Here is a 56,812-nt window from a genome sequence, read left to right on the forward strand (position 1 = left end):
TGGAAGGCGCGCGCATCGTGCGCGTCCTTCCTTCGTTGCGTCCGCCATACACGTCACAAAAAACCGGGCAATGAGTCAAACAGGCAAAACTGGCTTATTTCTCGCTGCGAGCCTGGGACGGCGGGACAACGACCTCGACCCTTCCGGTGGCGACGTCATAGACCATACCCGTGACGGTAGCGCTCGCGGGGAAATCGTCACGGGCCCGCAGGGCAGCCACATCGACTTCGACCGAACGGTATGGATCCGTGATCGAAAGACGCTCGAGGTCCTGCTCTTGCACACCCATGTAATGGGCGACGAGATCCGGTGCTTCGTGGACGCAGCCATTGATGCCGCAATCCGTATGATGCAGGACCACCACGTTCCAGCCCGGGCCGAGTTCGTTGCCCCGCGACCGCGAAAGGGCGCGAAGCATTCCGACGGTCTCGAAGAAAGCAGGGCCCACGCGTCCGCCGACGTTGCGGACGATGGCTGCCTCACCAGGCTTGAGCTGGAGAATGTCCATCGGATCGACCCTCGGATCGAGGCAGCCGACGATGAGGGTTTTCAGCGAGGGCATCATCTTCATGCCGGCGGTAAAGCCGGTTTCGGAGAAATCACTGTTGCGCTGACGGAGGGTTTCAAGAAGGTCCATGGTCTGTCCTGGATGGGGGCGTTAAAGCAGACGGGGAGGGCGTGACAGGAAGTTCGGCGACGAAAAAGGGGGCCATGCCCGGCATGCGCGGCGGCGATAAGGGCGCTGCAGTCGTTGCTGACCACGGCATGGCTCCGTCGGGCAGCGACTTACTTTCCGTTGAGACGGTCGGCGTGCAGGCGGGCGAATTCACCTACCGTCATCGAGCGCTTGCCGGTAATGAGTTCGACGTTGTTGTCCGCGCCGGACATGTGTCCGTGCTGGTAATCCGCCATGGCGCCCGTGAAATGCTGGAGCACGTACTGCGGCACACCCATCTGGCCGAGGGAGTCGATGTACTCGGCAATCGGCAGATCCTGGTAAACGATGGGGCGGCCCAGTGCCTCGGAGAGTTCCCGGGCCATCTGCTCATGATCCATCTCGACCGGGCCCGACAGCGGCACGATCTGGCCGAGGTAGTCGCGCGGGTCCTTGAGCAGGGAGGCAATGGCGCGGCCCTGGTCGTCAGCGGCGATCGGCGAATGGCGCCCCTTGCCTGCGGGGATGCGAAGCACACCGGCCTGCAGGTACGGCAGCGACCAAGGATACAAGAGCCATTCGAGGAAGTACGTCGGACGCAGATGGATGACCGGGACGCCCGACCAGTTGAATACCTGCTCGCTGATGTAGGTGTCGCGGCATGAGTTGGAGGTCGACTCGCGGTCGGCGGACCGTTGCGAGAGATTGACGATGTACTTGAGACCAGCTTCGTTCGCCGCCTGGGCAAAGTTGACGGTTGCCGTGATCAGGCCATCGGCCACCGGCCAGACGAAGTAACCGGCGTCCATCCCTTGCATGGCGCTCCGGATGGAATTGATGTCATTGAGATCCCCAATGACGATCTCCGCACCCTGCGCCTTGAGCGCATCGGATCGAGCATCCTGCTTGCGGACCATGGCGCGGACGTTCAGGCCGAGGGCGAGCGATTCACGGACAGCAGCGCGACCGGTGTCACCGGTGGCGCCAGCGATGAGGACATTCTTGGACATGACGGGGTTTCCTTGGAGTGGTTGCTGCACCGTGCGGTGTAGCGGTTGCGTTTCGGTGATGAAACTATCGACCCGTCGCACTCTTGCCGGTAGCCCATGAAAGCCTCTAAGACTTATCCTTCTCCAGCATCGATGGTCACGAAGGTCGGCCTGCCACCGTGAAAGACATCCTCACGCTTCGCCTCTACACCCGCGTCGCCCGCCTCGGGAGCTTCTCGGCTGCCGCGCGCGAAGCAGGGCTTGCCCAGTCACAGGTCTCGCGCATGATTGCCGACCTCGAAGCGGGCCTCGGCGCCCGTTTGCTGTCCCGTACCACCCGTGCGGTCCAGCCGACAGAGGCCGGGCTGGAATTTCTCGCCCGTATGGAGCCCATCCTCGCTGCCATCGAGGATGCGGAAAACTCGGTGCGGGAAACCGGAGAGTTGCGAGGCGTTCTGAGGATTGGCATGCCCTCGACCATGGCGCTCAGGGTCGTCATCCCGCGACTTCGCGCGTTCGCTGAACGACATCCTCAGCTGCACATCGAGCTGCTCCTCGACGACAAGTGGCAGGACATGGTCCGCGAGGCGGTCGATGTCGGCATCCGCGTGGGCACGCTGCCGGATGCCGCAGGCACCGCTCGGCTCATTGGCCGCATGCAGCGAGTCGTTGTCGCGTCGCCCGACTACATCGCCTCTCACGGCAAACCGGAGCGGCCCGAGGACATCCCGCGCCACCGTATTGTCGGGGGGCCCGCTGCAATGCAGGCAACCTCATGGCGATTCGAGCGCGAGGGCGGCGTCGCCGAGGTTGAAATCCACGCCGACATCTCATCCAACGACACGGCCGGAGCGCTCGCGGCCGCAACCGGTGGGCTCGGCCTTACCTCGACAACGTCATGGGCGTGCCGGGATGAAATCCGGGCCGGACAACTCGTCGCATTGCTTCCCGACTGGACGATGGCCCAGATCCCGGTTCACGCCTACTTTCCGTTGGGCCGTGCAACGCGCCTCGCAGCGCGAGCGTTCGTCGATTTTATCTGCGCGCAACTTGAAGGCCATGAGGACTGGCGGTCGGGCGGCTAGGGCTTTTTGGGCAAAAGATGCCTGATGCGACAAGCCCGCCTGCGGGCACGGCCGGATGATGGGACGTATTTCGTCGCCACCGGAGGCCCCCCATGGAATTTTTCCATACCCTGCTCGAACGCAATGCCGACTTTGCCGAACAGGGCTTTGTCGACGGTCTCAGGATGCTTCCCTCGAGGCAGACGGTCATCATCGGGTGCGTCGACCCGCGCGTTGACCCAGCCGACATCTTCGACCTCCAGCCCGGCGAGGCGGTTGTCATCAGGAACGTCGGCGGCCGCATCAATGCACCTCTCCTCGAGACGATGGCCATTTTGCGCACGGTGGCGCAGTCCAAGGGCAAGGACATTGGGGATGGATGGAATCTTGTCGTCCTCCACCACACCGACTGCGGGATCATCGGCTGCTACGAGCACGCTCCTGCGCTTCTCGCAAAGCATCTTGGAAAGACCGTCGATGACCTGGCCGACATGTCCATCGACGACCCGTTTGCAGCCGTCAAGAAGGATGTCGCAGAGCTGCAGTCGATTGCCGCTCTTCCTGGTGGATTTCTCGTCTCCGGACTGGTCTACGACGTCGGTACGGGCAAGGTCGACACCATTGTCGAGCCGCGAGCGCTGCGCGTAAACGCGGCCTGACGACAATGGCCGGGCCCCCGTCGCGCCAGCGGTTTCGCCTCGTGAATCGAGCTCGTCCTTGCGGCTGCAGCATGCATCGCCGCGCTCGGTGCGGTTGCAAGCTGGCTGCTGGTGGTGCGCATGGTGCCGGAGGGCGTGGACACGGCGCTTCTCACACCGGAGATGGACCAGGCGGGGAGCGTGCTCCCCGCCGAATGGCTCAACCTTCCGGACCGACGAAGGCGGCCTCGATGTTGTTGCCGTCCGGGTCGAGCACAAAGGCGGCGTAATAGTCCGGGTGGTACTTCGGACGCGGGCCCGGCGCGCCGTTGTCCTTCCCCCCGGCGTTGATTGCGGCATCGAAGAATGCCCGGACTTCCTCACGCGATGCGGCGGAGAACGCAACGTGGCAGTACCCGGGAGCGTTGGCCGACTTACCGACCCAGAAATACGGGCCGGTCTCGTCCCCAAAACCGACGGCGGCAAGCTTGCCGGTGTCGCCATCGGGCACCTCCATGAGGGGGGCAGCCTTGAGCGCTGCGAGCACCGGCTTGTAGAAGGCGAAAGAGGCTTCGACATTCGCAACGGAAAAGAACACATGCTTTATCACGGAAAGTCTCCTCAGGGATGGGCGGGAAAAACTGCGGCGGCGCTGCGTTCGGCAAGAACCAAGAAAAGCCTGCTTGCAGTACACATATGATGACCATACTACAACCGTGCCAGTTCTTCCGTGCACATCACCCACGTTCCCATCGAAGGTCCATCCCATGTCCATGACATCTTCTGCTTTCACCGAGCATCGCGTCCCTTCCGGCGATGGTGAGGTTTTCGTCCGGGACCACGCAGGCAAGGGCGATGCCTTCGTCCTCATGCACGGCTTTCCCGACAACCACCACATCTACGATGCACTCGTGCCGCACCTTGTCGCTGCCGGACGGCGCGTCGTGGTGTTCGACTTCCGGGGCTTTGGCCAGTCGTCGCGGACACCGGGAGCCACGTACACGTTCGACCAGCAGCGAGACGACCTGGCTTCTGTCGTCATGGCCCTGGGGCTCGCGAAGATCGTGCCGGTTGCCCATGACGCATCGGGTCCGGCCGCGCTCAACTTCGCCCTTGAACATCCGGACAAGGTGAGCGCCGTCTGCATGCTCAACAGCCTCTACGCGGCAGGATCCAACATCCGCGTGCCGGAGCTGGTCATGCTCTTCGCCAGCGCCAATCTCGATCCACTCAGCTATGCCATTCTCAACGACCCCGCGCAGTTTGGCTGGTTGCTCCGCTTCCAGCAGGACATGTTCCGCACTGCGCTACCCGAAGCCCGGCGCGCGGCGTTCGACACGACGGCGTCCATCATTATCGAGAACTTCACCGGTGAGCATCACGCTCGTGAAGCGTTCCGCCAGCTGGCCGCCGGGCTACTTCCGGAGGTAGGCAAGAACACGGCGCAAATCGCGCGCCTCTCGACGCTCACCGTTCCGGTGAAGCTCATCTGGGGCGAATTCGACCCGTACCTCAATCCTGGGGTGGCCAACGACTTGTTGCCCTACCTCCCCAACGCCACACTCCACACCCTTCCTGCGGGCCACTGGCTGCAACTCGACCTCCCTGCCGACGTTGCACGCCTCATGCTCGCCTGACCCTTGCCGGTAATCGCTCATGACTGAGAAACCCATCCTCGTCACCGGCGCCGCCGGTCGCATCGGCGGCGTCGGCCGGCTTGTTACCGGACTTCTCCTTGACCGGGGACTCAAAGTCCGCGCCCAGGTGCGGGTCGACGACGAGCGCGCGCAGCACCTCCGGGACATCGGTGCGGAGGTCGTCGTCGGCGACCTTCGTGATCTCCACGCCACTCACCGCGCGATCGACGGGTGCGGCACCGTGTGTTTTGGCATGTCCGTCGCCGAGACCTACCTGGAGGCTGCCACGAACTTCGCTGTCGTCGCCCGTCACCACAAGGTCGATGCGTTCATCAACCTCTCGCAGATGACCGTCAAGGAGATGGACATCCATCATTCCACGGCCAGCCCCCAGCAGCGCCAGCACTGGCTCTTTGAGCAGGTTCTCGAATGGTCCGGGATGCCGGTCGTCGAGATGCGACCGACCGCCTTCATGGAGAGCCTTTTTCTCATGGCCGCGGGGAGTACGGCAGCCACGGGCAAGCTGATGGCGCCATTCGGCGCAGGAAAGAATTCCGCCATTGCCGCACAGGACGTCGCGCGCGCCATCGCCGCAGTCGCGGCCGATCCCGGTCCGCATATCGGCCGCACCTATCACCTGACGGGACCGGTCTCCCAGGACATGCATGCGATCGCGGCAGGGTTTTCGGCTGCACTTGGCCGCACGATCGAGTATGCCAATGTGCCACTCGAGGCCTGGAAGGGCCAGCTTGTTGCCATGGGACTGGCACCGCATGCGCTGAGCCACGTGGAGACCATGGCACGCCTTCATCAGGACGACCGGTACGATCGCTACAGCGCCGATGTCGAACTCTTGACCGGAACAAAGCCGATGACGGTCGAGACGTTCATCCGAAAGCATGCGGCGATGTTTGTCCCGCGAGTGACCCCCGGCGCGTAGGGAGTCAGTCGGGTACGCCGGCAACCGGGGCAGGGTGGACGCGAAGCACGTACCAGTGCTCGCGTCCCTTGGAGTCCTTGCACCGGAACAGCTCCGGCGCAAGCCCGTTGTCCGCGCACCAGGTTTCGAACGGTCGCCACACGCCGTTGTACGGATGCATCGGACTGCGGATGTCGTACTCGGCGTGCCAGCGGAAGGTCTGGAGGATGAGAGACACCGTCATGTTCTGCCCATTGCCGATGACGACGGGCTTGATATCCGCGCGCGCGAGAATGCGGCTGGTGAAGTACGTTTTGGCCTGGTCGAAGAAATCCCGCACCAGGCCCAGATCGTGTTCGGCGGTCGGACCGCGCCCAAGGGCGGTTCGCTCCAGTTCGCGCAGGCAGTCTTCGGTCTTGCACGCCTGCGTGGCGCGGAGGATGTCGCCAAGCGACGTGTCGGTCATGGTGTATCTCCTGCGTGATCTGAAACCGGGCTGCTGGAGGCGACGGCCGTCGCGACCGGAAAACCGTCCCACCCGCCGCCAAGGGCTCGGATGAGGTTTACGGATGCCGCCGCGTTGCTGCCCTGGAGGCGAACGGCAATGAGCCGTGCCTGCAGTTCCGTCCGCTCGGCGTCAAGGAACGTGAGATAGGCGACCGACCCATCGTCGTACTGCATTTTCGACAGGTTCGTCGCGCGGGCCGACGCGTCGACCTCCCGCCCCTGGACCTTCGTCTGCTGAGCGAGGATCCGCAGCGTCGAGAGGTTGTCCTCCACCTCCTGGAACGCCACGAGGACCTGTTGGTGATACCTGGCCGCGCTTTCCTCGAACCGTGCATGGGCATTGGCCACGTTCCCTCGTCTGACGCCGCCGTCAATGATGGGGAGCGTCAGCGACGTGCCGACCAGTGGCCCGAGCAGGAAGGTGCGACTCGACCACTTGAAGAGATCCGTGAAATTGCCCGACTCATATCCCCCTGCGCCGGTCAGGACGAGGGACGGAAACCAGGCGGCGCGGGCAATGCCGATGCGTGCATTCTCGGCAGCCATCGCACGCTCGGCCGCTGCCACGTCCGGCCGGCGCTCGAGGAGTGTCGAAGGAAGGCCAGGCGGCACGAAGACCGTCACCGGCTCGAGAGGGGCCGCGGCAAAGGTGTAGGTCGACGGCGAGTCGCCGAGCAATACGGCGAGCGCATGCTCGGCGTTGGCGCGCTGTCGGTCGACTGTCATGGCATCCGACTGCGCCGATGCAAGCTCGGCTTCGGCCTGCGCAAGCTCAAGCCCGCTGATGTCACCCGCCTCCATGCGATGCTGCGCGAAGGTCAGCGCGTCGGTGCGCAGTTCAACCGCGCGACGGAAAACAGCCGTTTCGGCATCGAGTTCACGGATGGCGAAGTACCGTTGCGCCACGTCGGCCTGCAAGGCGAGTTGCACCGAACGGAACAGCGCTTCGCTCTCTTGCGTGTCCGCCCGTGCGGCGTGGACGGTGGACGCCACGCGTCCGAAAAGGTCGACTTCGTAAGATACCGTGCCCTGCGCGCGCCAGACCGTCTGCGCACCGGGTCTCGGTGCGGTCTGGGGCACCCCGAGCGAGCCGGGTGCATTTTGCTGCCGGGTTGGGCCGAAGCCTGCATCGACTCCCGGCCAGCGCGCGGCGTCGGCCACCTGTTCGAGTGCGCGCGCCTGGCGGAGCCGCGCGGCGGCGGCCGCGAGGTCCTGGTTCGCGCGCTGTGCCGACTCCTCGAGTGCATCGAGTCGTGCGTCACCGAAGACCGTCCACCACTGCCCGCGTGTCATGGCCTCCGCCGGGACGGCCTCCTGCCACTTCGTTCCGTCCTGACCGGGAAGCGTTTCCCGGAAGGCCGTTGCCGTGGGCACATCGGGCACTCTGTACGTCGGGGCAAGCGAGCATCCGGCAACGGTAAGGATGAGGGGCGCGACAAGCGCCACGACCGATCTTTTCATCACGCACCCCCCGGGGCAGCATCGTCGATGCCGATGACCCGCGCATTGTGGCCGTGCTTGTCGAGCAGTGGCTTGCGGCCGGCCAGGATGCGCAAGAGCACGTAGAACACGGGTGTCAGCAGCAAACCAAAGAAGGTGACGCCCAGCATGCCGAAGAACACTGCGATGCCCATGGCGTGTCGCATCTCCGATCCCGCGCCGGAGGAGAGGACGAGCGGCAGGACACCCATGATGAAGGCAATGGAAGTCATCAGGATCGGGCGCAGTCGCAGGCGGCTTGCCTCGATGGCGGCGTCGACGATGCCCCGGCCCTGCATCTCGAGTTCACGGGCAAACTCGACGATGAGAATGGCGTTCTTCGACGCCAGGCCCACCAGCACCATGAAGCCCACCTGGGTAAAGATGTTGTTGTCACCATGGTTGAGCCACACGCCGGCCAGCGCACAGAGGATGCTCATCGGTACGATGAGGATGACGGCAAGGGGCAGCGTAAGGCTTTCGTACAGTGCCGCGAGCGTCAGATAGACAAGGAGCAGACTGATGGGAAAGACGAGCAGCGACGCATTGCCAGCGATGATTTGCTGGTAGGTCAGGTCCGTCCATTCGAGCTTGAAGCCACGCGGCAGTGTTTCGGCTGCTATCCGCTCCACCGCCGCCTGCGCCTGGCCGGATGAGTATCCGGGAGCAGGACCCCCGTTGATGTCGGCGGCCAGATACCCGTTGTAGCGCACCACCGTTTCGGGCCCGAAGGTGGTCGAGACCTTGACGAGCGAGGAGAGCGGAATCATCTCGCCGGCGTCGTTTCGCGTCTTGAGGAGGCCGATGTCCTCTGCATGGGCGCGAAACGGGGAGTCGGCCTGCACGCGGACCTGGAAGACGCGTCCGAAGCGGTTGAAGTCATTGACGTACTGAGATCCGAGGTAGACCTGCATGGTGTTGAAGACATCGGTGACCTGCACGCCGAGCTGCTTGGCGTTTTCACGATCGAGGTCGACTTTGAGCTGGGGGACATCGATCTGATAGCTGGTAAAACCGGGCCCGAGCTCGGGCGTCTTGGCTGCCTTGGCGAGGAATGCCTTCGTGGCCTCGTTGAGCGCGCCGTACCCCTGTGCCCCTCGGTCTTCAATCTGCAGCTTGAATCCGCCCAGAAATCCGAGACCCAGGATGGGCGGCGGGGGAAACACCGCGATATACGCGCCCTTGATCGCGCCGTATTTCTGGTTGAGGGCCATGGCGATCTCCCCGGCCGATTCCCCGGGTCCATCGCGTTCATCGAACGGCTTGAGTGAGAGGAACATGACAACGGCGTTGGATGAATTGACGAATCCGTTGATGGACAGGCCCGGGTGTTGCACGGCATGGGCCACGCCGGGCTGCTTCATCGCGATGGCACCCATCTCCCGTACCACCGCTTCTGTCCGGTCGAGCGACGCGCCATTGGGCAGTTGCGCTACCGAAATCAGGTACTCCTTGTCCTGCGCAGGGATGAACCCACCCGGGACGATGTGTCCGAGGAAGAGGGTTAGCCCGACAAGGACAGCGTAGACCACCAGCATGCCGCCCTTGCGGTTGATGACCCGGGCGACCCCGTGGCCATAGCGGTCCGACCCCCGGTTGAACAACCGGTTGAAACCTGCAAAGAAGCGCCCGAACACCCGGTCGATGCCCCGCGCGAGCCAGTCTTTCGGTTCGTCGCGTCCCTTGAGCAGCAGAGCAGACAGCGCGGGTGAGAGCGTCAGGGAATTGAAGGCGGAGATGACCGTCGAGATGGCGATCGTGATGGCAAACTGCTTGTAGAACTGACCGGTCAGGCCGCTCATGAATGCAAGGGGGACGAATACCGCAACGAGGGTCAGCGCAATGGCGACGATGGGCCCACTGACCTCGCTCATCGCCTGGTAGGTCGCATCCCGCGCCGACAGCCCGGACTCGATGTTGCGCTCGACGTTTTCGACCACGACGATGGCATCGTCGACCACGATGCCGATGGCCAGCACCATACCGAAGAGCGACAGGGCGTTGATGGAATAGCCAAGCAGCAAGAGCAGCGAGAACGTGCCGACAATGGACACCGGTACGGCAAGAAGCGGAATGAGCGACGCCCGCCAGGTCTGGAGGAACACGATGACCACGAGCACGACGAGCGCGATGGCTTCAATGAGCGTGTGGATGACCGCGTCGATGCTCGAGCGCACAAACAGCGTCGGGTCATACACGATGCTGTAATCGACGCCGGGCGGCATGTCTTTCCGCAGATCCGCCATCGCTTCCCGGACATCATGGGAGACCTGCAGCGAATTGGCCCCGGGCAGCTGGAATATCCACATGGACGCCGCCTGTTTGTTGTCGAGCAACGCGCGCGAACCGAATTCTGCAGCACCGAGCTCAATGCGGGCGACGTCCCTGAGATGCGTGACGGCGCCGCGCTCGCTTTTGAGGATGATGTTCCCGAACTCTTCTTCGCTCTGCAGCCGCCCCTGGGTGTTGATGGACAGCTGCAGTGGGACCTCGGTGGTTTGCGGAGAGCCGCCGATGACACCCGCGGCGACGGCAAGGTTCTGTTCGCGGATCGCATTGGTCACGTCCGACGTTGTCAGTTTGCGCTCGGCAAGCCTGGCCGGGTCGAGCCACACGCGCATGGCATAGTCGCCGGACCCCTTGGGCACCACCTGGCCGACGCCATTGATACGCTCGAGCCGCTCCTTGACGTTGATGAGAGCGTAGTTGCGCAGATACGTCTGGTCGTACCGTGCATCCGGCGAGATGAGGTGGACGACCATCGTCAGCGTCGGAGACGCCTTTAGCGTCGTCGTGCCGAGAAGCTGGACGTCGGGCGGGAGGCGGGGCAGGGCCTGGTTGACCCGGTTCTGCACCAGTTGCTGCGCCTTGTCCGGGTCGACACCGAGGCGGAAGGTTACCGTCAGCGTCATGTTGCCATCGGTGCTCGCCTGGGACTGCATGTAGAGCATTCCTTCGACACCGTTGATCTGCTCTTCGAGCGGTGCGGCAACGGTGTCGGCGATGACCTTCGGATTCGCGCCAGGATACGACGCGTTGACGACCACCGTGGGTGGCACCACCTCAGGGTATTCCGCGATCGGCAACTGGAACATCGCGATGACGCCAGCGAGCAGGATGAGCGTCGACAGCACCCCGGCGAAGATGGGCCGGTCGATGAAGAAGCGCGAGATGTTCATTTCGCGTCCGCCACGGTCGATTCACCGGCCATGGCCACGGCGTTGGGCTTCACCGGGTCGCCAGGATGCACGCGCTGGAGTCCGCTGACGACAATCCGCTCGCCTGGCTTCAGGCCGTTCTGCACCACGCGTAACCCGTCGATGACGGGGCCGAGTGTGACCTCGCGATACTGCGCATGCTGCTTGTCGTCGACGACAAGGACAAATTTCTTGGCCTGATCCGTCGACACCGCGCGGTCGTCGATGAGAACAGCCGCATGTGGCGCGCTTCCTCCGACCATCACGCGCGTATAAAGCCCCGGAAGAAGCGCACCGTCGGCATTGTCGAAGCGGGCACGCACACGGATGGTGCCGGCCGTGTGGCTGACCTCGTTGTCGATGGAGTCGATGGTGCCCGTCCGCGGGAAGCCGTCGTCACTGGCAAGGCCCATGCGGACTGGCACGCTCTGAGTTTCTTTGCTCAGGTATCGCAGATAGGTCGACTCGTCGACATCGAATCCTGCATAGATCGGATTCATGGACACCAGCGTCGAGAGCACCGGCGATGAATAGCCCGCCGATACGATGTTCCCCACCGTCTGCTCGGCGCGCGACATCCGCCCGTCGACAGGTGCGACGATCTTTGTGTAGCCAAGATCGACCTTGGCAGACTCGACGGCCGCCTCCGCGGCCTTTACGTTGGCGTCCGCTTCGAACGATGCGTTGGCACGGTCGTCAAAGTCACGCCTCGAGATGGCGTTACCATCGAGGAGTTTTTTCGACCGCGCATAGTCGAGCGTGGTGAAGCGCTGGCGTGCACGCGCGGCAGCGAGTTGTGCGGTGGCGCGGTCGACGGCCGCCGTGTACGTCCTCGGATCGATCAGGAACAGGGCATCGCCTTTGCGCACCGACTGCCCATCCCGGAAGTACACCGCCATGATGGTGCCGGGGACGAGCGCCCGGATGTCGATGCGATTGATGGCCTGGAGCCGCCCCGAGTATGCCTGCCAGTCGGTGACGGTCCGGGTCCCGACGACCGCGACGTCGACGTCAGGAGGCCCGGCTTGGGCGGCGCCTGCTGGTTTGCTCCCACACGCTGCGAGGGCGGCAACGAGTGGCAAGAGGGCGGTGCCCATGGCTAGTAAGTTGAATCGGGAAAGACCGGGCATGACGCATCCCTCTGTGGGCGCCGGGCGGGCGCTGTCGTGACGTCGGACGACCTGTTCGATGAATGGGAATCCGCGGTGAAAGTTTTCCGCGCATGCGCAGTGCTTGATAGAAGCGCACGAGTCTTTTGTCCCGTTCACGCCGCGTCGACACTAATTTGGCGCGCGCTGCGCGGGACGATCGACCGCGCAAAGCGATGCGTCGGGGGAGCTCAAAGGAGCCTTGCCAGCGGATCGATGCTCTCTGCGGTGGCATCGCCGCGACGTTTGTCTATTGCCGGGCGCGATTCGGGCAATTGTGACCGCACCATTCAATCGGATTGCTGCGTGTGCGTCGATGCTGTCTTTACCCATCGCGGAGCAAAGCCATGATCACAGCCCAAAATTTAAAGTCGAAGACCGTCGGCCTCTGCTGCATGGTGGCCCTCGCCGTTGCATCGTGCTTGACACCGGAGGCCCATGCCGCCGATCAAGCCGGTTCAGCGGCCACGGACAAGGTCCCGACGACCAGGATCCTGGCCATCGGCAGCTTCACCAGGCAGCCGACCAAGGCCCAGCTTGACCAGATGGTCCCGCAGGAGGTCTCGGATACGGCGTGGCTTGCAATGGACGGCAAGATTGACCAGTGGTTTGCTCGCCAGGACGAGGAGGGCGTCGTCTTCCTCATGAACGTCAAGACGCCGGACGAGGCCCATGCGCTGCTCGAGAAGCTGCCCTTGGGTCGCGCCGGGCTGATGAAGTTCCAGCTCATTCCGGTCGGCCCCCTTTGGCCGCTTACCTACCTCATGCGCCCGCGTCCGAAGCCGTGATGTGAAAAAAGGCGGGAGTTCATTCTCCCGCCTTTCTTTAGTGGCCGGCGACGTCCTCGGCTGTGTCGATGATGGCCTCAGCCACTTCGCGGGGATGGCTGAGCAGCGATACGTGGCTCGAATGGATTCGGGTGACCTTTGCACCGATGTGCGACGACATTTGCTCCTGTAGCTCCGCAGGAATGATGCGATCGTCGAGGGACAGCACCCACGTCGAGGGTTTGGTGCGCCAAGCCGCCGCGGTTAGTTTGTCACCGAGACAGCGCTCGTTCCACGGCACCTGGATGGTCGCAAGGAGCCTCGCGTCATTCTTCGGCAGGTCCGGAGCGAAGTCCTCCAGGATGTTCTTCTCCGGGAGCGTCATGTAGTTCCCTTCGTCGTAGACGAGCGCCGAGGCCCAGGCGGGCGCCGGGTAGGGCGCGAGAATGTCGTTGACCGACTGGCCCTTGTCGGGCGCAAACGCCGACACGTACACCAGCGCCTTGACCTTCCTGTTGATCCCGGCTTGCGTGATGACTGCACCCGCCCAGGAGTGTCCGACCAGTACGACCGGCCCGCTTTGCTGGTTGATGGTGCGGGTGGCGGCATCGGCGTCGTCGGCGAGCGAGGATTCGGGGTTCTGTACCGCCACGACGTGCAGCCCACGCTCGCGCAGGAGGGGAATCACCTTCGACCAGCTCGACCCATCGGCAAACGCGCCATGGACGAGCACGACGTTGACTCTGGAAAGGTCCGGATGCTGCGGACGATCGGGGTGACCACGCAGAGCGTCCCCGGAGCCAGACGAAGCGAGATCGCCGGCGCTGACGCCCGTCGCCATGACGCATGCGATGGCAAGGCACGGTAGTACGCGTGAGTAGTGGGAATGTTTCATGGATGGTGTCCAGTCAAACCGCAGGAGGCGGCAATCCATGCTCGCTGCTGCGCTGAACGCGGGATAGCACGAGGGAGAACTATTTGCCGGAATAGTCATTGGCAGAGTGGCTGAGCGATCGCACGGTCCGGACGTCTGGATTTGTCCGTCTGTCATCGACGCTACGGCCGGACGACAACGCCGAGTATCCCGCTCGCACGAAACGGAATATCGGCGCAGACGGAGGGCGCGGCCATGACGTCCGGAGAGTCGCGTTCGCCAGCGTCGACCGCACGCATCGCATCAAGGCGTATGCGAAGGCGGCGTTTCACACTCCGCGGCGTGGCAGCCCGGGCGCGGCGTGGGGATTTGACAGACGTCCCCAGCGACTCGGCGATGCTCCTACAACCGAGGTGAACACGCGGGTGAAGTGGCTCTGTGTCGCAAACCCCGATGCCGTGGCGATCTGGGCCAGGGGGAGGGAGCCGCTGCGGATAAGTGCCTTGGCATGGTCAATGCGTCGGGCGATGAGCCAACGGTGCGGAGGCATGCCGAAGGTCTGCACGAACGCCCTCGAAAAGTGACTTATCGACAGGTTGCAGGCGACGGCGAGATCGCGCACCGACACCTTGCCGTCGAGCCGCGAGTCCATCAGCTCCGTGGCCACACGGGCTTGCCAACATGCAAGCGCCTGCCGTCGACCATCCGATTCCCTTGCCGCGCCACCGTAAGTCCGCGTGACGTGGGCGTGGAAGGCGCGCGTGACGTGATCGATGAACAGGCTGTTCGCCTCGTCAGGGCGCGCAAGCGCAGGCAGCATCGCGAGGGCGAGCGAATGAAGGATTTCATCACGTGCACCAAGCGGAGGACGCATGAGCCCTGCGACGGGCGCGAGGCTGCCTTCCTCAGCCAGATCATCGAGGCTCTGCCGCGTGATGTAAAAGCGCACGACGTCGAACGCGGATCGAAAATCCACAAGTGTCGTCGCTTGTAGGTCAAGTAGATAAAGCCCTCCGGCCTCGTTTCCTTCGTTCGGTACGTCCCGTCCGCCAAGCCGGAAGTCCACGTCAACCGGGCGGAGTACGAGATGCAGTGCATAAGCATCTTCACGATTGATGGCCCGCAATGCCCCATGCCCTGCTTCAGCGCAAGAAAGGCGTGAAATCATGACCGGCGCTCCTGGCCCGGAGTAAGAGGAGACGGTCGGTGCCTCCGGAAGGCGAAAACGGCGGGCTATCGTGTTGTTACTCATCGGGTTCTCGAAGACGCTGACGTCGCTGCATTTGCCTCCAGACCGCAGGAGTGGTGTTAAGCAAGATGGAAAACGTGCGCGTGAGGTGGCTTTGGTCGGAAAATCCGCACGCTAGTGCGATGTCGGTGATGGAGTCATTGGTTTCGGCAAGCAGCACGCAAGCGCGTTCGAGGCGTCGGCGCATGAGCCAGCGATGAGGTGTTTCGCTCGTCGAACGCCGGAATGCGCGTGAGAAATGGACGACGGAGACGCCGCATCGCTCTGCAACCGTCGATATGGGCAGGCGCTGATCGATGCGATCGAGCATCGTCTCCTCGGCGATTCGCAGCTGCCATGGCGAGAGCCGGAGGCCAGGTAGGATCGCGCTGGGCGTCGTAGCCGCACAATAGGTATCGAGGAAGTGCGCCAGGAGCGCTTTCGCGATGGAATTGTTGAACAGCACGTCGAGGGGGCGTTCGGGCCGGGGAGCGCAGAGCAGCGTCAGACATAGATGCCGTGCAGTGGCGTCGTCCTCGATGGGATGGACGCCCGGGGTAACAGGATTCGCCGAGAGCTGCCATCGGCCGGCAATGGATTCGAAGGCGCGAACCGGAAGGTAAGCCAGGAGCCAGTCGTCTGCGGACTGGCGGACCGTGCCGCCGTCAACGAGGTTTGCGAGCCGGGATTTCCCCAGGTCCTCGTCTGTCAACGCGGGGACGACAAGGAGATAGCTCGCCTGCGGCCTGAAGACGACAGGCTGCTCGCACACGCCCCCCCTCATACGAAGAACCGACACCCCGCAAGTCGCCCTTTGAATGGATGCGCCGCGTTCAACCAACGCCACAAGCGGGTCATCGACGGCGACAACTGCGTTTATCAGTATCGATCGGGTCATGAGAAAACCTGCACCACGCAGGGGTGCGCTGTATGCCTTCAGGCACGGGCGTGCAGTCATCAGGACGCCTCGTAGATGCCGTGGCTGGCTGGCAAAGGTTGCCCGGACACTGCCGCCATGGGCATCCCTCACCTTGCCATTTGTGTACTGCCGACGGTGCAACGCACCATGGTTTCCGTTAACGCTGGGCCCGTGCGAGGCTTGCAAAATCGGCATATTCTTGACGTAATCCCATCCTCCGGCAGGGGATGCGGGCCCGCTTGACCTCCCCACCCGCTTTTGCCTGAAACGACCCGTTTTTCCATCGAGCCCGCAGGCGCGCGTTCGGTGACAAGACCGCGCATGTGCGGACGGGGAAGATTCAGGACCTCGTTCGCAGATGTGCCTGCACCTTGAAACCCCAGAGAAAACTTCTCCTCGTTGACCGCCAGCCCCTCTTTCGGCGGGGTGTCGCTGAAGCGTGCCTCGACGTGGCCGCGGTCAGGGTTGTTGGCGAAGCGCAGAACGTCGGCGCCGCGATCGTTCAGCTCATCGGCACGCGGGCCGACATGGCAGTTGTCGACGCGGGCATCTATGGTGAAGGCGGCCTGGCGGCTATCGCGGAGAAGGCCATGGAGCTGGGAACGCAGCTCATCATTGTCACCTCCGTGAATTCGCCGGTTGCGCCCGACCTTCTGCAGCACGCATCCGTCGCGGGCGCCATTCTCCGCGCCGACGGATTGACCCAGGTCACGGCCGCCATCGGCAGCGTCGCATCAGGTGGTTCCTATTTCTCGCCTGGTGCAACGGCTCTGTTTGCGGCACCGCAAAAGCGTCCCGTACTGTCTGCGCGTCAGCGCGCGTTGCTTCACCTGATGGCGGAGGGATTGCCCAACAGTGCCATCGCCGAGAGGCTTGCCCTGTCGGTGTCCTCTATCAATGCCGAGGTGCAGGCGGTGCTGAGGGCGCTCGATACGACGGACCGAACGCAGGCCGTGCTCATCGCTATGGAAAGCCGGGTTCTCTAAAGCGTTTCACCCGAGGGTGATTGCTTCGATCATCAGGTTGAGGTGGGACGGCTGCTCGCCGCTTCGACGCAGGCGCATACGGTGTCGACGTGCAACGAGCAGGCCGCGTTCGAGGACATATTCGGTCGGAACGGAAGTGGTCTCCGGGCCGCCGGCACCGTCGGCTCGTTGGTGAAGCGCCCGGAGCAGGCCGCTGGAGGCAAACGCTGCGATCAGCGGTCGGGCCCGACCTCCGAGCGGTTCCGGCGAGAGCACGCAAAGCCGGCCCCGTCGCTTCGACCCGGATGGTTCGACTACCTGGGGGTCGAACCCGGAGGTTGCGAGAATGAACGGAGCATTGAGTGCCAGCCATATGAATCCACTGAGCCCGAAGACCGTCCGCACGTCGTCGTCGAGGCGTCCGTGCGTCCCGGAGAGGTCAGGCGTTGCGAGTCGTTGACCACTGTGCCCATAGAATGCGAGCGATCCGTTCTCATAGCTGCTGATGAGGCCATCGGGTGACCGGTGCTCGAGGCAGACAACGGGCAATCGCGTACTCGCCTGAAGGTCGAACAGATTCCACACGTCCTCAGCCGGGGGCATCCGGTGTGCAAGCAAACGGGCGCGGATCAGCGACACCCGTTGCCAACGATCCATCCCGCCGTGTAAGCGCAGGGCAGAACCGAGAAGGCTAGCCATGGTCTACCACCGTGGTCGGCAGGCGGAGCGATGCCGCGCCTGCCTTAGGGTCAGGACCGTAAGAAGGCCAGAAGGTCGGCGTTGACCTTGTCGGCCTCGGTCACACACAGTCCATGCGGAGCGCCGGGATACACCTTCAGCGTCGGCTTCGGCAGGATCTTCGCCTGGCGCTCCCCGGAGATGTTGAAGGGGACGATCTGATCGGCGTCACCCTGGATGATCAGGGTAGGTACCGTCATCTTCGCGAGATCGTCGGTAAAATCAGTTTCGGAAAAGGCTTTGATGCAGTCGTATGCAGCCTTCACCGATGCCATCATTCCCTGCGCCCAGAAAGAGTCGATGATGCCCTGGGATGGCTTGACGTCCGGCTTGTTGTAGCCGAAGAACGGCATTGCGAGGTCCTTGAAGAACTGGGACCGGTTCGCGATCACCGAGGACCGAAGCCCGTCAAACACGGACATCGGGGCGGCCGCGGGATTCGTCGGACTCTGGGCGAGGTGCGGGGGGACCGCGGAAATGAGTACGGCCTTGGCCACCCGCGACGTGCCGTGCCGGCCGATGTAACGTGCCACCTCACCGCCGCCGGTTGAATGTCCAACGAGTGTGGCGCCCCTGACGTTCAGGGCGTCGAGAAGGGCGGCGAGATCGTCGGCGTAGGTGTCCATGTCATTTCCGTCCCACGGCTGGCTCGAACGACCGTGACCGCGGCGATCGTGGGCAATCACGCGAAAACCATTCGACGACAGATAAAACATCTGTGCATCCCACGCGTCGGCCGTCAGGGGCCAGCCATGCGAGAATGTCACCACGGGGCCGGTGCCCCAGTCGCGGTAGAAGATTCGCGTGCCGTCCTTGACCGTCAGATAGTTTCCATTGGCGGCGTGGCGTGAGCCCCCGGTAGGAGCCGGAGCGGCATTGGCAGTACCGTTCACGCCCGAGGCAAGCCCGGCGGCGAAGCCTGCTGCGGCGACCGAGACCTTGGTCGCCTCGCTGAGGAACTGGCGGCGGGGTAGACGCGGCGGATTGGAGTGCATGCTGGGTTCCTCGTTGGGGCGGGACGGCTGTTTGTCGGCGTGACTTTGGGCTGCGCATGGCCCGTTGCGCTTGTCGCCGGGCAAACCTTTTGTCCCAAATCACCTCTCGTACACAAAAAAGCCTGCTCAGGACGTTGACCATGCATCGTGCAACGTAACGACGTTCACAGGTCATTGCCGGATTTGTCCATGCTGTCTCCTTCCATCCGAGTTCTCGTCGCCGACCCCCATCCGCTGATCCGGCGTGGCCTTTCCTCCGTTGTCGCTGACGCAGAACGCGTGACGATCGTTGGTGAGGCGGCCGACGGCGCAGAAGTGCTGGCACTGGCTACCTCGCTCGAGCCCGACATTGTCGTCTTGCCGCTCCGGATGCCAAAGGTCGACGGCCTGGATGTCATTCGCCGGGCACGCATGGGTCGACACAGGCCGCGGTGTATCGCGCTGGTCGACCCAGGACGTAAATTGCATGCGCACCTTGCCTTACGGGCGGGTGCCTCGGCGTGCGTATTCAAGTGCATCTCACGCCCGGACCTTGCGTGCCTCATCGCCCGTGTTCACGAGGGTAGTCTGTCGCACGGCCTTGACCGGTGGGGCCGCGCTGGACATGAGGTTCCGACGCTCCGCGAGGTCGATGTACTACGCAGGGTGGGGCTTGGTCGCTCCAACGGGGAGATCGCACGTGAGCTCGGGATCACCATCGAGACGGTCAAGGCACACTTGAAAAGCGTTTTTGTCCGTCTTGGTGCAAGGGACCGTACCCATGCGGCGGTGCTTGGCTACCAGCTCGGCATCATCAGCCGTGCCCGCTGAGGCGCCGCGCGTTTGGTGCCAAAAAGACGGCTGAGTGCTAGCCGGGTAGACGGCTCACCGCGCACGCTAGCAACGGTGTGGTGCTGCACGCGTTTGGCCTGCGGGCAGGATCACGGAGTCGTCCAACGCTCGGAGAAATGTCATGAACCATGCCTCGACCCATCCTGAACTGCCACAGGGCCGCGAGCTGCGTGTCCCGGGGCCCGGTGGAACGCTCTCGGTCCGTCATTTCGATGGGGCCGGCCCGGCCTTCGTCATGATGCATGGATTTCCGGACAATCAGCACATCTACGACCATCTCATTCCGCATCTGGTGGGCGCAGGGCGTCAGGTCGTCACCTTCGATTTTCTGGGCTTTGGCGAGTCCGATAAGCCCGCTGGCGCAACGTACAGCTTTCGCCAGCAGGTCGAAGACCTCGCCGCCGTCGTCGACCATCTCTCTCTTCGCCGGGTCATCCCGGTCGCACACGACTCATCGGGCCCGGCGGCACTGAACTTTGCGCTCGATTACCCCGATAGAGTCGACGGCATGGTTTTGCTCAACTGCCTCTATGCCGAGTCGGCCACGATGCGTCATCCGGAGTTCATCGAATTCTTCGCCTCTCCCGCGCTTCGGGCGCTCACCGATGCGGTCGTGCGCTCGCCAGCGCAGTTTGCCTGGATACTCCAGTTTCAGCGCGCGCGTTTCCAGGAGGTCCTCGCCGATGAGCACCGCGAGCGCTATCACGCCTTTCTGGGGCCGCTCATCGATGCGAACTTCCGGGAGCAACCAAGCTCTGGCCCCGCATTTGCGCAAATGACGGGTCAACTCCTCGCTGAGGAAGCGAGCAACAGTGCGCGCTTGCCGGAGCTTGCGTCGATCAAGGTTCCAGTGCGTCTCGTGTGGGGCGTGAACGACCCATACCTCAACACGGGCGTCGCAGAGGACATGCTTCGCCACCTTCCAACCGGCACCTATCATCCGGTACAGGCCGGTCATTGGTTGCAGATCGATGTGCCCGTCGAGACGGCGGCCGCCATGCTGAGCTAGCGGTCTGGCCATCCGCCGCCCAGGGCCAGGAAGAGCGTTACCTGGTCCCGGGCAATCGTGGTCCGCTGTGCAGCGACCAGTTCGTCAACAGCGATGCGCGTCCGCTCTGCATCGACGACGGTCAGAAATCCTTCCCGTCCTCCCTCAAAAAGTGCGCGCGCCTGCGCGGCGGAGCGCACGGCTGACGCCTGGGCCGCTTCCAGCTCATGGAGTCGGTCAATGTCCCGGGCATAGTTGCTCAAGATGCTTTCGACTTCGCGCAAGGCGCGCAGGACGACACCATCGAACTGCGCGCGCGCCACGTCGATCGAAGCATTCGCGCCTTTGATTTGCGCGTCGGCGCGCCTGCGGTTGGGGAACTGCCAGGTGATGAGCGGTCCGATCGAAAACTTGTAGGTGTCGTCATCGAAAGCCCGGCTCATCAAGCCAACCGATGCTCCCGCCGCGCCAAGGCTCACCCGTGGGTAGAGGTTGGCGGTGACGACGCCGAGCTCCGCTGTCCGCGCATGCAGCACCGCTTCTGCGGCGGCGACATCGGGACGCCGGCGAAGCAGGGTCGCGCCATCCCCGACAGGGATGGGCGTCGCCGGGGTGGGCTCCTGCACGCAGTCGACGATGCCCGCCTGCACTTCGCCAGGAAAGCGTCCGGTCAGCACCGCGAGCCGATACAGCGCGTTGGTCCGGCGAGCTTCCAGCGGTGGAAGGGACGCCCTGACCGTTCCCTCCTGCGCATCCGAACGGCTGACGTCGAGTGCAGGACTGCGTCCTCCGCCCACACGCCGGCGTGCGAGCGCGGTCTGATCGCCCGCGATCCTCACGGCTTCTTTGGCGACACCCATCTCACGGCCGGCGGCGCAGATATCGATGTATGCGCCGACCGTCTCGGCCGCGATGGTCGCCCGGGTTGCGGCCACGGCTGCCGCAGCGGCATCCCGATCGGCGCCGGCCATTTCGATGCTGCGGGAAACCTGGCCGAAGAGATCGACCTGATAAGACACGGCCGCGCCAAGACCGTAGATGCGCTCGTTGGGCAACGGACCGGCGGTCAGTTGCTCTTCCGCAGAATCCCGGGCGTAGGCGCCCTGCGCCTGGAACGAAAGCTGCGGCAGGCGGCTGTCGCGGGCCAGATCAAGGCCGGCGTCGGCCCGGGCAAGCGTCGCAAGAGCGGCGCGCACGTCGGTGTTTGCCTCCAATGCGTCGTCGACCAGGGCTGTCAGTCGGTTGTCCCGGTAGCTCTCCCACCAACGATCCGCAGGGGGATGTCCCGAGGTACCGGCGCCCGAAAGAATGCCGAGCGCGACCGGCGCGTTGGCTTTTGCCTCGAGCGGTCGCTTGTAGTCGGCGGTAAGCGGAGCACACCCGGCGAGGGCGGCCGCAGATGCCACGATCATCCACTTCATGGATGACGACCCTGTACGGCGGGGGGCGCTGGACGCACACGCACGCTCACCGTGCGTCCCGCAACGAGCAGCACGCCCGGCGGTGGGTGGTCGATGGTCACGCGCACCGGTACGCGCTGGGCAAGGCGTACCCAGTTGAATGTCGGATTGACGTTGGCGAGCAAGCGCGGACTGCTGACCGTGTCGCGGTCTTCTATGCCACCCGCGATGCTCTCGACATGGCCTGCGAAAACCGCCGGGTCACCCATCAGCTCAAGCTCGACGGAGTCTCCGACATGGATATGCCGCAGCTTGGTTTCTTCGAAGTAGCCTTCAACGCGCAGCGACGCCTCGTCGATGAGGGCAAACAAGGGGTGACCTGTGGTCGCATAGTCACCGGGGCGAAGCTCGATGTTCGACACGGTGCCATCGACAGGCGCACGCACACGCGTGCGCTCCACATCGAGCCGGGCGACGGCCACCGCGGCCATTGCCCGCGCGCGCGAGGCTTCGAGCGCGTCGACCTTCATACGCCCCTGTTCCCGCACCTCGTCACTGACCACGTCGCCAAGCGTCCGGTTTCTGCCGTCTTCCCGTCGCGCCTGGCGGAGCTGCACGTCAAGCTCCTGCACGACGGCGTCTGCCTGGCGCTCGGCGAGCGCAAAGCGTTCCGGATCGATGACCAGCATGACGTCGCCTGCCCGCACGTGCTGGTTGTCATGTACAAGCACTTGAGTAACGAGCCCGGTGACGTCAGGCGCAATCTGCAGTGTGTCCGCACGCAGGCGACCGTTGCGGGTCCAGGGCTCGACCTTGTAATAAGTCCACAGATAAAACCCCGCGCCTGCGGCCCCGGCAACAAGAAGAATCGTGAGCGAAAGGCGAAGCGCAAGTCGCAATTTGTCAGACATCGGCAAGCTCAGCTGGGCCAGAGCGCAACGACTGCGCCCCAGAGGATTACAAAGAGGGCTGCATCGGCAAGCCCCGGATGCCACACCCAGGCATAGGCCGACACCATGGCGATGAGTCGTCGCAGCAGCTGGTGGAGCACCGCTGCGACGACGAGCGAGACAAGCGCACCGTGGAGGAATACACCACAGATGTCCCAGTCCCGATTCATCGTTCCACCAGCGCCGCGTGAAGACCCGACCACGAGGTCACCGCACGCCGCCGCACGTCATCGTCGTCGACCCGCAGAATGCTCCGGACAAGCTCGGCGAGCGCAGGAGGACCATCGTCTCTATGGACGTGGTCCGGCCGGGCGCGAACGTGGACCCGGACAGAGGCGAGTGCTCCTTTGCCTGCCTCGTCGAGGTAGCCGGATAGCGGGGCGAGCTCGGCGAGATTGACGCCAACGCGCAGCTCGCGCAGAAGCGCTGAATCGTGTCCGGGCAGTCGCGCCGACTCGAGGAGCAGACGGTCGAGCATCTTCGTGGCGAAGACAAATGTCGGGCCGGGTCGTTCACCGGCCATCTCACGAAGATCGCGGCGCGCAGCCCGATGAATCCGGCGTGCCTGGGTTGTGGCGGAGATGACACGGAAGGTCTGCGTGACCATCAGGGCCACAGACGTGCCAAGGGCCGACGACAGCGCCAGGTTCGAAAAGGTCTCGAGGTCACCCCGATACGCAGGCTGCAGGCCGATGATGGTTGTCGTCACAAGCAACGTTGCGAGCGCCCGCAACGCGTGGCGGGGGATCGCCATGAAAACCGCCGGAATGAAGATGGCCGGCAGCAACACGATGGCGAGCGGCACGAAGCCATCGACGGCGGGGAGGATTGCGAAGACGTACGCAAGTCCGATGGGGATGGAAACCAGCGTCCACACCAGCATGCGTCGCATCAGTGGCGTCGGATCGTCGAAGACCGCGAATAGGGACGTGAGCACGGCGGCAATGCCGATGCCAATGGTCGCAGGCGGCCATTGCACGCTGAGGGCAAGGGCTCCGCAAGTGCAGATGGCAAGAACCGCGTTGAGCGCCGACCAGGCCGCAACCACCGGGTCGCGGTGAAGCGCCAGAGCTTCGGCAGTCGCCTCCAGGGGTGCCTGAGCGAGCCCGTCGCCATCGAGTGCGCGGGCAAGCGCGCATGCATCGTTCAACGTCGCAAGCACCATGCGCAGCCGCTCGAGGTAGCCGGCCAGAAAGACGTCGCCTACCCGCATGTCCGGGCGAGAAGCAGGGGACAGGGCCGCAAGCCGCTCGTCCAGGGCGACAAGCGTCTTGGCATCCGGGTCACGCACCCAGGCTGCCACATCGCCGAAAACGGTCTCTACGGCCGGCGGCAGCGTCAGCAGGGAAGGTGCAAGGCGGCGTACCGAAAGTCCGGCGATATGCGGGACAAGCGTGGCGAACGAGGCGGCAAGGGCGCTGGTTGTCGCAACTCTCGGGCGTCCTCTTGGCGTTTCGAATCCTAACGCTGCGGCCAGCAGGTGCAGATCGATCGCGGCCTGCGCAACGCCTGCAAGTCCTGCAAACGCGCGCCCGGACAGTGCGGCCGTGAGCCCTTGCCGGATGTCCTCCAGCGCTGTCTGCGTCCGGGCGCGGACAGCGCTATAGACACTTCTGGGGAGCAAGAGGCCGTGCGCGAGGGCGGCAAACACAACGCCGATGAGGATTTCTTCCGTGCGGTAGACCGCCGTCGGGAAGATGTTGACCGGGTTGTCGATGACCGGCAAGCCGACCTGCACGGCGCCATAGCCGGCAAGCAGCAGCGCGTAGTTCGCAGGGGAGCGGTCCTGCACCGCAAAAAATACGCAGGCCCCGACCCATAGCGCGAGTGCGAGGATCATCAGTTCCGGCGCGTCGACAAGGTTCGGGATGATGAGCAAGGCGACGGCAAGACCAAGGAGTGTGCCGGCCACGCGGAAGAAGGCCTTAGCCCAGATGGCACCCTCCACTGCGGGCTGGCTGGTCAGCACAACGGTGAGGACTGCCCACCAGGGGTTGGGCAGCTCGAAGCAACACGCCGTCCACAACGCGGCAATGGATGCGATGTAACAATTCAATCCGAACAGGAAGGCGCGTTTGTCCATCAGCGATTGCTTGAAGCGCGCATCGCCTGGACCAGCTTCGACATGCGGCTGTCGAGTCCCTCGCCGATGGCATGCAGCCTGGGATGGTCGAGTGTGGCAAGGGAAGACGAGGGTTGGTCGTAGACGAGGACTGCCTCTCCGCCCGCGACAGGGGCGAGGATGGCAACGCGAAAAGGCACATACAGGGCCGCACGGATGTCGATATCGAGGATACCGTTGGCGGTCTTCGGATTTCCGACGAGGTAAAGGGCGCACTCCTTCGACTGCCCGGAGAGGGAAGTGATGGCACCTTGGTCGACCTTGTGAAATCGCATCAGACCAATATCGCCGGCCACCTTGTCGACATACTCGACAACCTCGCCCCAAGTCGCCTGCTCTCCGACCAGCTTCGCCTCGACCGCCACGTCCCACTCGTCAAGCATCGACTCGAACGCGGCGACGGCAGCTGCGAAGGGAAGGCTCGTTGGCGCGGTGACGCGGGTGATTGAGTGGACTTCTTGCATGGTGATCTCCGTCGTTGGTGCGTTTCTGGACGCCCACCGCACCACACGGCAGACACCGGGGATTTGCTCAGTGGGCGCGGCCGTCGAGCCAGGTCAGCAGGTTGGTGACCGTGTCACCGTAAAAGCGCTCGAGAAGAGCGCGCGTGACATACCCAATGTGGGGTGTGGTGATCAGGGTCCCGGGCGCAGCACGCAGCCGGTCTCCGTGCGGCAGCGGTTCGTCGTCGTAAACATCTACGGCGGCTGCAGCGAGCTGGCCACTCTCCAGGGCATCCCAAAGCGCATCCATGTCAACGATGGCGCTTCGCGACGTATTGACCAAGCGCGATCCTCTCTTCATCAGCTCGAGCTCGCGCCGGCCGACAAGACCCCGGGTGCGGTCACTGAGCTGGACGTGCACCGATAGGAAGTCGGCGCGCGAAAAGAGCTCGTCGCGCGAAACCGCTTCGACGCTTTGGGCAGTGGCGTCCTCGGCGTTCAGGTTCTCGCTCCATGCGATCACTTTCATGCCAACGGCAAGCCCCACGCGGGCAATCTCCCGACCGATGTTGCCGAGGCCAAGAATGCCGAGCGTCGCTCCGTTCAGATCAGCGCCGATAGTCGTCTGCCACCCTCCGGTCTGAACGTTGTTGTGCTCAAGCGGAATATTACGGGCGCAAGCGAAGAGAAGGGCAAGAGTGAGCTCCGCAGTCGGCGTGGAGAAATAGCCCGTGTGCATCACTTCGATGCCGAGCGACCCGGCAATCGGGTCAATCGACGCATTTCTCGGTGCTGTGCTCGCAATCATGCGAAGACGCGGGAGGCGTCGCAGGATCCCTTCGGCGAGCGGCGTGCGCTCGCGCATTACGCAGACGGCGTCGAACGATTCGAGTCGGGCCACCAAAGCGTCCTCGGCCCGTACATTGTCGTGAAAGAACACAACGTCGGCGCGGGCTTCGACGGCGCGCCAGTCGGCCATGTTTCGGGCCTCGGCCTGATAGTCGTCGAGGACAGCGATTTTCAGGCGTGATAGGGGTTCCATGGGTGCTCCGCTGACAAATGTTCTGCCCAGCGTAGGAACGCCACTTTATTTCGCCTAGAACAAATCCGGCGCTTTGGCCGCATTCAACCCGCACATATCAGTTGGGCCTTTGCGACGATGTTTCGAGGCTCGCGGCTCGGCGGCGCCACCGCCCGGGTGACACCCCTTCAACGGCAGTGAACACGCGCGTGAAATGGCTCTGGGTCGCAAAGCCACACAGCAAGGCGATCTCGAGAAGCGGACGGTCCTCAAGACTGAGCAATGCTTTTGCCCGGTCCACGCGACGGTGGAGAAGATACCTATGGGGTGGCATGCCGAGCGTCTGGAGAAACGCTCTCGAGAAATAGCTCTGCGACAGGTTGCACGCGCTGGCGAGCTCGTCGATCGACACCTTTCCATCGAGACCGGCGCTGATGAGCTCGGTTGCAGTCCGCACCTGCCAGGGTGCAAGCCCTGGACGCGTACGGCTGATGTCGCGACACGGTCCGGTGTAATTGCAAATCACGTGCGTATGAAATGCAAGGCACAGGTAGTCGATGAACAGCTGGCTTGCGCTATCGATGTTTTCCAGCGCGGGGAGGGCGGCTTTGGCGAGATTGAAGAGAACGGGATCCACCGCCCCGAGTTCAGGTCGCGCGAGGCTGCCGGTCACAGGCATGCCGGCCTCGTATGCGATGCCCTCGAGGGTGGCGCGCGAAATATAAAAGCGCACGAAGTCGAAGGCAGTGTGGAAGTTACAGAGGGGATCCGTCTGGAAATTAAACAGATACAGCCCGCCGGGGGGAGTGGGACCTCGCCGCTTGACGTATCCGTTAAGGCTGATGTCGGCCGAGAGCATCTCCATGACGGTGATGTTCGCCACATATGAGTCTTCGACGGGAACCGAGCGCGACAGCCCATGCTCCGGGTCGCTACAAGCGACGCGGGAGATGGTGATGGGGGAACGGCAGGGCGTACTCGATGACAGTGTCGGCGCCTGCCGGACCCGAAAGCGATGGGCGATCGCAGCGTTTGACATGGGGATAGGCCACGCCGGACGGTGCCCGGCAGTTGAAATCATCGTCGCGAACCGGGCAAGACGCTGGCTTGCCTGTTTCAATCATTGTGTCGCGATTCAACCCGGTGCGCGTGAAGGGCGCCCCAAGTCGGGACTGCCCCTCGTCCGGCTTACCGTGCCGAGCGCAATGGCGGCCGGCTGGTCGCCACGGCCCGTCCTCGCCGGACGGCGAGGAAGCCTACGATCACCGTCGCAGTAAGAAGCACGGCCTGGGAGACCTTGAATGGCGTCTCCATCCCCGTCGGGGCAATCGCGTGAAGCGCCGGGACTTTGAGAAATGCCTGCGCGATGCCGACGAACACGAGGAAGTATTCGGTCAACAGCAACCCGACGGTATCAGCGTGGCGCCAGCCACCGCGGCGGGCCTTGCCAAACCGGGCGAAAAGCGCGACAGCCAGCACGACGGACGACACGATGCCGACACCGATGGCCGGTGTAAAGCCGTTGAACGGAAAGAAAAAGCCGGTGAGGGTAGTGAGCACTGCCGTGACGAGAAACCAGTTGACGAGGCGGGGCCGTTCTGTGCCTTGCACGAGGGCGGCCACGACACCGAGTCCCAGCAGGAGGGCAATAAGGCTCAAAAGCGTGTGGACGATGGTCAGGGTGTTCAATGCAGTCATGGCGGCTCTTCCGTTCGGGCGTGGCGTGAACACATTGTCAACGCCGGCCCCGGTTCCGGCTTGTCTGGCGCGACACCGATTGTCCAAAACGACCGGCAGGGAGGCGTCGGAAACGGGCTGCCGCGAGCCGATGCTCGACCGTCGCCATAGGTGTTAGCACTCAAATGCATAAGCAAATCGCTTGATTGATGCGCGACGGAGGATGAAAGTATATCCATCATTCAAATGCACCGAGGTGCTCCCGTGTCTGCTGTCATTGATCTCCCTGCCGCACCCGCGCGGCGCATTGGTTCGCGAAAACTCATTGCCGGAGGGGTCATCGGCCTCGCGCTGGTCGGCTACGGGGTCCACTGGTGGACAACGGGTCGCTTCATCCAGGATACGGACGACGCTTATGTCGGCGGTGATACGACGGTGGTCGGGTCCAAGGTCTCCGGCTATATCGAAAAAATCCTCGTGACCGACAATCAGGTTGTCCGTCGGGGTGACCTGCTGGTGCAGATTGACGACCGCGACTACAAGGCGGCTGTTGCCCGGGCGGAAGCATCGGTGGCGGCACAGGAGGCGGCGCTCCATAACCTTGACGCCACGGCTGAACTGCAGCGCAGCGTTATCGCTGAAGCGCAGGCGGGGGTCGCGGCAGCGCGCGCCGAAGCCACGCGCGCAAAGCTCGATGACGCCCGCTACAGCGAGTTGTCCGGTCGTTCTGCGGTATCCATCGAGAGCGCCCAGCGCGCCCGCGCCACCTTTCAGACCGCCCGGGCGGCGACCGACAAGGCGTCGGCGGCTGCGGCCGCGGCAAAGAGCCAGCTCGACGTCATCGACACGCAGCGCGGTCAGGTTCGTGCTGCGCTAGCGTCTGCCACTGCGGAACTCGACCTTGCGCGTTTGAACCTTTCGTACACCCAGCTTCGTGCCCCGATGGATGGCACGATTGGCAATCGCCGGGCCCGCGTGGGCACGTACGCCAACGCGGCGAGCCCCATGCTGGTTGTCGTCCCCGCCCATGGCCTTTGGGTGGACGCCAACTTCAAGGAAGACCAGCTTTCGCGGATGAAAGTCGGCCAAGCGGTCGATGTCCGAGCCGACGTTATGCCGGACCGCCATTTCCGCGGCCACATCGCCTCGCTCGCTCCGGCCACGGGTTCGCAGTTCAGCGTACTGCCGCCGGAGAACGCCACCGGCAACTTCACGAAGATCGTCCAGCGCGTGCCCGTCCGTGTCGTGCTCGACGGCGCCGACGGTGACCTCGGTGTGCTGCGCCCCGGCTTGTCGGTCACGGCGACGGTGGACACCAAACAATGAACGCCATGGCCCACCTCAGCCAGAAGCAAAAGCTCTTTGCCTTCGCGACGATGTGCGTGGGCATGTTCATCGCGCTTCTCGACATCCAGATCGTCGCCGCCTCCCTCCGCGACATCGGCGGTGGCCTGTCGGCTGGTGCCGATGACACCGCCTGGGTGCAGACCAGCTACCTCATCGCCGAGATTGTGGTCATTCCGCTATCGGGCTGGCTGTCGCGCGTGCTGTCCACACGCTGGCTGTTTGCCATCTCCGCCGCCGGTTTTACCCTGACCAGCCTTCTCTGCGGGCTCGCCTGGGACATCCAGAGCATGATCGTGTTCCGCGCGGCGCAGGGCTTCCTCGGTGGGTCGATGATCCCGCTGGTCTTCACTACGGTATTCGTCTTTTTCGAGGGAAAGCAGCGCGTGGTGGCGGCAGCGACGATAGGTGCCCTCGCGTCCCTCGCGCCGACCATTGGTCCTGCGCTCGGCGGCTGGATCACCGACAACTTCTCCTGGCACTGGCTGTTTTTCATCAACCTCATCCCGGGCGTCTTCGTCACCGTTGTCGTGCCCATGCTGGTAAAAATCGACGAGCCGGATTTCTCGCTTCTGAAAACGGGTGACTGGGCGGGTATCGCCCTCATCGCGATGTTCCTCGGCTGCCTTGAATATACGCTCGAAGAAGGCCCGCGCTGGAACTGGCTGGAAGACGATGTCATCCGCACCACGTTTTACATCACGGTGGTTTCCGGTGTGCTCTTCGTCTGGCGTGGGCTGACCGCGGCCCATCCGGTCGTCGACCTCCGGGCACTGAAGGACCGCAATTTCCTCCTTGGCTGCATCTTTTCCTTTGTCACGGGCATCGGTCTCTTCGGCACCATCTACCTGACCCCATTGTTCCTCGGTCGCGTCGAAGGCTACAGCGCGCTGCAGATCGGTCAGGCGGTCTTTTCCACGGGCATCTTCCAGATCCTCTCCATCCCTGTTTACGCCATCCTCGCCAACCGTGTCGACCTTCGCTGGTTGCTCATGTTCGGTCTGGCGCTCTTTGCCATCTCGATGTTCGAGTTCACGCCCATCACCCATGACTGGAGTGGAACGGAACTGCTCTTCCCGCAGGCGCTCCGAGGCATCGCCCAGCAGATGTCGGTGCCGCCCGTCGTCACCCTGACCCTTGGCGCACTTCCGCCGTCCCGTTTGAAGCAGGCATCGGGGCTCTTCAACCTGATGCGGAACCTTGGCGGCGCAATGGGCATTGCGGGCTGTGCCACCGTCCTCAATGACCGTACCAATCTCCACTTCCTTCGCCTGGCCGAACATCTCAATCCGACCAACGAGGCGATGAACAACTTTCTTTCTGGCATCGACCAGGGCGCCGAGACTTCGACGATGGCGCTGCGCAGCCTCTGGCAGCTGACTTACCGCGAGGCCCAGACCATGACCTACTCCGATGCCTTCTTCTCCATCATGGTGTGCTTTGTCATCGCCACGGTTCTCGTGCCGCTGATGCGCAAGGTCGCCGCCCCCACAGGACCCTCCGCCGATGCGCACTAAACTCATTCCCCTCGTGGTTGTCCTTGGCCTTGCCGGTTGCACGGTTGGTCCCGACTACGTCAAACCCGACGTGCAGGCAGCCACGAGCTGGCACAACGAGGCCGATCTCCAGGCAAGAAAGGCCAGCCCCGCACCGGCGCTCGACGAGTGGTGGAAGGGTTTCGATGACCCGGAACTGGTGACCATCGTCTCGCGGGTCCTTGATCAGAATCTCGATCTGGCAGCATCGGCCGCTCGCGTCGACCAGGCCCGGGCAACCGTCGAACACGCCCATGCCGGGCGCCTTCCCCAAGGCTCGGTTGATGGATCGGTGGCGCGGTCGCGTCAGAGCGAGCGAGCACCCATCGGCAAGATAGCCTCGAATTTCCCTGGTTATGACCGCAACCAGACGTTCGAGGAGATCGGCGCTGGTGCAAGCTGGGAGCTTGACCTTGCAGGCGGCCTGCGCAGGGGCGAAGAGGCGGCGCGGGATGAGTTCGCCGCTGCCGAAGCGACGCATGCGGGCGTGCGCGTGTCCCTTGCGGCCGAGGCGGCCGATGCGTACTTCCGGGTGCGCGGTGCCCAGACCCGCATCCGCATCGCTGAAGATCAAATCAAGAATGAGCAAGGTCTCGTCGACCTCGTCAACTTGCGCACGGGCAAGGGGCTTGGCACGGCACGTGAATCGGCCCAGGCCGAAGCGCTTCTCTTGCAAGCCAAGGCAACCATTCCGCCGCTGAGGGCCGAGCTCGACATCCAGCTCAACCGCCTCGACGTGCTCATGGGTGCCGCCCCCGGTACTTATGCCGCGGAAATCCTCGGCGACAAGGGGGTTTTCTCCGTGCCAACCATCGTCGCCGCAGGTGGGCCGGCATCCTTGCTTCGCCGTCGCCCGGACGTCATCGCTGCCGAGCGGACCCTCGCGGCGAGCAATGCAAGGATTGGCGTTGCGCTCGCTGAGTATTATCCGTCGGTGTCGCTCTCCTCGTTGCTCGGCTTTGCCTCCCTCGACACGGGAAAGCTCTTTACCGGTTCGGCGTTGCAACCGCAGGCAGCACTTGGACTGCACTGGCGCCTGTTCGATTTCGGTCGTGTGGACGCGGAGGTCAAGCAGGCCAGGGGTGCCAACGCCGAGGCTCTGGCCAACTACCGGGGTGCGATGCTTAGAGCGACGGAGGACGTCGAAAACGCGATCGTCAGCCTGTCCCAGCTTGAGGCACAGCATGCGATGCTCACAGACGAGGTCAACGCCCATGTGCGTGCACGAGACGCAGCGCAGGATGCCTACACGGGTGGTGCCGTGAGCCTCATCGAAGTGCTCGACGAAGATCGCCAGCTCCTGGCTGCACGTGATCTCCTTGCCCGCGTTCATACCGATGATGCCCGCTCGGCCGTCGCAGCCTTCCGTGCCCTTGGTGGTGGTTGGAATGCGCCGGCAGGGGATTCGGTCGCCGCCGGTCCGTGAGGTGCGCCATGCGCTATCCAAAAGACCAGCGGGAAAAGACCCGAAAGCACATCGTCAGCACGGCAGCGCGGCGCTTTCGCGCCCACGGCCTTGAGGAAGGCATTGCGTCAATCATGCAAGCGGCCGGTCTGACGAACGGCGCCTTCTCGAACCACTTCGCATCCAAGCACGAGCTCATCAAAGCGGCCCTCGACCACGCCATGCAAGAGCGTGTCGACCGGCTCAATGGCCACATCGTCTCGGGGCGGGGAGTCGAGGGACTTTTGCGTGGCTACTTCTCCCGCCACCACCGGGATGGTCCCGCGGACGGATGCGCGACGTCGAGCCTTGCCGGGGAGATTGCCCGGCAGCCGACCGGATTGCGTGAGGCGTTCACGGGCGGTGTGACGGGCTTTGTCGAGCTGCTTGCCCGCCAATGGCCGACGCTCGAATCGCAGGCGGCCCGGCACCGCGCACTGGCCCTCTACGGGCTGATGGCTGGCACCCTGCAGGTGGCCCGAGCCACCGACGACGAGGCGCTCTCACGCGAGGTTCTGGATGCAGGCCTCGCTGCCGCCCTCCGCCTCGCCGAAGACCCGCAGGGCTGAAGGGCACGCGTGCTGCAGGTCGGGGTTAGCGGGGGGGGGCCTGAGCCCGTGCTCCGGTGAAAGCTCCTCGTTCGGCGCTGCGCGACACCTGCGCGATCCTGCATGGCACAGTTTTCGGCAACAGTATTGGTTTCCTGCTATTCGAGGCGGGGGCTCTGGCTTAGGTTTATCGCACCGCCCGCAGCCCTGAGCGCGCATGGTCCCGGCGAGAGCCGATGCCGCGCTTCCCGTTTCAGATCTAATTCCCATTTGGGCCGGGCGGTACTCGCTCCGTGTGCCGGATGCTCGCGGTCGGCCATGCGAACGATGACGAAATCATGTCTTCCCAGCGCGTTTCGAGTCGCCAGCGCCAAGCGTCCGCGGTCAAACCTTTGCCGGAAAATGTCGAATTTCTGCGAATGGACAGCGGAAACACGAGCGAAGATTCAAGACCGTCAGTCGACTTTGACCGCATCGTCGATCCTGCACGAATGACCACCCCGCTTGTCGCCAAGCCGATCTGACTTCAAGGCCACAGCATGACCAGTGATACGACGGGCTACGGCCTCCTGCGGAATCCTCGCCTGAATCGCGGCACGGCGTTCTCGCTCGACGAGCGCCGGCGTCTCGGCCTCGAGGGTCTTCTGCCGCCCGCACCAAGTTCTCTCATGCACCAGGTCGCCCGCATACACATGGAGCTCTCGCACCTGCCGACGGACCTGCTGAAATACCTGTTGCTGTCCGACCTCCAGGCCCGCAATGAGACGCTCTACTACGCCGTCCTGATGTCGGACCCGGCAACGTTCATGCCCGTCGTCTACACCCCCACCGTGGGCGAGGCGTGCCAGAAGTTCGACCACATCTTCCGCGCGGCGCGCGGCGTCTACCTGCCGATCACGGCGCGGGGCAGGATCAGGCAACTGCTCGCACAGTGGCCCGTGGCAGACGTACGTTTCATCGTGGTCACCGACGGCGAGCGCATCCTCGGCCTCGGTGACTTGGGTGTCGGCGGAATGGGCATCCCTATCGGTAAGCTGTCGTTGTATACGGCTTGCGCTGGCGTGCCACCTGAAGTCTGCCTGCCGGTGACTCTCGACGTTGGTACCAACAACGCAGAGCTTCGGGATGATCCGCTCTACCTCGGCCTGCGTCAGGGTCGCGTGCGTGGCGCCGAATACGATGCGTTCATCGACGAGTTCGTCGAGACGGTAGCGGACTTGCATCCGCGCTGCTGCATCCAGTGGGAGGATTTTGCCAACATCAACGCGGTGCCCATCCTTGCGCGCTACCGGGACGCGGTGTGCACCTACAACGACGATATCCAGGGCACGGCAGCCATCGCACTCGCCGGTCTGTATGGCGCCCTTCGCATCACCAACCAATCGCTCGCCGACCAGCGTGTGCTCTTCCTCGGTGCCGGCTCGGCGGCCACCGGCATCGCCGAGCTCATCAGCCAGGCCATGGTGCTCGAAGGCGTTCCCCTTGCCGAGGCGCGTTCCCGAAACATCCTCTTCGACGTCAATGGTCTCGTCATACATTCACGAACGGACGTCGCGCCATTCCAGGCAGTCTTCGCCATTGAACATGCGCCCATCGCGGACTTCGCCGAGGCAGTCCGCGTTCTTCGCCCGACTGCCATCATTGGCGTGAGTACCGTGCCCAAGCTGTTCAACCAGTCGGTGATCGAGGCGATGACCGAGGTCAACCAGCGGCCCATCATCTTTCCGTACTCCAACCCCACGTCGCGCTCGGAGTGCACGGCCGAGGAGGCATATCGTTGGTCGAAGGGCAGGGCGGTGTTTGCCTCCGGCAGCCCGTTCCCACCCGTCACCGTCGAAGGCCAGGAGTTCGTGCCCGGGCAGGGGAACAACGTCTACATCTTTCCCGCCATGGGCATGGCCGTGTATGCGACCGAAGCCACGCGCGTGACCGACGCCATGTTCATCGTCGCCGCCCGAGCCGTCGCGGCACTCGTGACCGACGGTAGCCTTGCCACGGGTCTGATCTACCCGCCGCAAAGTGACATCCTCGAAGCGTCTCTCGAAGTGGCCGCCGCGATAGCCGACCATATCTTCGATCACGGTCTGGCCCGCGTCCCCCGTTTTGCAGACACCAGGGCGGCCATTCGCGAGCGGGCATACCGGCCCGAATACCGGTCGCTGATCTGATGGGGGCCCTGATTGTCAGCGCGTTGGGGCCGATTGTCTTTGTTATCGGTCTTGGATGGCTCGCGGGCGTGCGCGGCTTGATGCCGGAGGGTGCCGGGCCCGCGCTTGCGCGCTTCGTCGTCTACTTTGCCCTTCCCATCAATCTGTTCGTCGCCGCTGCGACCTCGGACCCTGGAAAGCTCTTCCATCCGCTGTTTCTCCTCGCCCTCGGCAGTGGCCTGGTTGGATTGTATGTCGTCGGCTGGCTGGTGAGCCGGTATGTGTTTCGGAGGCGTGGCGCGGAGGCCGCCCTTCAGGCGCTCGCCTGCTCGTTTCCAAACATGGCCTATTGCGGGCCGCCGGTGCTCATCGCCGCGGCAGGTCAGGCGGGCTTGCTCGCGGTCGTCGCCGGCAACCTGTTCGTTTGTCTTATCACGGTGCCGGTCACCCTTGTTGCCATCGCCGGGCACCGGGACGGGGAGGGCCGCGGCGTTGGCGCAGCGCTCGTCCATGCCGTTGGCCAGCCCCTCGTTTTTCTCCCCGTCGCAGGCACGTTCGTATCCGTGCTGGGCTTCCGACTGTCTCCCATCGTCCTTCAGGCTGCCGATGAAATCGGCCGCACGGCAGCGGGTGTGGCGCTCTTTGCCCTTGGCCTCGTGTTGTCCCACACGCGTCCGAGCCTGACCCGCGCCATCGCCACCAACGTTCTTCTCAAGAACGTTCTCCAGCCCGCCCTCATATTTGGTGTCGGATTCGCTGTCGGCCTGCATGGCCCCCTATTGAAGATGGCCTTTCTCACCGGTGTGCTCCCGTCTGCCACCGAGGTGTCCGCTCTCTCGGCCGCGCGCGGCGTGTATGTCCAGGAATCGGCGGCCACTACGCTCGCCAGCACGTTGTTTTCTGTCATCTCGATAACCGTGGGCCTCGCCGTGGCAGCCACGCTCGCGCCATGATTCCTGCTTCGGAACGTTGCGCGACGGTGCGTGCGTCGCGTGCAAGGCGGCGCACGATTTCATGGCTAGTGTGCGCGTGCCGTTCGGCACCCGTAGCGACAGAATGGAGTCAGGCGTCCTTCGCTTTCCGGCACCGCTCCGAGCAATACCGCACCTGCTCCCAGTCGCGTGCCCATTTACGCCGCCAGGTGAACGGTAAGCCACAGCGGACGCAGATCTTCTGTGGCAACTCGGATTTCTTCTTCATGCGAGGCATGGTGCGTCCTCGGTCTGCCGCGAGTGTGCCGACGGCTCATGCATCGGCCACGATCAGCCACGCAGGCGCCCAGCTGTAATCGTAAAGGTGAGTGAACGACTGTACGCGATACCCGGCGTATTCGAGTTCCTTCCGCCACGCCGCGATCGGCTGCTCGAAGTTCGATGGTGTGGTCGTGCGCAGCTGTCCGAGCAGCATCGGCGCCAGGAAGCCACCGGCGACCAGAGGCGCATCGTTGCCATAGTCGCGTGCCGCGTTCTCGTAGCGGTGGGCCATGGACGCCAGCCGATCGCTCTCGCTGTCGAAGACGGGAACGTCGAATTCGACGATGGCGAGCCGCGACACATGGGCGCGCAGTCGCGTGAGCGCGTCGAGGCGTTCATCGGGTGCGATGGACTGAAGCGCGAACGTCGACTGTGCGAGGTCCCAGTGCCGGGCAGGCGTTATGCGGGACAACCAGTCCTGCAGCGTCAGCGGCCATGCATCGCCTGCGGGGAGTTGGGGTCGCAGACGGTCGAGCAGGCCGGACGACGGCTCGACCACATCGACGGACCGTGGTACCCGGCGTGCCCGCTGCAACGCAGGCAAGAGCGCCATGCCGTCCCCTGCGCCGATGTCGAGCAACGCATCCACGCGCGGATCCTCGATCAGCGACGCCAGCGCGGTGCTCACCGCGTCGTAGAGCGCGGGGTTGCCGCCACCCCGAATGAAGACTTCGAACGCCCGGGGAGCGTCGTAGGCGTTGCGTTCGTCGCCGGACAGATTCTCGGCGAGGGCGGCCGCCATCAGCGATCCGGCCTCGCGTGCGGCAGCGAGCGCGGACGTCGCATCGTCATGGGCGGACAATTGGTACAGGGCATCGGCAAGGGCATCGTGCATGGCCGCAATCCTACGCATTGGCCGTGGGCGTGGGGAGTCTGGCGATGGTCTGCCCGATCCGCCATGCCCACGTCACACCCCTGCGACCATCCGGGTCATGGACGAAAGCGGCGGCGTGATGGCACTCTCGTGCTGCAAGCAAAGGGCATCGAACGCGTGATCAACCGCTGGCTCCTCTCCGTGGCCTTCAGCGCGACCCTGGCGATGACAGCCTCGGCAGCGGCCCAGTCTCATGTCACCCCGGTCTCGCTTTTCCAGATGCAGCACACCGTGGTGCAGCCCGGAGGCGCGCCGGTTGGCGCCATTCTGAGCCTCGTCCAGGACTCGGACGGCTTCCTCTGGTTGACGACCTTCAAGGGCCGGCTGCTGCGTTTCGACGGGGAATCCCTGAGCGAGCCGTTCGCCACGCAGCTCAAGCCGCACGAGAACCCGGTCACCATCCTGCTCGGTCCGAAGGGCGAGAGCCGGGACATGTGGATCGGCCATCGCCGGAATGGCATCACGCATATCGTCGACGGCGTCGCCACGCACTATGACGGGGGTGCCTTGCCGAAGGGGTCCGTGCAGGTCCTTCAGCGCGACAGGAACGGTCTGATCTGGGCCATGACGCCGTCCGGCGTCGCGCGGTTCGTCGACGGGCGGTGGCAGGCACTGCCCGCATCGTTCGGCCCGGCGCCACGGCACCTCACGTATTTCACGATCGACGCCGCGACTGGCGATGTGTTCTACGAAGACACGGGTCAGGGCGTGATGGTGTCGCGGCAGGGTAGCCAGCGCTTCGTACCGGCGCAGCGCAGGGAGATGCTGCATGCGGATGCCGGCCTCCCGGCGAGCGTGCCGTGGACACTGCCGACGGACGGCGAAGCGGTCATGCGCGCGGTCTCGGACGGTTCGCTCTGGTACGCGCCTGAAACCGGTCTCGATCGCTATCGCTGGTCGGGAACGCCTCATGGGGTCGCGCCCGACATCCGGGAACGCATGACCTTCGCGGACGGTCTGTCGAGCACGCAGGTCTACGCGATCCTCGAAGACCGGGAAGGCGATGTCTGGCTCGGCACGACGCGCGGCCTGGACCGTTTCCGGAAGACGCACGTGACGCCTCTCGTGTTTCCCGAGCCGGTCGAGTTCCCGGCCATGGCGGCATTGCCCGACGGCTCGGTCTGGATCACCACCATGACGCGCGCACCGGCCCGTTACGCGGACGGAAAGCTCGAGACCGTGGAGGCGGTGGGCGACGGCATCTCCGCCGTCACGGCACTCGCCGATGGATCGTTGTTGTTCGCCGGCCGGCGCGGCCTGCAACGTTGGCGAGCGGGAAAGCTGACCTCGCTTCCCGTGCCCGCTTCGTTCATGCCGGTCGGTGCGCGTTTCCGACAGGTGCTGGAAGACCGGGACCGGACGCTGTGGGTCGTGCTCGCGGGCTCTGGCCTCTATCACGTCGATGGCGATACGTGGACGGCGGTGGGTGCGCGCGAGGGACTTCCGTCGGATGTGCCGACCCTTCTGCGCCAGCTTCCCGATGGCGGCATCGGCGTGGCGTATCCGGATGCCGGTCTTTATGAGATACGGCACGGCACGGTGCGACGCCTGCTTGGGTCTGGCGCCGCGTTCGGCGCACCGACCGCCTGGCTGCCGGAAGCACAGGGCATGTGGATCGGCGGTAGCCGCGGTCTCGTCCACGCGGGACCGAAAGGGCTGAACACGCTGCATCGTCCCGATGGCGGCGCCTATCTGGCCGTGAGCGGACTCGTGCGCGACGACGACGGCGCGCTGTGGATCTTCCATCAGGACGGCATCGATTGGCTGACCGCAGCGGACGCGGAAAAGGCCGCCAGGGGGCAGCCTGCGACCGCTACGCGCCACATCGATCTGGTCGAGGGACTCGGCGAGAACGCGGCCGGTATCATTCCGGTGTCGTCGCTGCTGAAAGATGCCTCGGGCCGGCTGTGGGCGGCGGGCAATACGGGTGTCGGCTACCTCGACCCGCGCCATGTCGCGTTCAATGCCGTACGTCCGAAGGTTTTCGTCGACGCTCTGGCCACCGACAGGAAGGTCGGGCCGGCTGTCGATGGCGCGGTGGTGCCGGCGCTGACGCACGGCCTCCGTATCGACTACACCGCGGCGATGTTGCGCTGGCCTGAGCGAGCGCGGTTCGAGTACCGACTCGTCGGTGTCGACGACGGATGGCAGCATGCCGGAAGCCGGCGCAGCGCGTACTACACCAATCTCTCCCCGGGTGACTACACGTTTCACGTGCGTGCCTTCAACGAAGACGGCGTGCAGAGCGCGAGCGATGCGGTATACCGTTTTCACGTCGCGCCGATGTGGTACCAGACGTGGATGTTCGACGTCGGGCTCGTCGTCGTGTCGTTGCTTCTTGTCGCCGTGGCGTACGTGCTCCGCGTGCGCGTCGTGACGCAGCGCCTCCGCATCCGTACGGCCGAGCGCGAGCGTATCGCGCGCGACCTGCACGACACGCTGCTGCAGGGCTTCCAGGGCCTCGTCTTGCGTTTCCAGGTCATTCGCAAGCATGCCGGGAGCGACAAGGCGCGCGACATGATCGATCGCGCCCTGGCACGCGCGGACGAGGTGCTGGTGCAGGGGCGGGAGAAGGTGGCCGCCGTGCGCCGTGCCGACGCACACACCATCGACGACGGCGATCTCGTGCGGGCACTCGAAGCCGTCGGCGAGGAGCGCTCCGACCTGCACCCCGCCACCTACGCGGTCAGGCAGCAGGGCACGGCGCGCCCGCTTTCGGCGGCCGTCTACGACGATGTCGTCGCGATCGCCCGTGAGGCCGTGCTCAACGCGCTGCAGCATGCGTCCGCCTCGCGCGTCACCGCTGATGTCGTTTATAGCCGGGGCATGCTCGAATTGCGGGTCGCCGACAACGGCAGCGGATTCGACGTCGGTCTGGAGCGCGAGGGCCACTGGGGTATACGCGGCATGCGCGAGCGGGCTCGTCTGATCGGCGCGCAGCTCGACCTGCGATCCATGCCCGGCGAAGGCAGCGAGGTCGTCCTCCGCGTGAAGGCGTCGCGCGCGTACCGCTAGCGCCGGGGCGGCACGTCGACCTCCACCAGCAGCGGCATGGCGGGCAGCGCCGGCGTGAAGTGCCCCTGCCTGCACCGGCTCGGCGTATCGCCGAAGAGTCGACGAAACACGTTGCTCATGTGGGACTGGTCACAGAAGCCACACATCAGGGCTACCTCGCACAGCGGCGTGTCGGTGTGGCGGATGAGGTCGATCGCACGCTCGACGCGCAGCCGCTTGATGTAGGCATGCGTAGGCACGCCGAACGTGGCCTTGAAAGCGCGGGAGAGATAGCTGGTACTCAGCCCGGCGACGCGGGCGATCTCGTTCAACGTCAGCGTTTTTTCGAGATGGGTGCGTATGAACGTGATGATCGCCGTTCGCGCGCGCGGCGGGAGCAGGGGCGGCGGCGTCCTGTTCCGGCGGATGGCATCGTGCACGCCGAGGATGGCCGCGGCGCGAAGGATGCGGCTTCTGACCAAGGCAGGATCGCGCCCGATGTCGTCGAGCGTTTCGAGCAGTAGCTGCCGAGCGCGTCGAAGGTCCGATGGCGTAGGGGGGACCGGCGTGAGCAGGTCGTCGTCGACACGGGCGTTCACGCTCGGCGCCGCCTCCATTCGGAAGGGGTGCATCCGGCGAATCGCTTGAACGTGCGTGCGAAGTGCGATCCATCCGCGAAGCCGCAGGAGTCCGCGACCTCGTCGAGGGAGCGGTCGCTGCCATCGAGGAACTGCTGTGCGCGCCTGACGCGCATGTCGAGCTGCCACTGGTAGGGCGCCATGCCCGTCGACAGTTTGAATGCGCGGCTGAAATGCGCGGCGGACAGTCCCGCGGTCGCAGCGAGTTCGGCGAGGTCCACCCGGTGCGGAAGCCGGTCGTGCATGAACTGCGTCACCCGCCGCAGCTGCCACGGGGCGAGTCCGCTCTTCGGTGCATCCACGGGTTTATCCGGGCGCATCAGGCACGCCACGAGGCTGGACACGAGGCCGTCACCATACAGCTGGACGGAAGGGTCGTCGTTGTCCACCACCTCGCTCAGAAGCTTCAGGATCGTCGCGATGCGCTCGTCGCCCATGCGGATCCGGGGCGCGGCGAGCGCGCTCGCACGGAACACGTCGCCGAAGCGGCGCTCCAGTACCTCTACGTCGAACGCGACCGTCGCGTCCTTCATGTACACGATGTGATCGCTGTGGCCCCACAGATCCATGCCGGCGGGTACCAGCGTCATGTGGCGCGGTTTGTACTCGACGGTGCAGGGATCGTCGGCGCGTAGCCGCGGCTCGGCGCGGCTGTTGCCAGACTCTTCCAGCAGGGCGGAAAGACGCGTCTCGTTTTCGTAGCAAAGGTGGTAGCTCACGCGGCCCGTGCTGCGCTGTTCGTGCACGTCCAGTCGCGCACCGTGCCAGTGGCGGCTTTTCATCTCCAGGGCGACGACGTTTTCCGGTAGCGGTAGCAGACGACCGATGCGGTTCTGAGCGGAATGTTCCATATGTCTAGGGTAAGGATGCCGGCTCACGCGACATCCCCTTGCAGGGGGAGGTGCGCCCGCCGCGCACGCGTCGCGCTGTCGCGCGTTCGGTGCAAATCCGTGTGTCGCTTTCCTATCGCGCCATGTCGCCCGCGAGCGATGGTGCAAGCCCCACAGTGAGGAAGCATGCAATGACTGGAAAACTCGACGGAAAGACGGCCGTGATCACCGGTGGCACCACCGGCATCGGACTCGCGACCGCGAAGCGTTTCGCGGCTGAGGGTGCGCGGGTGTTCATCACCGGCCGGCGCGAGGCCGAACTCGCGGCGGCGGTGTCCGCCATACCCGGTTCCAAGGGCATCCGCGGCGATTCGTCCAGCGAGGCGGACCTCGCGCGCGTATTCGCGGAAGTTCGCGCGATGGCGGGCAGGATCGACGTGCTCTTCGTGAACGCGGGCGGCGGCACCATGCTGCCATTGGGCGGGATCACCGAGGCGCATTACCGGGATACGTTCGACCGCAATGTGCTCGGCACCATCCTGACGGTGCAGGCGGCACTTCCGCTGCTGGTGGCGGGCTCGTCGGTGATCGTCACGGGCTCGATCGCGTCCATCACGGGCACGGCGGCTTTCAGCGTCTACTCCGCGTCCAAGGCGGCCATTCGTGCGCTGGTCCGTAGCTGGGTGCTCGATACCAAGGACCTCGGCATTCGCATCAACGTGCTGAGCCCCGGGACGACGCGCACGCCTGGTCTTGTCGAGCTCGCCGGCGACGACCCGGTTCAGCAGCAGGGCCTGCTGGATTACCTCGCCAGCCTCGTGCCCATGGGCCGCGTGGCCGATCCGACGGAAATCGCCAATGCCGCGCTGTTCCTTGCGTCCGACGAGTCCAGCTTCGTCAATGGCGCGGAGCTCTTCGTGGATGGCGGTCAGGCGCAGGTATGAACGAAGGGGCCGGCATCGCTGCCGGCCCCTTACCAGCCTCTGGCCGAACAGCGTGACCGAGGTGCGGTCGGCGTGGCCGTCGGAGGGGGTGACATGTGAGGCGTTGCCCGCGATGCCCAGGGGCGCGAGCGAGCGATCCGCGTCGCCGGTGGCCCCCGGCGATGGTGACAAGCGCCGGGCGCATGGCATCTCACTCGCTTTCGGAGGTCGGGACGGTCGGTGAGAAGCCGCCGCCCCTGACGACAGGATCGTCTTTCAGGGCGCCACGCTGTTGAGAAAAACGGTGGTCGTCGCGATCTTTCCGTCGACGATGGTCAGGATGTCCTCACCGGCGATCTTTCCCGGCTGCGAGGCGGGCCCGAACGTCCACGTCACGCGCACCGCGCTGTTCTGAATGGTCGCCGTACCCGTCTGGCGGAAGACGAAGCCCTTGTTCGCGGCCTGAAGCTTACCGACGAGCGTGTTGAGTTCCGCCTTGCCGGTGATCAGCCCCTCCGGGTCGTTGAACACCGTGTCGTCGGTGTAATAGCGATCGATGATCCTGGCGCGGCTTGCGGCGTCGGTATCGTTGAGCATCCCGACGTAGTTGCTGACCAGCGCGTCGACCGTCGCACGGTCGAGCGACGCGAGCGAAGGATGCGCGCGCCACAAATGGACGCCCGCCGCTTCGCCCGCCTGTCCTTTGGGGTAGCTCACCAGCTCCAACTTCGAGCCCCACGGCGTCAGGAAATAGACCCACGCGTTGCCGGCCGTGGCGCCCTGCGTCATGCGGATGGGATCGGTGAGCACCCTGATCCCCTTGCTACGCAGCGCGGCGACCGCCTTGTCGATGTCGTCGGTGTAGAGCGCGACATGCGACGCACCGATGTCGTCGTAGTAAGGCTGTTCGCGCGAAGCATGCGGGGATTCGTACTGGAACAGCTCGATGTTCGCGCCGTCGCCCGCACGCAACATGCGGATCGCCTTGACCTTCGTATCGTCGTGCATGTGAAAGGTTTTCCTGAAGGCGGCATCGACCGGAACGTCGCGCATGTCGGTGACCGGCTGAAAGCCGAACATCTCGGTGAAGAACCGGCTGGCCGCCGCGACATCAGGAACGTTGATGCCTACATGGTCGATGCCGACGACGTCGACGACCGGTGCGCTGGCGGGTTTCGCATCCAGGGCGAGGGCAGTGGCCGGCGCGAGCGGAAGCAGCGCGGCTGCGATGGCAACTAGCGGGAGGTTGATTTTCATGATCGGGCTCGCAAGAAGGGAGGATCCCACGCGACGTCTCGCACCACGGGAGGGCGCGAGTCGGATCGCCGGGTTATCGATGCTTCATTGTTCCCGAATCATTCCTGTCGACAAGGAAGGTTTCTGCGCTTTCGGACTGATCGTGCGCTTTTCTCAGAGCTCGATGATGCCGCGCTTCAGGCCGATCGCCACCGCATGGGTCCGATCGTGCGCGCGCAGCTTCGCGAAGATGCTTTTCATGTGTGCCTTCACCGTTTCCTCGCCGATGCCGAGAGCCGTCGCGATGTCGCGGTTGACGGCACCGGTAGCCGCCCTGGCCAGCACTTCCGTCTCGCGTGCGGTGAGCTCGTCGCCCGAGACGTGGTTCGCGATCTCGTGGGCGATCTCGGGCGGAATGCGGCGCTTGCCCTCCATGATGTGAGCGATGGTGGCGAGCATGTCGAGGCGCACTTCGCTCTTGAGCAGGTAGCCCTGGGCACCGGCCCGGATCGCGCGTATCGCCTGCATGTCCCCACGGTATGTCGTCAGCACCAGGATGCGCGCCTCCGGATCGATGCGGCGGATGGCTTCGATCGCCGCGATGCCGCCCATGCCGGGCATCTGCAGATCCATCAGCGTGAGGTCGGGTCGCACTTCCCGAAAGCGTGCCACCGCTTCCTCGCCGGTCGCCGCTTCGCCAACGACCTCGAAGCCGGGCTCGTCGTCCAGCACGGCGGCGATGCCCTCGCGCAACAGCTGGTGATCGTCGACGGTCATGACGCGGATGATGGGCATGCGGCGGTCTCGCGTTGGCTCCGCCCTAGTATCGCCGCGGGGGCGACGCGCTACCAGATGCGGACACGTGCCTCCGGCGCGAGATACAGGGCGTCGCCGGGTTTCACGCCGAACGCGTCGTACCACGCGTCGACGTTCCGCACCTCGAAGGCCCGCTGGTGACCGGGCGCATGCACGTTGAGCAGCTGCGCGCGGAGTCGCGCGTCGTTGTACCGGGCCCTCTGCTCCATGGCATAGGCGATGAAGAAGCGTTGTTCGCCCGTAAGCTCGTCGACGACGGGCAGGTCATGCCCGGCTCCGGTGGCGAGAAACGCATCATGCGCGATGACGAGGCCACCAAGATCGGCGGCGTTCTCTCCCAGGGTGAGCTTGCCGTCGATCGTCAGCCCGGGTGCCGCTTCGTAGTCGTCGTACTGCCGCCTGAGCGCGTCCGTGCGCGCGACGAATGCGGTGCGCACCGCGGCGGGCCACCAGGGGCGCCTCAGGCCGTTCTCGTCGAAGGTGCTGCCACCCGGATCGAATTGGTGGGTCAGCTCGTGGCCGATGGTCGCACCGATCCGGCCGTAGATGTCGGCGGCGTCGTATGCGGGGTCGAAGATCGGCGGCTGGAGATAGGCCGCGGGAAAGAACAGCACGAGGCGGCCATTGTCCGCGCAGGCGTTGACGGTCGAGGGGTAGAGGCACGTCCACTCGCGGCGATCGACAGGGCGATCGAGTTGCGCGAGCTTCGTTGTCCAGGCCCACTCGTGTCCGCGGACCACGTTGCCGAACACGTCGCGGGCATCGAACGAGAGGCCCTCGTAGCGGTGCCACGCCTGCGGATAGCCGACTTCGATGGCCACGTTCTTCAACTTCACGAGCGCGCGCTGGCGTGTCGCTTCGTCCATCCATGCTTCGGATGCAAGGCGCCGGCTGAACGCCTGCTTGATCCGCACGACCAGATCCTCGACCTGGGCCTTGCTCTGCGGAGGAAAGTAACGCGCCGCGTATACGGCCTCGATGTCGTCGGGAATGAACTCGTGAACGAGGCCGATGGCACGCTCCGCCCGCGATTTCTGGGCGACCGTGCCGCGCAGCACGCCTTCGTCGAACGCGAACGCCGCGTCGGCTACCGGCGACGGAAGGTACGGTGCGTAAGTGTCCAGGAAGCGCACCACGAGATAGGCGCGAAGCGTCTCGACAGGGGTCTCGACGAAGGCCTTCATGGCGGCGGTGAAGACGTCGGGGTCGTCGATACGCATGGCTCGCCCCGGTGGCCAGCCCAGTGTCCCGATCACGCGCGCCCATGGCATGCCGGGCATTCTCCGTTCGAGGTCACGCACCGACACCTGATCGAACACACCGCCATCGGCTTCGGAGGGCCGGGGCGTGGCGAGGCGCGTCTCGAACGCCAGGACCGACGCCGCGAGGCGGTCCGCGTCGCTCACGCCTGCAAAGGACAACAGCTGACGCACGTAAGCCCGGTACGCCCGGGCGATGGCGGGGCCACCGGCCGCACCGGGCAGGTAGCGACCGCGATCGCGCATCCCGAGTCCGCCGCCCGACCAGTGAAGCGCCCGGTGTCCTGGGTGGCGATCGTCGTCGTCGGGACCGCCGTCGAACAGCGTGTCGACACCCATGCGCGTCAGGCGCGCCATCGCCACGGCGGCTTCGTCACGGGTGACGATGCGCCCGATCGCGGCGAGGGTCGGGGCCGCGGGCGTCATGCCGCGTGCCTCGATCGCCCTCTCGTCCATGAAGCTTCGGTACAAGGCCCCCGCGCGCGACGTCGGGTCCGCCGCGGCGTCGCGAAGGATCTCGAGCAGGTGTCCGACCGACGTGGCACGCGCCGCGGCGTTGCCGTAAGTCACGCCGGCGTCGGGAGATACGGTTGTGCGCCGCTCCCAGGTGCCGTTGGCATAGAGATAGAAATCGTCGCCCGGTCGGATGGACCGGTCCATGCCGGTGTTATCGAACGACGATGCGGACGCCGCGGTGACGACGGTCAGCGCGAGAGCGGAGAGAAACCTTAAGATCACAGCGCATCCATCAGGGGCGAGACGTCCAGCCCACGATGCGATCAAGGACGGTGCGCTCGCCACGGCGAGAGTGGGTCGGCTTCGGGAACGGAGCGACCTTGGAGCCGCTCATTGTTCCCGTTCCGTCCGGGCCCTCAAGGAACGTTACTGACGTTTCTTGTCGGTTCCTGCGGTCGGCTTGCCGGGCCGGCGAAGGATCACGGCGTAAGCGTCAGCGATTCGCCCACCCGAAGTGCGATGTCCTTCGTCCACATGCCCGCCTTCACCCGCGTTCTCTCCCCACCCACGCTCCGCACCGTGAGCGATGCGACTTTCCCGCGCTTCCATGTCAGGTCGACCTGAAACCCGCCGCGCGCACCGATGCCTGTCACGCTGCCCGCCGCCGCCCAGGCCTCCGGCAAGGCCGGCAGCAACTCGATCAACCCCGGTCGCGACGACATCACCATCTCCAGCATCGCCACCGGCGTGCCGTAGTTCGCATCGATCTGGAACGCGTCGTGCTCGTCGTCCAGCTGGTACATGTCGAACAGGTTCGGCGCGGTACCGTTGCTCCGGTTCTTCGCCGGCGACAGGTTGGTGACGATGAGCCGGTAGGCCTTCGCGGCGTCGCCGAGGCGCGCCCAGCACATCGCGCGCCATGCGCAGGCCCAGCCGTAGCCGCCGGTGCCCCGGGCTTCGAGCAGTCGGGTCACCCCGTCGATCAGTTCGCGCGGGCTCTGATCCTTGCGAATCCGGTCGCCCGGGAAGAAGCCGACCAGTGGCGACAGGTGCCGATGCTCGTGTTCGCCGAGGTCGTCGGGCGTCATCCATTCCTCGAGCCAGCCGGTCTTTGGGCTGACGCGCGGCAGGTAGAGTCGCGCCTGCAGTCCCGCGATCGTCGCGGCGTATCCGGCGTCCTTGCCCAGAAGCTCGCTCGCCTTGCGGTAATTTTCGAACAGATCCCAGACCCATTCCTGCGAATACGTGTTGCCCTTGGCGTCGGTCGGCCCGTGCTCGGGCGACCAGTCGGCATCGTCGATCAGCACGTCACGCGTGGTGCCGGTGGCCGGATCTTTCACGCTGGCGGTGATCAGTCGCGATTCCCAGAACGCGCAGGCGCCCTTGAGCACGGGGTAGATGCGCGCGAGGTACGCAAGGTCCGGGTTGTACTGGTAGTGCTGCCACAGGTTGTTGCACAGCCACGCGTTGCCGGCCGGATGCCAGCGCCATCCACCGCCGCCGTAGATGTTGGTGGAGATGCCGACGGTCCAGCCGGCGACCTTGCCGGTGCTGTTGCGATAGCCATTGCGCGGGTCGTTGTAATGGTCGCGGGTGAGGGCGGTCCAGGCGTCGACCTGGCTCAGGCAGTACTCGGTGAACGGGTCGAAGCACGATGGCAGGCCCGCGCGATCGGGGAGCCAGTAGTTCATCTGGATGTTGATGTCGTTGTGGTAATCCGCGAACCACGGCGACAGGTTGCCGTCGAGCCACAGACCCTGCAATCCGGTCGGCAGGCTGTCGCGCGAGCCGGCGATGGTCAGGTAGCGGCCGTACTGGAGATAGGTGGCCTCGAGTTCCGGGTCCGGCGGCGATCCGGCGGCGGCGCGCGACTGAAGGCGCGTCCACGTATCCATCGCGCGCTGTGCCCTGGTCGACGTGCCGAAGTCCACCTGCATCGTGTCGAACAGCGCGCGGTGATCGGCGACGTGGGTATGCAACAGGGTGGCCGGCGTCTGCGTCGACGCCGCCGTGGTCTTCCGGATCGCCAGCGTCAGCGGATCGATCGACGGGTCCATGTAGTTCTTGCTCAGCGACGGCGTGTAATTGGTGCCGCCGCAGACGACGATCGTAAGTGTGGAGCAGTTCGCAAAACGGAGCTTTCCCGCATCGGAGACGACGGTGCCCGACGATGTCAGAGCTGTGACGTTCGTCGCATAACGGAGACCGTTTTCGAGCGCGCCTTCGAAATGGCTGCTCGCTTTCCCGTCGCTGCGCGTCGTGTCGTCGTGCATCCCGCGCAGCGTCACCGCGCCTGTGAACGAGCCTCCGCCGGACTGGGTCAGGTGGATGACGATCACGTCGTCGGGGTGGCTGGCGAACACGTCCCACGCGTAGGCCGCGCCGTCCTTGCGATACGAGATGCGCAGCACGCCCTGGCCCAGATCCAGCTCGCGCCGGTAATCGGTGACGCGGTTCGCGTCGTGTCCCTCGACCGACAGGTACAGTTTCGCAAGCATGACGAAGGCACCGAAGTGCCCCGTGGTGTAGTCGAACTGGCCGTCGTCGCCGAGCACGACGTCGCGTTTCCCGAGCCACATCGAAGCATCGGTGAGGTAGAAGAACGTCGACGACGGATCGCCGCCGACCAGCGCACCCATCCGGCCATTGCCCACCGGCAACCCCTCGCGAAGCGCATTCGATTCGGGGGCGGGGGTGTCGTACCAGAGCGTGTGCTTTCCCTCGGCCGCCGGCATCGGGCCCGACGGGCGCCGCACCGTCCCGCCTTCCGCGAATCGGGGTAGCGAGAGCCACGGAAGCATGGCCGCCAGGGTGGCCGTCATGCCCAGGAACCGTCGCCGGTCCATCGCATCGGCGCGCGTTTCGGTCGGAACCGTCGTCGGATCGGCGTCGCTCGTCATCGGCGGTACGGAGCCCCCGGGAATTGATTTGTAAGACAAATAAATCTAAGCCGTGGCTATGACGCTTGTCATGCTGCGGCGCAGCTTGTTGGAAACGCCGAACCTAGGCAACGATGAATAAGTACGACAAATGAGCGGAAGCTGCGAACCGTCAGTCGGGTCGAGGGGATGGGGAAAACGCTTGGTGGTGCCGTCATGGGGAACGGCTCCGATGAGCGTAGAGCGGCAGGCCGTGAGTGCTTATCGGGGTATTCCACAATGTGTCGGGGAGGGTAACCATGCAGCTGACGAAATTGGCGGTCGCCGTGCGGCGTTCGCTTGTGGCGACGAGTGTCGCCTGGATGGCGGGCTACGGCGTAGCGGCTTATGCGCAGACCGCGCCGGATGCAGCGCCCGCCGGGGCACAGACGGCGCCCACGCCGCCGAAGCCGGCCAAGCCGGCTGATGGCGAAAAGAAGATCACCGAGATGGGCGAGATGACCGTCACCGGTCAGCTGGCGGCCCTGCAGCGCGCCCAGGCGATCAAACAGGATTCGGTCAACACCGTCGATTCCATCTCGGCGGAAGAAGCGGGCAAGTTCCCCGACCCGAACGTGGCCGACGCGCTTCAGCGCGTGCCGGGCGTGTCGGTGAACCGCAGCGGCGGCGAGTCGAGCCAGATCGCGGTGCGCGGCTTCGGTCCCGAGTTCGTCGCCGTCACCATCAACAGCCGTCCGATGGCCACGGCCTCCGGCTCGCGCGCGTTCAACTTCGACGTGCTGCCGTCGGAAATCATCAGCGTCGCGCAGGTCAACAAGACCTCGTCGGCCGACATCACGGAAGTCGACATCGGCGGCGTCGTGGACATCCAGACGGCGCGTCCGCTGGACTTCAGCAGCTACCACGGCGCGTGGAGCGCGGCAGGGGTGAACAGCAACCTGACCGGCGACTGGAAGGGCAAGACCACGCCGAAGGCCTCGGGCCTGTTCGGCTGGACGAATCAGGATCACACCTTCGGCTGGATGGCTTCGGCGTCGTACTACAAGCGCAAGGACACCCAGCTCAACACGCAGGCGGGTTCCTGGTACGCCAACCAGAACATCTCGCAGCTGTCCAACCTGAGCGACCCGAGCTTCACCAATGTCTCGGTGCCGGAAACGCTGTCGAGCAACGTGGTCGACGAGACGCGCGTCCGCAAGGGCGTCAGCGGCGCCATCGACTGGAAGCCGATCGATCAGCTCACGGTGCAGTTCGACACGTTGTATTCGAGCTACAAGGTCGACCCGTTCATCCATTATTTCGGTGAATACGGCAACACCGCGGATATCCAGTCGCTTACCACCGACGCCAACAACACGGTTACGAGCTTCGTCCGTAACGGCTCCGGCCCGAACGTGATGGCGAACGACTATGTGCAGTCGTACCAGCCCAGCTACGAGAAGAGCTACCAGAACGGCCTCAACGTCGCGTTCGATTTCGACCAGTCGACGAAGCTCAGCCTCGACATCTCCAACTCCAAGGCGTGGAACAAGGAAAGCCCGAACGGCTACTTCCTCGTGATCGGTACCAAGAACTTCGGTACCAACCCGACCTGGACGAATAACGGCAACGACCAGCCGCCGAGCTACTCGAACCTGCTGTCGCCCACCAGCCTGGATGGGCTCAAGGCGCACTGCTGTAACGCCGGCTCCGGCAACAACGTGACCGACAAGGTCGACAACTACCAGCTCAAGCTGGACAAGTCGTTCACCGACGGCACCCTGTCGCGGTTGGTGGTCGGCGTGCAGTACACCAAGGACACGGTAAAGCAGATCAGCTGGGGTACGCCGAACAGCATCCTCTGCAACGCGTATTGCGGTTACAACGTGGACGTGCCGGCGGATGCCGTGGGCGCCTACGTGTACACGGCGCCTCCAAAGATCCACGGTGTCTCGTCGCCCGGCCAGCCGGAACAGTGGGTGCAGTACGACCCGCGTGCCTATCTTGCCTATTTGGCATCGCCGGCCGCGTACAACCAGCTTCCTGCCGACAAGCGCGACGCGCTGCTCGCCGGCCTGGCCGCCAATGGTGGCACCCTCGACGCCGCCCCGAACCTGGGCAGCTTCAACCAGGTGGGCGAAAAGAAGAAGGCGTTCTTCGCCAAGGCCGTGTTCGAAGGCACGCTGTGGGACATGCCGTGGGCCGTCGACGCCGGCGTGCGCTACCTGCACGTGGCTTCCACGTCCACCGCGGTCAACCAGCCGCCGATCGCGTATCGCATCGATCCGAACGACACCAGCAACGGTCAGGTGACCCTCGGCCCCCTGGCGCCGCAGTCGGACACGGGCGGTTACCACAAGTGGATGCCGTCGCTGAACTTCAAGTGGAACCTGCTGGATAACCTGATCTACCGTTTCTCGTGGTCGAAGTCGCTGACGCCGCCGGCGCTGAGCAACCTCTACTACAACCGCAGCTTCGGCACGCGTCCCAACTCGCTCACCATCTCGCAGGGTAACCCGCAGCTGCAGCCCTACACGTCGCGCAACTTCGACATGGGTCTGGAGTGGTACATCAACGACGCGAGCTACGTCGCCGTCGAAGGGTTCGTCAAGCGGGTGGGCAACTTCAGCACGATCGTGAGCACGCCCGTGCCGTTCCTGACCAACGAGAACACCGGTCAGCCCTTCATCTGGTCGCTGACGCAGCCCATCAACCTGAATTCGTCGAAGATCTACGGCGAAGAGGCCACGTTCAATTACCAGTTCAAGAACGTGCTGCCCGATCCGTTCGACGGCCTGGGCTTCGCGCTGAACTACACGCACGTGAAGAGCAGCACGCAGCTGAACGAGGGCGTCATCGCTTCGTCGGGCAAGTTCGCGGTGCCGGGTATCGGCGATTCCGCCAACGCCAGCCTCTATTACGAGAAGGGTCCGGTGCAGGTGCGCGCCGCGTACAACTGGCGCGGCAAGTACCTGGAGAGCATCTCCTACGGTGCGGGTTCCACGCCGGCCACGCGTAGCGCGTATGGACAGGTGGACCTGAGCGCGAGCTATGACATCAATAAGCACCTGACGGTGTTCGCGTCCGGCACCAATCTCACGCACGAGCACCTGTACGACTACTCGGAATACCGCAACCGCTTCCTGTACGCCGAAGCCAACGGTACCGTCTACACCATCGGCCTGCGGGGTACGTTCTGATGGCGCGCACGATGCATGCGATGAGCGACACCCTGAAAGGCGTCCTGCGTGGGGCCGCCCTCGGCACGCTGATGTGCGCGGCGGGCATCGCCGCCACACCGGCGCAGGCCGACGATGCCTCGGGAGCCCTGCCGCAGATGGGCTTCAACAACTGGAACTCCACGCACTGTCGCGCGGAGTTCGACGAAGCGATGATCCGCGGCATCGCCGACAAGTTCATCAGCCTCGGTCTGCGTGATGCCGGCTATACGTACGTCAACATCGACGACTGCTGGGCCAACTGGCAGCGCGACAAGGACGGCAAACTGCAGCCGAATCCGAAGCGTTTCCCAAGCGGCATCAAGGCGCTTGCCGGCTATATCCACGAGCGTGGGCTGAAGTTCGGCCTGTACTCGAGCGCCGGCACGTCCACCTGCGAGCCGCTGCAGGAAAACCGCGGTTTCCCGGGTGGTCTCGGCCACGAGAAGGATGATGCGAAGTCGTTCGCGTCGTGGGACGTCGATTACCTCAAGTACGACAACTGCAACAACAAGAAGCTCGACGCCCACAAGCGCTATACCGACATGGCGGAAGCCTTGCGCAACAGCGGTCGGAAGATCTTCTTCAGCATGTGCGAATGGGGCGAGAACAAGCCCTGGCTATGGGCGAGCAAGGACCCGGTCGACGCCGGTTCCTGGCGCACCACGGGCGACATCAGCGACAACTACCCGTCGATGCTGAAGATCTTCAAGGAGAATGTCGTTCTCGACCAGTACGCGAGCCTCGGTCACTGGAACGATCCCGACATGCTCGAAGTGGGCAACGGCGGCATGACCGACGTCGAATACCGCAGCCACTTCAGCCTGTGGTCGATCATGGCCTCGCCGCTGCTCATCGGCACCGACCTGCGGACCATCAAGCCGGAAGCGCTGAAGATCCTGCTCAACAAGGACGTGATTGCCATCGACCAGGATCCGCTGGGCGTGCAGGGCAAGCAGGTGCGCGACAAGGACGGCATCCATGTGATCGTGAAGCCGCTGAAGGACGGCGGCCGCGCCGTGGCCGTGTTCAACGAGGGCGACAAGGCGAAGGACGTGACCGTGGCGGCGACCGAGATCGGCCTCAAGGCCGGCGGCAGCTACACCATGCGCGACCTCTGGGCCCACACGGACGCCAAGGGCGACGGCTCGATCAAGACGAAGCTCGAGCCGCACGCCACCGTGATGTACCGCATCAGTCAGTAAGTGAAGTGCAGCGACCGGGCCCAGGGCCCGGTCGCTTTTCCCGCGTTGCTTGGCCTCGTGTGTCCACCGGGGCGACGACCTTTTCACATCGCGCTGCCGCATGGGATCGCAGTCTCCTACCACCCAAGGAGACCCCCATGACCACGATGACCCTCCCCGAACTTGCAAAGAAGATGGCTGGCATCGATTTCTCGATGCTCCAGACCCACACCGCGTCCGGCGAGATCGCCGGGCGACCGATGAGCAACAACGGTGACGTCGAATACGACGGTGATAGCTGGTTCTTCGCCTATGAGGACGCGAACTTCGTCGGTGAGCTCGAAGCCAATCCGGCGTGCGCGCTGTCCTTTACCGGATCGAAATCGCTGCTGGGCAAGCCGCCGCTGTTCGTCGCCGTGGAAGGTCGCGGCGAGATCATCCGCGAGAAGGCGCAGTTCGAACGGCATTGGCAGGACAGCATGAAGCGCTGGTTCAAGGACGGCACCGACACACCGGGCATGGTGCTCATCAAGGTCCACGCCGTTCGCATCACATGGTGGGAAGGCGAGGACGAGGGCGAGATCCGGGTCTGATCCGGCGATTCGCCGACCATGGACACGTGTGAGGGCAATCCGCGACGCGGGTTGCCCTTTCCGTATCCGGCAGGTGCTCCCGGATCCTCTTCGCTAGGGATTCGCGGAGGTGACGTTGCCTGTCCGCGCGGACGCTTGCCCCGCGACCGCGCCACGGCGACCCGGCGAGTACGTCAGTGCCGTCTTAAATTCCCGCGCCGCATCGGCCTTCTTTCCCTGCAACAGCAGCAATTCGCCCAGTTGCTCGCGCGCGGGCACCACGGGGCCGGGGCTCACGGGCGGTTTCTCGAACGCGTCTTCTTCGTCGGCTGCCGCTCGCATCAATGCGACCGCGCCGCTAGCGTCGCCGTTCGCGGAAAGCTGCCACGCCTGCGCTTCCTTGAGCAACGCATCGGTTTCCATCGTCCAGTAGCCGCCGCCGCTGGCTTTCTGCGCCGCGAGGCTGGCCTTGAGCTGTGCGATATCCGCGTCGGCGGGCCGCGGCGTGCCGGCCCGCGCGTTTCCTAGCGCGCGTGCCCAATGAACCATGGCGGCCACGTTGGGTGCGGAGCCGGGGAGCACGTCGAGCTTCGCCGCCCGGTCCCAATCCTTCTGTTCCACCGCGACGCGCACCGCGATCGCCGTGGCCGAGTAGCCGGATTTGAATTGCCCGGCATTGATGTCCGGCATCGCCTCGACGTCGGCGAGGATCGCCTCGGCGTCTTTCGTGCGACCGCTTTGCAGGTAGGCGTAGGTCAGGTAATCCATGGCATGGAGTTCTTCTCCCGTGTCGCCTTCCGCGTGCGCCGCCTTGCGCGCGGCCAGGTTCGACGTGATCGAATCGTTCCAGTAGCCCAGCCGCGTGAAGATGTGCGACGGCATGTGCAGGGCGTGCGGCACGGACGGCGCGATCTGTGCGTACGCGCGTGCGGCGGCGAGGCCCCGCGGCGCGAGATCGGGCGTGTCGTAGGCGTGGATGATGTAGTGCGCGAGACCGGGATGGTCGGGGTGGGCGCGGTAGATCGGCTCGAGGATCGCACCGGCCTTCTTCAGGTTGGCGTGCGTGCGATCCGACGGCGATGCCGTCGCGACGAGCGAGAGCGCGTAGAACACCTGCGCCTCCACGTCGTTCGGATTGTCGTGCGCGACCTTGGCCATGGCTTGCGCATACCGCTCCGCGCGCACGTCCGCCGCGACGTTATCGGCATCCGTGTAATACGTGTTCAGCGCCTCGATGAAAGCCCGTTCGCGCGGCGTGCCCGCGTGCAGCGCCATCGCCTGCTTCACCTGCGCGGCGCCTTCGTGCAGCGCGTCCCCGGCAGGGGTGTCCCAGAGCTGGTGATAAAGCGACATCGCGATGCCCCAATGCGCGATGGCGCAGCGTTCGTCCTGCGCGGCGACCGCACGCATCGCCTTCTCGGCTTCGGTATACGCGAACGAGTGGAGCAGGGCGACGCCGCGTTCGAAGGCGGCCTGTACCTTGGGATCGCACGAGGTGGGGAAGGTGATCCTGCCGAGCTTTTCCGGCGCGGGATGCGAGTGCATGTGCTCGCCATCGGCGGCGAAAGCGATCGGCGAAAGCAAGGTCGCCAGCAGGAAAGCCGTGATCCGATGAGCCATGCGCGTGTCCCCCGGGTGTCTCCAGCGGAGAGCATACGCCCGGCGCTCACGCGATAGCCACCCGTGTGCGCGTCCTTCACCGCGAATCCAGTCGTTCGCGACAAGGCCTCCTCTACCGTCGAGGCCTACGCGCTGCCCGGGTCACGCATGTCCGACGAAGTCATCATCTACATCGCCCCACCCGTTACGGAGCGCGGCCTCTGGCGGGTTCGCTCCGATGGCAGGCCCGAGCGGGAAGTGGCATCGGAAGAGGCGGCGGTGGCGTTCGCCGCCGAGCACGCCAGGATGATCGAGCGGGCGGGCGGCGTGGCGATCGTCAGGATCGAGCGTGCGGACGGCACATGGGAAACGTTTCGCGCCTGAGCGGTGGCGCTCAGGTCGGGCGGAGGAGCCCGACGTGCGCCAGTGCCCGGACGATCGCCGCGCCGAGCTCCAGCACGCTGAAAGGCTTCACGATCTTCACGGCGTGACGCGGCGCGTCGCTGACGTCTTCGCCGGGATCCGAGAGCATGATGACGACCGCGAGGTCAGGATTGTCGGCCCGCGCATCTTCCAGGTAGGCCCCCGTGTGGCTCTCGCCGGGCGCCGGAACGGCGGCGGTGAGAAAATTCACCCGACCATGCGCTTTTGCCAGCGCGGCCCCACCGGCGTGGGTACCGGCGATGCCCACCTCGTAACCACGCTGCCGCAGGCATTCGGCCACCGTCTCGGCCAGCGGCGCGTGAGGCTCGATCACGACGGCGAACTCACGCTCACGATGTGCCATGAATCGTCCGCCCTTTCCCATTGCGAAGGGCCCTAGGGTAGACCTCCACCGGAAGGGCGACAACCGCCGCAGGGGCCCGTCGTGGGCAAGGAGGCCGGCACCGGTTACCATCGGTCACCTGACCCGGCACCGCCGCTTCGGACCCT

51 protein-coding genes are annotated in these 56,812 nt (G+C 64.6%); 21 read left to right on the plus strand and 30 right to left on the minus strand.

The features are described 5' to 3' along the window. Positions 1 to 94: 94 nt before the first annotated feature. Both BMX32_RS13805 and BMX32_RS13810 read right to left on the minus strand, forming a co-directional pair. The gene (locus BMX32_RS13805) at positions 95 to 637 is read right to left on the minus strand and encodes a carbonic anhydrase (RefSeq protein WP_089979595.1); all 543 of its coding nucleotides are present in this window, start codon (positions 635 to 637) and stop codon (positions 95 to 97) included. Positions 638 to 786: 149 nt separating this feature from the next. After that, positions 787 to 1,665, minus strand: coding sequence for an NmrA family NAD(P)-binding protein (locus BMX32_RS13810; protein ID WP_089979596.1), 879 nt, complete (start codon positions 1,663 to 1,665; stop codon positions 787 to 789). Positions 1,666 to 1,823: 158 nt separating this feature from the next. Here BMX32_RS13810 and BMX32_RS13815 point away from each other — a divergent pair, with 158 nt between their 5' ends. Both BMX32_RS13815 and BMX32_RS13820 read left to right on the plus strand, forming a co-directional pair. Next, complete coding sequence (locus tag BMX32_RS13815; protein ID WP_089979598.1) at positions 1,824 to 2,729, plus strand: LysR family transcriptional regulator; 906 nt, start codon at positions 1,824 to 1,826, stop codon at positions 2,727 to 2,729. 92 nt (positions 2,730 to 2,821) lie between these two features. Beyond that, the gene (locus tag BMX32_RS13820; RefSeq protein WP_089979600.1) at positions 2,822 to 3,367 is read left to right on the plus strand and encodes a carbonic anhydrase; all 546 of its coding nucleotides are present in this window, start codon (positions 2,822 to 2,824) and stop codon (positions 3,365 to 3,367) included. 199 nt (positions 3,368 to 3,566) lie between these two features. Here BMX32_RS13820 and BMX32_RS13825 read toward each other — a convergent pair whose 3' ends face one another. Continuing rightward, the gene (locus BMX32_RS13825) at positions 3,567 to 3,956 is read right to left on the minus strand and encodes a VOC family protein (RefSeq protein ID WP_089979601.1); all 390 of its coding nucleotides are present in this window, start codon (positions 3,954 to 3,956) and stop codon (positions 3,567 to 3,569) included. Positions 3,957 to 4,113: 157 nt separating this feature from the next. Between BMX32_RS13825 and BMX32_RS13830 the strand changes: the two genes are divergently transcribed. Both BMX32_RS13830 and BMX32_RS13835 read left to right on the plus strand, forming a co-directional pair. Beyond that, positions 4,114 to 4,983: an alpha/beta fold hydrolase gene (locus tag BMX32_RS13830; protein WP_089979603.1), complete on the plus strand. Its 870-nt coding sequence runs from the start codon at positions 4,114 to 4,116 to the stop codon at positions 4,981 to 4,983. A gap of 19 nt (positions 4,984 to 5,002) precedes the next feature. After that, positions 5,003 to 5,923, plus strand: a complete 921-nt coding sequence (locus tag BMX32_RS13835) for an NmrA family NAD(P)-binding protein (protein ID WP_089979605.1) — start codon at positions 5,003 to 5,005, stop codon at positions 5,921 to 5,923. Between the two features lie 4 nt (positions 5,924 to 5,927). Here the strand turns inward: BMX32_RS13835 and BMX32_RS13840 are convergent, their stop codons facing one another. From BMX32_RS13840 to BMX32_RS13855, 4 genes are read right to left on the minus strand one after another with little or no spacing between them, the layout of a single operon-like run. Further along, positions 5,928 to 6,368: a hypothetical protein gene (locus BMX32_RS13840; protein ID WP_089979606.1), complete on the minus strand. Its 441-nt coding sequence runs from the start codon at positions 6,366 to 6,368 to the stop codon at positions 5,928 to 5,930. Beyond that, positions 6,365 to 7,855, minus strand: coding sequence for an efflux transporter outer membrane subunit (locus BMX32_RS13845; protein WP_280140845.1), 1,491 nt, complete (start codon positions 7,853 to 7,855; stop codon positions 6,365 to 6,367). The genes BMX32_RS13840 and BMX32_RS13845 overlap by 4 nt, the downstream gene beginning before the upstream one ends. A 14-nt stretch (positions 7,856 to 7,869) precedes the next feature. Beyond that, entirely contained in the window at positions 7,870 to 11,067 is a 3,198-nt protein-coding gene (locus BMX32_RS13850) for an efflux RND transporter permease subunit (protein WP_089979610.1), read from the minus strand. Further along, a complete protein-coding gene (locus tag BMX32_RS13855) occupies positions 11,064 to 12,215 on the minus strand; it encodes an efflux RND transporter periplasmic adaptor subunit (RefSeq protein ID WP_089979612.1) in 1,152 nt (383 codons plus the stop codon). Before BMX32_RS13855 ends, BMX32_RS13850 begins: the two co-directional genes overlap by 4 nt. Before the next feature lie 365 nt (positions 12,216 to 12,580). Here BMX32_RS13855 and BMX32_RS13860 point away from each other — a divergent pair, with 365 nt between their 5' ends. After that, positions 12,581 to 13,021, plus strand: a complete 441-nt coding sequence (locus tag BMX32_RS13860) for a hypothetical protein (RefSeq protein ID WP_089979613.1) — start codon at positions 12,581 to 12,583, stop codon at positions 13,019 to 13,021. Between the two features lie 37 nt (positions 13,022 to 13,058). Here the strand turns inward: BMX32_RS13860 and BMX32_RS13865 are convergent, their stop codons facing one another. The 3 genes from BMX32_RS13865 to BMX32_RS13875 form a co-directional block, all read right to left on the minus strand. After that, positions 13,059 to 13,895 (minus strand): alpha/beta fold hydrolase, encoded by an 837-nt coding sequence (locus BMX32_RS13865; RefSeq protein ID WP_211664224.1) that lies wholly within the window; start codon positions 13,893 to 13,895, stop codon positions 13,059 to 13,061. A gap of 307 nt (positions 13,896 to 14,202) precedes the next feature. Beyond that, a complete protein-coding gene (locus BMX32_RS13870; protein WP_170843661.1) occupies positions 14,203 to 15,042 on the minus strand; it encodes a helix-turn-helix transcriptional regulator in 840 nt (279 codons plus the stop codon). 76 nt (positions 15,043 to 15,118) lie between these two features. Continuing rightward, positions 15,119 to 16,000, minus strand: coding sequence for a helix-turn-helix domain-containing protein (locus BMX32_RS13875; protein ID WP_170843662.1), 882 nt, complete (start codon positions 15,998 to 16,000; stop codon positions 15,119 to 15,121). A gap of 470 nt (positions 16,001 to 16,470) precedes the next feature. On the opposite strand from BMX32_RS13875, the gene BMX32_RS13880 reads away from it, so the two are divergent. After that, positions 16,471 to 17,007 (plus strand): response regulator transcription factor, encoded by a 537-nt coding sequence (locus BMX32_RS13880; RefSeq protein ID WP_139206743.1) that lies wholly within the window; start codon positions 16,471 to 16,473, stop codon positions 17,005 to 17,007. A 6-nt stretch (positions 17,008 to 17,013) separates the two neighbouring features. Here BMX32_RS13880 and BMX32_RS13885 read toward each other — a convergent pair whose 3' ends face one another. Further along, positions 17,014 to 17,685, minus strand: coding sequence for a hypothetical protein (locus tag BMX32_RS13885; RefSeq protein WP_089979620.1), 672 nt, complete (start codon positions 17,683 to 17,685; stop codon positions 17,014 to 17,016). Between the two features lie 50 nt (positions 17,686 to 17,735). Next, the gene (locus tag BMX32_RS13890) at positions 17,736 to 18,719 is read right to left on the minus strand and encodes an alpha/beta fold hydrolase (protein WP_089979622.1); all 984 of its coding nucleotides are present in this window, start codon (positions 18,717 to 18,719) and stop codon (positions 17,736 to 17,738) included. Between the two features lie 189 nt (positions 18,720 to 18,908). Here BMX32_RS13890 and BMX32_RS13895 point away from each other — a divergent pair, with 189 nt between their 5' ends. Both BMX32_RS13895 and BMX32_RS13900 read left to right on the plus strand, forming a co-directional pair. Continuing rightward, complete coding sequence (locus BMX32_RS13895; RefSeq protein WP_089979624.1) at positions 18,909 to 19,529, plus strand: response regulator transcription factor; 621 nt, start codon at positions 18,909 to 18,911, stop codon at positions 19,527 to 19,529. Positions 19,530 to 19,671: 142 nt separating this feature from the next. Further along, complete coding sequence (locus BMX32_RS13900; protein ID WP_089979625.1) at positions 19,672 to 20,559, plus strand: alpha/beta fold hydrolase; 888 nt, start codon at positions 19,672 to 19,674, stop codon at positions 20,557 to 20,559. Here BMX32_RS13900 and BMX32_RS13905 read toward each other — a convergent pair. From BMX32_RS13905 to BMX32_RS13940, 8 genes are all read right to left on the minus strand, one after another. Continuing rightward, on the minus strand, positions 20,556 to 21,959 hold the full coding sequence (locus BMX32_RS13905) for an efflux transporter outer membrane subunit (RefSeq protein WP_089979627.1): 1,404 nt from the start codon (positions 21,957 to 21,959) through the stop codon (positions 20,556 to 20,558). The two genes, BMX32_RS13900 and BMX32_RS13905, sit on opposite strands and share 4 nt — an antisense overlap. Beyond that, the gene (locus BMX32_RS13910) at positions 21,956 to 22,849 is read right to left on the minus strand and encodes an efflux RND transporter periplasmic adaptor subunit (protein ID WP_089979629.1); all 894 of its coding nucleotides are present in this window, start codon (positions 22,847 to 22,849) and stop codon (positions 21,956 to 21,958) included. The genes BMX32_RS13905 and BMX32_RS13910 overlap by 4 nt, the downstream gene beginning before the upstream one ends. Positions 22,850 to 22,857: 8 nt before the next feature. Next, positions 22,858 to 23,058 carry a DUF1656 domain-containing protein gene (locus BMX32_RS13915; protein WP_089979630.1) on the minus strand — a complete coding sequence of 67 codons (201 nt, stop codon included), beginning with the start codon at positions 23,056 to 23,058 and terminating at the stop codon, positions 22,858 to 22,860. Next, positions 23,055 to 24,971 (minus strand): FUSC family protein, encoded by a 1,917-nt coding sequence (locus tag BMX32_RS13920; RefSeq protein ID WP_089979632.1) that lies wholly within the window; start codon positions 24,969 to 24,971, stop codon positions 23,055 to 23,057. Before BMX32_RS13920 ends, BMX32_RS13915 begins: the two co-directional genes overlap by 4 nt. Beyond that, positions 24,971 to 25,474, minus strand: a complete 504-nt coding sequence (locus BMX32_RS13925) for a DUF302 domain-containing protein (protein ID WP_089979634.1) — start codon at positions 25,472 to 25,474, stop codon at positions 24,971 to 24,973. The genes BMX32_RS13920 and BMX32_RS13925 overlap by 1 nt, the downstream gene beginning before the upstream one ends. Positions 25,475 to 25,541: 67 nt before the next feature. Further along, the gene (locus BMX32_RS13930; RefSeq protein WP_089979636.1) at positions 25,542 to 26,495 is read right to left on the minus strand and encodes a D-2-hydroxyacid dehydrogenase family protein; all 954 of its coding nucleotides are present in this window, start codon (positions 26,493 to 26,495) and stop codon (positions 25,542 to 25,544) included. Between the two features lie 97 nt (positions 26,496 to 26,592). After that, positions 26,593 to 27,357, minus strand: a complete 765-nt coding sequence (locus BMX32_RS13935; RefSeq protein WP_170843663.1) for a helix-turn-helix domain-containing protein — start codon at positions 27,355 to 27,357, stop codon at positions 26,593 to 26,595. A gap of 305 nt (positions 27,358 to 27,662) precedes the next feature. Further along, a complete protein-coding gene (locus tag BMX32_RS13940; protein ID WP_089979639.1) occupies positions 27,663 to 28,172 on the minus strand; it encodes a hypothetical protein in 510 nt (169 codons plus the stop codon). Between the two features lie 243 nt (positions 28,173 to 28,415). Here BMX32_RS13940 and BMX32_RS13945 point away from each other — a divergent pair, with 243 nt between their 5' ends. From BMX32_RS13945 to BMX32_RS13970, 7 genes are all read left to right on the plus strand, one after another. Then, the gene (locus BMX32_RS13945; RefSeq protein ID WP_244511529.1) at positions 28,416 to 29,477 is read left to right on the plus strand and encodes an HlyD family secretion protein; all 1,062 of its coding nucleotides are present in this window, start codon (positions 28,416 to 28,418) and stop codon (positions 29,475 to 29,477) included. After that, positions 29,474 to 31,012: a DHA2 family efflux MFS transporter permease subunit gene (locus tag BMX32_RS13950; protein WP_089979643.1), complete on the plus strand. Its 1,539-nt coding sequence runs from the start codon at positions 29,474 to 29,476 to the stop codon at positions 31,010 to 31,012. The genes BMX32_RS13945 and BMX32_RS13950 overlap by 4 nt, the downstream gene beginning before the upstream one ends. Further along, positions 31,002 to 32,456 (plus strand): efflux transporter outer membrane subunit, encoded by a 1,455-nt coding sequence (locus BMX32_RS13955; RefSeq protein ID WP_089979644.1) that lies wholly within the window; start codon positions 31,002 to 31,004, stop codon positions 32,454 to 32,456. Before BMX32_RS13950 ends, BMX32_RS13955 begins: the two co-directional genes overlap by 11 nt. 8 nt (positions 32,457 to 32,464) lie before the next feature. Further along, positions 32,465 to 33,043 (plus strand): TetR/AcrR family transcriptional regulator, encoded by a 579-nt coding sequence (locus BMX32_RS13960; RefSeq protein WP_089979646.1) that lies wholly within the window; start codon positions 32,465 to 32,467, stop codon positions 33,041 to 33,043. Between the two features lie 317 nt (positions 33,044 to 33,360). Continuing rightward, entirely contained in the window at positions 33,361 to 33,546 is a 186-nt protein-coding gene (locus tag BMX32_RS18490) for a hypothetical protein (RefSeq protein ID WP_139206745.1), read from the plus strand. Between the two features lie 15 nt (positions 33,547 to 33,561). Next, positions 33,562 to 35,190 carry an NAD-dependent malic enzyme gene (locus BMX32_RS13965; RefSeq protein WP_089979647.1) on the plus strand — a complete coding sequence of 543 codons (1,629 nt, stop codon included), beginning with the start codon at positions 33,562 to 33,564 and terminating at the stop codon, positions 35,188 to 35,190. Beyond that, positions 35,190 to 36,122: an AEC family transporter gene (locus tag BMX32_RS13970; RefSeq protein ID WP_089979649.1), complete on the plus strand. Its 933-nt coding sequence runs from the start codon at positions 35,190 to 35,192 to the stop codon at positions 36,120 to 36,122. The genes BMX32_RS13965 and BMX32_RS13970 overlap by 1 nt, the downstream gene beginning before the upstream one ends. A gap of 109 nt (positions 36,123 to 36,231) precedes the next feature. Here BMX32_RS13970 and BMX32_RS13975 read toward each other — a convergent pair whose 3' ends face one another. Together BMX32_RS13975 and BMX32_RS13980 are read right to left on the minus strand one after the other, a co-directional pair. Further along, positions 36,232 to 36,369 carry a DUF2256 domain-containing protein gene (locus tag BMX32_RS13975; protein WP_211664225.1) on the minus strand — a complete coding sequence of 46 codons (138 nt, stop codon included), beginning with the start codon at positions 36,367 to 36,369 and terminating at the stop codon, positions 36,232 to 36,234. Positions 36,370 to 36,414: 45 nt separating this feature from the next. Continuing rightward, the gene (locus tag BMX32_RS13980) at positions 36,415 to 37,257 is read right to left on the minus strand and encodes a class I SAM-dependent methyltransferase (protein ID WP_244511530.1); all 843 of its coding nucleotides are present in this window, start codon (positions 37,255 to 37,257) and stop codon (positions 36,415 to 36,417) included. A gap of 129 nt (positions 37,258 to 37,386) precedes the next feature. On the opposite strand from BMX32_RS13980, the gene BMX32_RS13985 reads away from it, so the two are divergent. Then, complete coding sequence (locus BMX32_RS13985) at positions 37,387 to 40,311, plus strand: sensor histidine kinase (protein ID WP_170843664.1); 2,925 nt, start codon at positions 37,387 to 37,389, stop codon at positions 40,309 to 40,311. On the opposite strand, the gene BMX32_RS13990 is transcribed toward BMX32_RS13985, so the two are convergent. Beyond that, positions 40,308 to 40,889, minus strand: a complete 582-nt coding sequence (locus tag BMX32_RS13990) for a helix-turn-helix domain-containing protein (RefSeq protein WP_170843665.1) — start codon at positions 40,887 to 40,889, stop codon at positions 40,308 to 40,310. The two genes, BMX32_RS13985 and BMX32_RS13990, sit on opposite strands and share 4 nt — an antisense overlap. Then, positions 40,886 to 41,779, minus strand: a complete 894-nt coding sequence (locus tag BMX32_RS13995) for an AraC family transcriptional regulator (RefSeq protein ID WP_211664226.1) — start codon at positions 41,777 to 41,779, stop codon at positions 40,886 to 40,888. The genes BMX32_RS13990 and BMX32_RS13995 overlap by 4 nt, the downstream gene beginning before the upstream one ends. Positions 41,780 to 41,949: 170 nt before the next feature. Between BMX32_RS13995 and BMX32_RS14000 the strand changes: the two genes are divergently transcribed. Then, complete coding sequence (locus tag BMX32_RS14000) at positions 41,950 to 42,702, plus strand: SDR family NAD(P)-dependent oxidoreductase (protein WP_089979656.1); 753 nt, start codon at positions 41,950 to 41,952, stop codon at positions 42,700 to 42,702. Between the two features lie 255 nt (positions 42,703 to 42,957). Here BMX32_RS14000 and BMX32_RS14005 read toward each other — a convergent pair whose 3' ends face one another. The 4 genes from BMX32_RS14005 to BMX32_RS14020 all read right to left on the minus strand — a co-directional run bounded on the left by BMX32_RS14005 (position 42,958) and on the right by BMX32_RS14020 (position 49,270). Then, a complete protein-coding gene (locus tag BMX32_RS14005; RefSeq protein WP_089979658.1) occupies positions 42,958 to 43,938 on the minus strand; it encodes a VOC family protein in 981 nt (326 codons plus the stop codon). A gap of 153 nt (positions 43,939 to 44,091) precedes the next feature. After that, positions 44,092 to 44,712, minus strand: a complete 621-nt coding sequence (locus BMX32_RS14010; RefSeq protein ID WP_089979659.1) for a response regulator transcription factor — start codon at positions 44,710 to 44,712, stop codon at positions 44,092 to 44,094. A gap of 50 nt (positions 44,713 to 44,762) precedes the next feature. Then, positions 44,763 to 46,730 (minus strand): M13 family metallopeptidase, encoded by a 1,968-nt coding sequence (locus tag BMX32_RS14015; RefSeq protein WP_089979661.1) that lies wholly within the window; start codon positions 46,728 to 46,730, stop codon positions 44,763 to 44,765. Positions 46,731 to 46,927: 197 nt separating this feature from the next. Next, positions 46,928 to 49,270 (minus strand): glycosyl hydrolase family 95 catalytic domain-containing protein, encoded by a 2,343-nt coding sequence (locus BMX32_RS14020; protein ID WP_244511531.1) that lies wholly within the window; start codon positions 49,268 to 49,270, stop codon positions 46,928 to 46,930. A 356-nt stretch (positions 49,271 to 49,626) separates the two neighbouring features. On the opposite strand from BMX32_RS14020, the gene BMX32_RS14025 reads away from it, so the two are divergent. The 3 genes from BMX32_RS14025 to BMX32_RS14035 all read left to right on the plus strand — a co-directional run bounded on the left by BMX32_RS14025 (position 49,627) and on the right by BMX32_RS14035 (position 54,301). After that, positions 49,627 to 52,506 (plus strand): TonB-dependent receptor, encoded by a 2,880-nt coding sequence (locus tag BMX32_RS14025; protein WP_089979664.1) that lies wholly within the window; start codon positions 49,627 to 49,629, stop codon positions 52,504 to 52,506. A 20-nt stretch (positions 52,507 to 52,526) separates the two neighbouring features. Next, positions 52,527 to 53,729 carry a glycoside hydrolase family 27 protein gene (locus tag BMX32_RS14030; protein ID WP_211664227.1) on the plus strand — a complete coding sequence of 401 codons (1,203 nt, stop codon included), beginning with the start codon at positions 52,527 to 52,529 and terminating at the stop codon, positions 53,727 to 53,729. 137 nt (positions 53,730 to 53,866) lie between these two features. Next, positions 53,867 to 54,301, plus strand: a complete 435-nt coding sequence (locus tag BMX32_RS14035; RefSeq protein ID WP_029214060.1) for a pyridoxamine 5'-phosphate oxidase family protein — start codon at positions 53,867 to 53,869, stop codon at positions 54,299 to 54,301. Positions 54,302 to 54,394: 93 nt separating this feature from the next. Here BMX32_RS14035 and BMX32_RS14040 read toward each other — a convergent pair whose 3' ends face one another. Next, positions 54,395 to 55,900: a hypothetical protein gene (locus BMX32_RS14040; protein WP_089979666.1), complete on the minus strand. Its 1,506-nt coding sequence runs from the start codon at positions 55,898 to 55,900 to the stop codon at positions 54,395 to 54,397. A gap of 147 nt (positions 55,901 to 56,047) precedes the next feature. On the opposite strand from BMX32_RS14040, the gene BMX32_RS14045 reads away from it, so the two are divergent. Continuing rightward, positions 56,048 to 56,263 carry a hypothetical protein gene (locus tag BMX32_RS14045; RefSeq protein WP_139206746.1) on the plus strand — a complete coding sequence of 72 codons (216 nt, stop codon included), beginning with the start codon at positions 56,048 to 56,050 and terminating at the stop codon, positions 56,261 to 56,263. A 10-nt stretch (positions 56,264 to 56,273) separates the two neighbouring features. On the opposite strand, the gene BMX32_RS14050 is transcribed toward BMX32_RS14045, so the two are convergent. Then, positions 56,274 to 56,666 carry a DNA-binding transcriptional response regulator gene (locus BMX32_RS14050; RefSeq protein ID WP_089979670.1) on the minus strand — a complete coding sequence of 131 codons (393 nt, stop codon included), beginning with the start codon at positions 56,664 to 56,666 and terminating at the stop codon, positions 56,274 to 56,276. Positions 56,667 to 56,812 lie beyond the last annotated feature (146 nt).

Origin of the sequence: Luteibacter sp. UNCMF331Sha3.1 (assembly GCF_900109915.1) — a bacterium.
Classification (GTDB): domain Bacteria; phylum Pseudomonadota; class Gammaproteobacteria; order Xanthomonadales; family Rhodanobacteraceae; genus Luteibacter.

Coding starts and splice junctions, on each gene's coding strand:
- BMX32_RS13805 (WP_089979595.1), bottom strand. CDS start 637: ATGGACCTTCTTGAAACCCTCCGTCAGCGCAACAGTGATTTCTCCGAA.
- BMX32_RS13810 (WP_089979596.1), bottom strand. CDS start 1,665: ATGTCCAAGAATGTCCTCATCGCTGGCGCCACCGGTGACACCGGTCGC.
- BMX32_RS13820 (WP_089979600.1), top strand. CDS start 2,822: ATGGAATTTTTCCATACCCTGCTCGAACGCAATGCCGACTTTGCCGAA.
- BMX32_RS13830 (WP_089979603.1), top strand. CDS start 4,114: ATGTCCATGACATCTTCTGCTTTCACCGAGCATCGCGTCCCTTCCGGC.
- BMX32_RS13835 (WP_089979605.1), top strand. CDS start 5,003: ATGACTGAGAAACCCATCCTCGTCACCGGCGCCGCCGGTCGCATCGGC.
- BMX32_RS13840 (WP_089979606.1), bottom strand. CDS start 6,368: ATGACCGACACGTCGCTTGGCGACATCCTCCGCGCCACGCAGGCGTGC.
- BMX32_RS13850 (WP_089979610.1), bottom strand. CDS start 11,067: ATGAACATCTCGCGCTTCTTCATCGACCGGCCCATCTTCGCCGGGGTG.
- BMX32_RS13855 (WP_089979612.1), bottom strand. CDS start 12,215: ATGCCCGGTCTTTCCCGATTCAACTTACTAGCCATGGGCACCGCCCTC.
- BMX32_RS13860 (WP_089979613.1), top strand. CDS start 12,581: ATGATCACAGCCCAAAATTTAAAGTCGAAGACCGTCGGCCTCTGCTGC.
- BMX32_RS13865 (WP_211664224.1), bottom strand. CDS start 13,895: ATGAAACATTCCCACTACTCACGCGTACTACCGTGCCTTGCCATCGCA.
- BMX32_RS13870 (WP_170843661.1), bottom strand. CDS start 15,042: ATGATTTCACGCCTTTCTTGCGCTGAAGCAGGGCATGGGGCATTGCGG.
- BMX32_RS13875 (WP_170843662.1), bottom strand. CDS start 16,000: ATGACCCGATCGATACTGATAAACGCAGTTGTCGCCGTCGATGACCCG.
- BMX32_RS13885 (WP_089979620.1), bottom strand. CDS start 17,685: ATGGCTAGCCTTCTCGGTTCTGCCCTGCGCTTACACGGCGGGATGGAT.
- BMX32_RS13890 (WP_089979622.1), bottom strand. CDS start 18,719: ATGCACTCCAATCCGCCGCGTCTACCCCGCCGCCAGTTCCTCAGCGAG.
- BMX32_RS13895 (WP_089979624.1), top strand. CDS start 18,909: ATGCTGTCTCCTTCCATCCGAGTTCTCGTCGCCGACCCCCATCCGCTG.
- BMX32_RS13900 (WP_089979625.1), top strand. CDS start 19,672: ATGAACCATGCCTCGACCCATCCTGAACTGCCACAGGGCCGCGAGCTG.
- BMX32_RS13905 (WP_089979627.1), bottom strand. CDS start 21,959: ATGAAGTGGATGATCGTGGCATCTGCGGCCGCCCTCGCCGGGTGTGCT.
- BMX32_RS13910 (WP_089979629.1), bottom strand. CDS start 22,849: ATGTCTGACAAATTGCGACTTGCGCTTCGCCTTTCGCTCACGATTCTT.
- BMX32_RS13915 (WP_089979630.1), bottom strand. CDS start 23,058: ATGAATCGGGACTGGGACATCTGTGGTGTATTCCTCCACGGTGCGCTT.
- BMX32_RS13920 (WP_089979632.1), bottom strand. CDS start 24,971: ATGGACAAACGCGCCTTCCTGTTCGGATTGAATTGTTACATCGCATCC.
- BMX32_RS13925 (WP_089979634.1), bottom strand. CDS start 25,474: ATGCAAGAAGTCCACTCAATCACCCGCGTCACCGCGCCAACGAGCCTT.
- BMX32_RS13930 (WP_089979636.1), bottom strand. CDS start 26,495: ATGGAACCCCTATCACGCCTGAAAATCGCTGTCCTCGACGACTATCAG.
- BMX32_RS13940 (WP_089979639.1), bottom strand. CDS start 28,172: ATGACTGCATTGAACACCCTGACCATCGTCCACACGCTTTTGAGCCTT.
- BMX32_RS13950 (WP_089979643.1), top strand. CDS start 29,474: ATGAACGCCATGGCCCACCTCAGCCAGAAGCAAAAGCTCTTTGCCTTC.
- BMX32_RS13955 (WP_089979644.1), top strand. CDS start 31,002: ATGCGCACTAAACTCATTCCCCTCGTGGTTGTCCTTGGCCTTGCCGGT.
- BMX32_RS13960 (WP_089979646.1), top strand. CDS start 32,465: ATGCGCTATCCAAAAGACCAGCGGGAAAAGACCCGAAAGCACATCGTC.
- BMX32_RS18490 (WP_139206745.1), top strand. CDS start 33,361: ATGTCTTCCCAGCGCGTTTCGAGTCGCCAGCGCCAAGCGTCCGCGGTC.
- BMX32_RS13965 (WP_089979647.1), top strand. CDS start 33,562: ATGACCAGTGATACGACGGGCTACGGCCTCCTGCGGAATCCTCGCCTG.
- BMX32_RS13970 (WP_089979649.1), top strand. CDS start 35,190: ATGGGGGCCCTGATTGTCAGCGCGTTGGGGCCGATTGTCTTTGTTATC.
- BMX32_RS13975 (WP_211664225.1), bottom strand. CDS start 36,369: ATGAAGAAGAAATCCGAGTTGCCACAGAAGATCTGCGTCCGCTGTGGC.
- BMX32_RS13980 (WP_244511530.1), bottom strand. CDS start 37,257: ATGCACGATGCCCTTGCCGATGCCCTGTACCAATTGTCCGCCCATGAC.
- BMX32_RS13995 (WP_211664226.1), bottom strand. CDS start 41,779: ATGGAACATTCCGCTCAGAACCGCATCGGTCGTCTGCTACCGCTACCG.
- BMX32_RS14000 (WP_089979656.1), top strand. CDS start 41,950: ATGACTGGAAAACTCGACGGAAAGACGGCCGTGATCACCGGTGGCACC.
- BMX32_RS14005 (WP_089979658.1), bottom strand. CDS start 43,938: ATGAAAATCAACCTCCCGCTAGTTGCCATCGCAGCCGCGCTGCTTCCG.
- BMX32_RS14010 (WP_089979659.1), bottom strand. CDS start 44,712: ATGCCCATCATCCGCGTCATGACCGTCGACGATCACCAGCTGTTGCGC.
- BMX32_RS14020 (WP_244511531.1), bottom strand. CDS start 49,270: ATGACGGCCACCCTGGCGGCCATGCTTCCGTGGCTCTCGCTACCCCGA.
- BMX32_RS14025 (WP_089979664.1), top strand. CDS start 49,627: ATGCAGCTGACGAAATTGGCGGTCGCCGTGCGGCGTTCGCTTGTGGCG.
- BMX32_RS14030 (WP_211664227.1), top strand. CDS start 52,527: ATGAGCGACACCCTGAAAGGCGTCCTGCGTGGGGCCGCCCTCGGCACG.
- BMX32_RS14035 (WP_029214060.1), top strand. CDS start 53,867: ATGACCACGATGACCCTCCCCGAACTTGCAAAGAAGATGGCTGGCATC.
- BMX32_RS14040 (WP_089979666.1), bottom strand. CDS start 55,900: ATGGCTCATCGGATCACGGCTTTCCTGCTGGCGACCTTGCTTTCGCCG.
- BMX32_RS14045 (WP_139206746.1), top strand. CDS start 56,048: ATGTCCGACGAAGTCATCATCTACATCGCCCCACCCGTTACGGAGCGC.
- BMX32_RS14050 (WP_089979670.1), bottom strand. CDS start 56,666: ATGGCACATCGTGAGCGTGAGTTCGCCGTCGTGATCGAGCCTCACGCG.